The organism is Shewanella sp. Scap07 (assembly GCF_013394145.1).
In the GTDB taxonomy this organism is placed as follows: domain Bacteria; phylum Pseudomonadota; class Gammaproteobacteria; order Enterobacterales; family Shewanellaceae; genus Shewanella; species Shewanella waksmanii.
In genome coordinates this window covers 2,548,766-2,606,436 of the sequence record NZ_CP041329.1, presented here as the reverse complement: position 1 = coordinate 2,606,436, position 57,671 = coordinate 2,548,766, and the positions used below count along the sequence as shown (strand labels likewise).

General features: G+C 44.1%; 54 protein-coding genes and 4 tRNA genes (2 of these 58 running past the window's edge). 31 read left to right on the top strand and 27 right to left on the bottom strand.

The genetic code is table 11. The features are described 5' to 3' along the window. Window positions 1–317, bottom strand: the 5' end (the start) of a protein-coding gene (locus FLM48_RS11430) for a MurR/RpiR family transcriptional regulator (protein ID WP_028775110.1). It extends 538 nt beyond the left edge of the window; 317 of the gene's 855 nt are visible here — the first part of the coding sequence; it begins with the start codon at window positions 315–317; the stop codon falls past the left edge of the window. A gap of 308 nt (window positions 318–625) precedes the next feature. Here FLM48_RS11430 and zwf point away from each other — a divergent pair, with 308 nt between their 5' ends. From zwf to FLM48_RS11410, 4 genes are read left to right on the top strand one after another with little or no spacing between them, the layout of a single operon-like run. Beyond that, window positions 626–2,098: a glucose-6-phosphate dehydrogenase gene (zwf, locus tag FLM48_RS11425; RefSeq protein ID WP_179024725.1), complete on the top strand. Its 1,473-nt coding sequence runs from the start codon at window positions 626–628 to the stop codon at window positions 2,096–2,098. A gap of 12 nt (window positions 2,099–2,110) precedes the next feature. After that, window positions 2,111–2,809, top strand: coding sequence for a 6-phosphogluconolactonase (gene pgl, locus FLM48_RS11420; RefSeq protein WP_028775112.1), 699 nt, complete (start codon window positions 2,111–2,113; stop codon window positions 2,807–2,809). Between the two features lie 9 nt (window positions 2,810–2,818). After that, window positions 2,819–4,645, top strand: coding sequence for a phosphogluconate dehydratase (gene edd / locus FLM48_RS11415; RefSeq protein ID WP_179024724.1), 1,827 nt, complete (start codon window positions 2,819–2,821; stop codon window positions 4,643–4,645). 21 nt (window positions 4,646–4,666) lie between these two features. After that, window positions 4,667–5,308, top strand: coding sequence for a bifunctional 4-hydroxy-2-oxoglutarate aldolase/2-dehydro-3-deoxy-phosphogluconate aldolase (locus FLM48_RS11410; protein WP_028775114.1), 642 nt, complete (start codon window positions 4,667–4,669; stop codon window positions 5,306–5,308). A 60-nt stretch (window positions 5,309–5,368) separates the two neighbouring features. Here the strand turns inward: FLM48_RS11410 and FLM48_RS11405 are convergent, their stop codons facing one another. Both FLM48_RS11405 and eco read right to left on the bottom strand, forming a co-directional pair. Beyond that, window positions 5,369–6,457, bottom strand: coding sequence for a GGDEF domain-containing protein (locus FLM48_RS11405; RefSeq protein WP_372846790.1), 1,089 nt, complete (start codon window positions 6,455–6,457; stop codon window positions 5,369–5,371). A gap of 159 nt (window positions 6,458–6,616) precedes the next feature. Next, a complete protein-coding gene (gene eco, locus FLM48_RS11400; RefSeq protein WP_256870914.1) occupies window positions 6,617–7,192 on the bottom strand; it encodes a serine protease inhibitor ecotin in 576 nt (191 codons plus the stop codon). A 349-nt stretch (window positions 7,193–7,541) separates the two neighbouring features. Here eco and FLM48_RS11395 point away from each other — a divergent pair, with 349 nt between their 5' ends. Continuing rightward, complete coding sequence (locus FLM48_RS11395; RefSeq protein WP_179024722.1) at window positions 7,542–8,570, top strand: GGDEF domain-containing protein; 1,029 nt, start codon at window positions 7,542–7,544, stop codon at window positions 8,568–8,570. A 73-nt stretch (window positions 8,571–8,643) separates the two neighbouring features. Here the strand turns inward: FLM48_RS11395 and FLM48_RS11390 are convergent, their stop codons facing one another. The 5 genes from FLM48_RS11390 to FLM48_RS11370 all read right to left on the bottom strand — a co-directional run bounded on the left by FLM48_RS11390 (window position 8,644) and on the right by FLM48_RS11370 (window position 13,307). Beyond that, window positions 8,644–11,337 carry a bifunctional acetate--CoA ligase family protein/GNAT family N-acetyltransferase gene (locus tag FLM48_RS11390; protein ID WP_179024721.1) on the bottom strand — a complete coding sequence of 898 codons (2,694 nt, stop codon included), beginning with the start codon at window positions 11,335–11,337 and terminating at the stop codon, window positions 8,644–8,646. Window positions 11,338–11,486: 149 nt separating this feature from the next. Continuing rightward, window positions 11,487–11,563, bottom strand: a tRNA-Val gene (locus tag FLM48_RS11385). Between the two features lie 19 nt (window positions 11,564–11,582). Continuing rightward, window positions 11,583–11,659, bottom strand: a tRNA-Met gene (locus FLM48_RS11380). A 19-nt stretch (window positions 11,660–11,678) separates the two neighbouring features. Continuing rightward, window positions 11,679–11,755, bottom strand: a tRNA-Val gene (locus FLM48_RS11375). A gap of 184 nt (window positions 11,756–11,939) precedes the next feature. Further along, entirely contained in the window at window positions 11,940–13,307 is a 1,368-nt protein-coding gene (locus FLM48_RS11370) for an MATE family efflux transporter (protein WP_028775118.1), read from the bottom strand. 35 nt (window positions 13,308–13,342) lie between these two features. Between FLM48_RS11370 and FLM48_RS11365 the strand changes: the two genes are divergently transcribed. Then, a complete protein-coding gene (locus FLM48_RS11365; protein WP_179024720.1) occupies window positions 13,343–13,957 on the top strand; it encodes a riboflavin synthase subunit alpha in 615 nt (204 codons plus the stop codon). Between the two features lie 115 nt (window positions 13,958–14,072). Here FLM48_RS11365 and FLM48_RS11360 read toward each other — a convergent pair whose 3' ends face one another. From FLM48_RS11360 to FLM48_RS11350, 3 genes are all read right to left on the bottom strand, one after another. Next, window positions 14,073–14,273: a CPXCG motif-containing cysteine-rich protein gene (locus FLM48_RS11360; RefSeq protein ID WP_179024719.1), complete on the bottom strand. Its 201-nt coding sequence runs from the start codon at window positions 14,271–14,273 to the stop codon at window positions 14,073–14,075. Beyond that, window positions 14,270–15,013 (bottom strand): pteridine reductase, encoded by a 744-nt coding sequence (locus FLM48_RS11355; RefSeq protein ID WP_179024718.1) that lies wholly within the window; start codon window positions 15,011–15,013, stop codon window positions 14,270–14,272. The genes FLM48_RS11360 and FLM48_RS11355 overlap by 4 nt, the downstream gene beginning before the upstream one ends. A gap of 119 nt (window positions 15,014–15,132) precedes the next feature. Further along, window positions 15,133–15,390, bottom strand: a complete 258-nt coding sequence (locus FLM48_RS11350) for a hypothetical protein (RefSeq protein WP_028775122.1) — start codon at window positions 15,388–15,390, stop codon at window positions 15,133–15,135. 306 nt (window positions 15,391–15,696) lie between these two features. Here FLM48_RS11350 and thrS point away from each other — a divergent pair, with 306 nt between their 5' ends. The 4 genes from thrS (at window position 15,697) to rplT (ending at window position 18,830) form a co-directional block, all read left to right on the top strand. Beyond that, window positions 15,697–17,625 carry a threonine--tRNA ligase gene (gene thrS, locus FLM48_RS11345; protein ID WP_179024717.1) on the top strand — a complete coding sequence of 643 codons (1,929 nt, stop codon included), beginning with the start codon at window positions 15,697–15,699 and terminating at the stop codon, window positions 17,623–17,625. A gap of 3 nt (window positions 17,626–17,628) precedes the next feature. Further along, a complete protein-coding gene (gene infC / locus FLM48_RS11340) occupies window positions 17,629–18,171 on the top strand; it encodes a translation initiation factor IF-3 (protein WP_037471760.1) in 543 nt (180 codons plus the stop codon). An 86-nt stretch (window positions 18,172–18,257) separates the two neighbouring features. Next, complete coding sequence (gene rpmI / locus FLM48_RS11335; protein WP_011865828.1) at window positions 18,258–18,452, top strand: 50S ribosomal protein L35; 195 nt, start codon at window positions 18,258–18,260, stop codon at window positions 18,450–18,452. Window positions 18,453–18,470: 18 nt separating this feature from the next. After that, window positions 18,471–18,830, top strand: coding sequence for a 50S ribosomal protein L20 (rplT, locus tag FLM48_RS11330; RefSeq protein ID WP_028775125.1), 360 nt, complete (start codon window positions 18,471–18,473; stop codon window positions 18,828–18,830). Window positions 18,831–19,242: 412 nt separating this feature from the next. On the opposite strand, the gene trxB is transcribed toward rplT, so the two are convergent. Together trxB and ald are read right to left on the bottom strand one after the other, a co-directional pair. After that, a complete protein-coding gene (gene trxB, locus FLM48_RS11325) occupies window positions 19,243–20,193 on the bottom strand; it encodes a thioredoxin-disulfide reductase (RefSeq protein ID WP_028775126.1) in 951 nt (316 codons plus the stop codon). Between the two features lie 143 nt (window positions 20,194–20,336). Further along, on the bottom strand, window positions 20,337–21,452 hold the full coding sequence (ald, locus tag FLM48_RS11320) for an alanine dehydrogenase (protein WP_028775127.1): 1,116 nt from the start codon (window positions 21,450–21,452) through the stop codon (window positions 20,337–20,339). Window positions 21,453–21,632: 180 nt separating this feature from the next. Here ald and lrp point away from each other — a divergent pair, with 180 nt between their 5' ends. The 6 genes from lrp to serS all read left to right on the top strand — a co-directional run bounded on the left by lrp (window position 21,633) and on the right by serS (window position 28,586). Continuing rightward, a complete protein-coding gene (gene lrp / locus FLM48_RS11315; RefSeq protein WP_028775128.1) occupies window positions 21,633–22,136 on the top strand; it encodes a leucine-responsive transcriptional regulator Lrp in 504 nt (167 codons plus the stop codon). 198 nt (window positions 22,137–22,334) lie between these two features. After that, complete coding sequence (locus FLM48_RS11310) at window positions 22,335–24,899, top strand: DNA translocase FtsK (RefSeq protein WP_179024716.1); 2,565 nt, start codon at window positions 22,335–22,337, stop codon at window positions 24,897–24,899. A gap of 48 nt (window positions 24,900–24,947) precedes the next feature. After that, window positions 24,948–25,574, top strand: coding sequence for an outer membrane lipoprotein chaperone LolA (gene lolA / locus FLM48_RS11305; protein WP_179024715.1), 627 nt, complete (start codon window positions 24,948–24,950; stop codon window positions 25,572–25,574). A gap of 7 nt (window positions 25,575–25,581) precedes the next feature. After that, the gene (locus tag FLM48_RS11300; protein ID WP_179024714.1) at window positions 25,582–26,913 is read left to right on the top strand and encodes a replication-associated recombination protein A; all 1,332 of its coding nucleotides are present in this window, start codon (window positions 25,582–25,584) and stop codon (window positions 26,911–26,913) included. Next, window positions 26,906–27,280 (top strand): fluoride efflux transporter CrcB, encoded by a 375-nt coding sequence (gene crcB / locus FLM48_RS11295; protein ID WP_179024713.1) that lies wholly within the window; start codon window positions 26,906–26,908, stop codon window positions 27,278–27,280. The genes FLM48_RS11300 and crcB overlap by 8 nt, the downstream gene beginning before the upstream one ends. 19 nt (window positions 27,281–27,299) lie before the next feature. After that, on the top strand, window positions 27,300–28,586 hold the full coding sequence (gene serS, locus FLM48_RS11290) for a serine--tRNA ligase (protein WP_179024712.1): 1,287 nt from the start codon (window positions 27,300–27,302) through the stop codon (window positions 28,584–28,586). A 258-nt stretch (window positions 28,587–28,844) separates the two neighbouring features. On the opposite strand, the gene FLM48_RS11285 is transcribed toward serS, so the two are convergent. From FLM48_RS11285 to punR, 6 genes are all read right to left on the bottom strand, one after another. Then, window positions 28,845–29,183 carry a TusE/DsrC/DsvC family sulfur relay protein gene (locus tag FLM48_RS11285; RefSeq protein WP_179026349.1) on the bottom strand — a complete coding sequence of 113 codons (339 nt, stop codon included), beginning with the start codon at window positions 29,181–29,183 and terminating at the stop codon, window positions 28,845–28,847. Then, window positions 29,177–29,464, bottom strand: a complete 288-nt coding sequence (gene tusB, locus FLM48_RS11280) for a sulfurtransferase complex subunit TusB (protein WP_179024711.1) — start codon at window positions 29,462–29,464, stop codon at window positions 29,177–29,179. The genes FLM48_RS11285 and tusB overlap by 7 nt, the downstream gene beginning before the upstream one ends. Next, complete coding sequence (tusC, locus tag FLM48_RS11275) at window positions 29,461–29,814, bottom strand: sulfurtransferase complex subunit TusC (protein ID WP_179024710.1); 354 nt, start codon at window positions 29,812–29,814, stop codon at window positions 29,461–29,463. The genes tusB and tusC overlap by 4 nt, the downstream gene beginning before the upstream one ends. Before the next feature lie 15 nt (window positions 29,815–29,829). Continuing rightward, window positions 29,830–30,219, bottom strand: a complete 390-nt coding sequence (gene tusD, locus FLM48_RS11270; RefSeq protein WP_179024709.1) for a sulfurtransferase complex subunit TusD — start codon at window positions 30,217–30,219, stop codon at window positions 29,830–29,832. A gap of 84 nt (window positions 30,220–30,303) precedes the next feature. After that, window positions 30,304–30,963 (bottom strand): Bax inhibitor-1/YccA family protein, encoded by a 660-nt coding sequence (locus FLM48_RS11265; RefSeq protein ID WP_179024708.1) that lies wholly within the window; start codon window positions 30,961–30,963, stop codon window positions 30,304–30,306. Window positions 30,964–31,089: 126 nt separating this feature from the next. After that, window positions 31,090–31,992 carry a DNA-binding transcriptional activator PunR gene (gene punR / locus FLM48_RS11260; protein WP_179024707.1) on the bottom strand — a complete coding sequence of 301 codons (903 nt, stop codon included), beginning with the start codon at window positions 31,990–31,992 and terminating at the stop codon, window positions 31,090–31,092. 120 nt (window positions 31,993–32,112) lie between these two features. Here punR and punC point away from each other — a divergent pair, with 120 nt between their 5' ends. The 7 genes from punC (at window position 32,113) to FLM48_RS11225 (ending at window position 41,800) form a co-directional block, all read left to right on the top strand. Then, window positions 32,113–33,369, top strand: a complete 1,257-nt coding sequence (gene punC, locus FLM48_RS11255; RefSeq protein ID WP_179024706.1) for a purine nucleoside transporter PunC — start codon at window positions 32,113–32,115, stop codon at window positions 33,367–33,369. 80 nt (window positions 33,370–33,449) lie between these two features. Then, window positions 33,450–33,540, top strand: a tRNA-Ser gene (locus tag FLM48_RS11250). A 227-nt stretch (window positions 33,541–33,767) separates the two neighbouring features. Then, complete coding sequence (locus FLM48_RS11245; RefSeq protein WP_179024705.1) at window positions 33,768–35,168, top strand: TolC family protein; 1,401 nt, start codon at window positions 33,768–33,770, stop codon at window positions 35,166–35,168. Next, the gene (locus FLM48_RS11240) at window positions 35,165–36,457 is read left to right on the top strand and encodes an efflux RND transporter periplasmic adaptor subunit (protein WP_179024704.1); all 1,293 of its coding nucleotides are present in this window, start codon (window positions 35,165–35,167) and stop codon (window positions 36,455–36,457) included. The genes FLM48_RS11245 and FLM48_RS11240 overlap by 4 nt, the downstream gene beginning before the upstream one ends. Then, window positions 36,457–39,648, top strand: coding sequence for an efflux RND transporter permease subunit (locus FLM48_RS11235; RefSeq protein ID WP_179024703.1), 3,192 nt, complete (start codon window positions 36,457–36,459; stop codon window positions 39,646–39,648). The genes FLM48_RS11240 and FLM48_RS11235 overlap by 1 nt, the downstream gene beginning before the upstream one ends. Window positions 39,649–39,833: 185 nt before the next feature. Continuing rightward, window positions 39,834–40,541 carry a response regulator transcription factor gene (locus FLM48_RS11230; protein ID WP_179024702.1) on the top strand — a complete coding sequence of 236 codons (708 nt, stop codon included), beginning with the start codon at window positions 39,834–39,836 and terminating at the stop codon, window positions 40,539–40,541. Then, entirely contained in the window at window positions 40,538–41,800 is a 1,263-nt protein-coding gene (locus tag FLM48_RS11225; RefSeq protein WP_179024701.1) for a HAMP domain-containing sensor histidine kinase, read from the top strand. The genes FLM48_RS11230 and FLM48_RS11225 overlap by 4 nt, the downstream gene beginning before the upstream one ends. Before the next feature lie 147 nt (window positions 41,801–41,947). Here the strand turns inward: FLM48_RS11225 and FLM48_RS11220 are convergent, their stop codons facing one another. From FLM48_RS11220 to FLM48_RS11205, 4 genes are all read right to left on the bottom strand, one after another. Next, window positions 41,948–45,124: an efflux RND transporter permease subunit gene (locus tag FLM48_RS11220; RefSeq protein ID WP_179024700.1), complete on the bottom strand. Its 3,177-nt coding sequence runs from the start codon at window positions 45,122–45,124 to the stop codon at window positions 41,948–41,950. 5 nt (window positions 45,125–45,129) lie between these two features. Then, window positions 45,130–46,317: an efflux RND transporter periplasmic adaptor subunit gene (locus FLM48_RS11215; RefSeq protein ID WP_179024699.1), complete on the bottom strand. Its 1,188-nt coding sequence runs from the start codon at window positions 46,315–46,317 to the stop codon at window positions 45,130–45,132. A gap of 161 nt (window positions 46,318–46,478) precedes the next feature. Further along, window positions 46,479–47,456, bottom strand: a complete 978-nt coding sequence (locus FLM48_RS11210; RefSeq protein ID WP_179024698.1) for an ABC transporter substrate-binding protein — start codon at window positions 47,454–47,456, stop codon at window positions 46,479–46,481. A 255-nt stretch (window positions 47,457–47,711) separates the two neighbouring features. After that, window positions 47,712–48,692, bottom strand: a complete 981-nt coding sequence (locus FLM48_RS11205; protein ID WP_179024697.1) for a phosphotransferase — start codon at window positions 48,690–48,692, stop codon at window positions 47,712–47,714. 152 nt (window positions 48,693–48,844) lie between these two features. Between FLM48_RS11205 and FLM48_RS11200 the strand changes: the two genes are divergently transcribed. From FLM48_RS11200 to FLM48_RS11170, 7 genes are all read left to right on the top strand, one after another. Then, window positions 48,845–49,162, top strand: a complete 318-nt coding sequence (locus tag FLM48_RS11200) for a hypothetical protein (protein ID WP_179024696.1) — start codon at window positions 48,845–48,847, stop codon at window positions 49,160–49,162. A gap of 78 nt (window positions 49,163–49,240) precedes the next feature. Continuing rightward, a complete protein-coding gene (locus FLM48_RS11195; RefSeq protein ID WP_179024695.1) occupies window positions 49,241–49,933 on the top strand; it encodes an SDR family oxidoreductase in 693 nt (230 codons plus the stop codon). Window positions 49,934–49,964: 31 nt separating this feature from the next. Then, entirely contained in the window at window positions 49,965–50,534 is a 570-nt protein-coding gene (locus FLM48_RS11190; protein ID WP_179024694.1) for a GNAT family N-acetyltransferase, read from the top strand. Between the two features lie 32 nt (window positions 50,535–50,566). Continuing rightward, the gene (locus tag FLM48_RS11185) at window positions 50,567–51,898 is read left to right on the top strand and encodes an FAD-binding oxidoreductase (RefSeq protein ID WP_179024693.1); all 1,332 of its coding nucleotides are present in this window, start codon (window positions 50,567–50,569) and stop codon (window positions 51,896–51,898) included. A 61-nt stretch (window positions 51,899–51,959) separates the two neighbouring features. Further along, window positions 51,960–52,235: a hypothetical protein gene (locus FLM48_RS11180; protein ID WP_028775150.1), complete on the top strand. Its 276-nt coding sequence runs from the start codon at window positions 51,960–51,962 to the stop codon at window positions 52,233–52,235. Between the two features lie 124 nt (window positions 52,236–52,359). Beyond that, complete coding sequence (locus FLM48_RS11175; RefSeq protein ID WP_028775151.1) at window positions 52,360–52,749, top strand: glycine zipper family protein; 390 nt, start codon at window positions 52,360–52,362, stop codon at window positions 52,747–52,749. 138 nt (window positions 52,750–52,887) lie between these two features. Next, entirely contained in the window at window positions 52,888–53,223 is a 336-nt protein-coding gene (locus FLM48_RS11170; RefSeq protein WP_028775152.1) for a hypothetical protein, read from the top strand. Between the two features lie 46 nt (window positions 53,224–53,269). On the opposite strand, the gene bfr (FLM48_RS11165) is transcribed toward FLM48_RS11170, so the two are convergent. From bfr (FLM48_RS11165) to FLM48_RS11150, 4 genes are all read right to left on the bottom strand, one after another. After that, complete coding sequence (gene bfr / locus FLM48_RS11165; protein ID WP_028775153.1) at window positions 53,270–53,749, bottom strand: bacterioferritin; 480 nt, start codon at window positions 53,747–53,749, stop codon at window positions 53,270–53,272. 1 nt (window position 53,750) lies between these two features. Further along, entirely contained in the window at window positions 53,751–54,221 is a 471-nt protein-coding gene (gene bfr, locus FLM48_RS11160; protein ID WP_028775154.1) for a bacterioferritin, read from the bottom strand. 385 nt (window positions 54,222–54,606) lie between these two features. Continuing rightward, entirely contained in the window at window positions 54,607–55,617 is a 1,011-nt protein-coding gene (gap, locus tag FLM48_RS11155) for a type I glyceraldehyde-3-phosphate dehydrogenase (RefSeq protein ID WP_179024692.1), read from the bottom strand. Window positions 55,618–55,852: 235 nt separating this feature from the next. Then, the gene (locus FLM48_RS11150) at window positions 55,853–56,686 is read right to left on the bottom strand and encodes a DUF2989 domain-containing protein (protein ID WP_256871122.1); all 834 of its coding nucleotides are present in this window, start codon (window positions 56,684–56,686) and stop codon (window positions 55,853–55,855) included. A gap of 204 nt (window positions 56,687–56,890) precedes the next feature. Between FLM48_RS11150 and FLM48_RS11145 the strand changes: the two genes are divergently transcribed. Next, window positions 56,891–57,671: the 5' portion of a glyceraldehyde-3-phosphate dehydrogenase gene (locus FLM48_RS11145; protein WP_028775157.1), read on the top strand. The gene runs 656 nt beyond the window's last position; only the first 781 of its 1,437 coding nucleotides appear in the window; its start codon is at window positions 56,891–56,893; the stop codon falls past the right edge of the window.

Below are 57,671 nucleotides of genomic sequence, written 5' to 3'. Positions count from 1 at the left end.
AGCGATGCCATGGAAGATTCGAATATCTTAGTGGTATAAGAATCCGGGCTATCGTCCTCTTCTACATGGCGGCTGACATAGGGCGTACCATTGGCCAAGCTTTGCGCTAGATGCAGCTTAAAGTCAGGGAAGCCCTTAGTATCCAGGCGGCGGCAGAATCGATTCACAGTGGGCTCGCTGACATCAGCCATTTTGGCTAAGGTGGCGATACTTGAGTGAATGGCTGTTTGCGGTGAAGCCAAAATAACCTCGGCCACTTTGCGTTCAGACTTACTAAAATGGGTTAGGCTCTTTTGAACCTTTTCTAGGGTATTCATATGCGTACATCCACTCGATAGTAATGTAATTATATTTATTCTTTTATGTCATTAACGAACCAAACAAGAAAGTGCTAAAGTTTGGCTTGTATGGCGAATTATGATTTAACTACTTGTCAAAGTTTCTACTAGATATAGTAATTTAATCACAAAAAGCATATCAGATTTTGACCGCTTGTTGCTAGTTTACAAAACAGCGTTTTTTTATAAAATTTAGATGCAATTAACAGTTTCTGTTGTTATATTACAACAAACATGTGAAAACCTCATTGAAATGTGGACACAGCGAAATAGGAGATTTAGCAGCTATGGGCATAACAACACCAGAAGCCAAAGCTTGTGATTTTGTGCTATTCGGTACTAAGGGTGATTTGGCTAGACGTAAGTTGCTGCCTTCGCTTTACCAGTTGGATAAAGCGGGTTTGTTAAGCGAAGAAACAAAAATATTGGGTGTCGCCAAAGACGCATTTACCCAAGAAGAGTATCAAGAGTTAGTCAGTAAAGCGTTAAACAGTTTTGTTAAAGAGCCATTATGTGACGACACGTTGCCACGCTTTATGAAACGTTGTGTTTATATAGGCACTAACTTTACCGACGCCGATGGCTACGCTGCTTTCCATGACGTATTAGAACCAGAAAAGCGGGTTATGGTGAATTACTTTGCCACACCACCTGCAATTTTCGGCGATATCTGTCGCTGCCTTCACGAACAAAACCTTATCCTTCCTGATACACGTGTTGTCCTCGAAAAGCCAATTGGCTCAGATCTCGCCTCGTCTAAAGTGATTAATGATCAGGTCTCGGCTTACTTCAATGAAAATCAGGTTTACCGTATTGACCATTACTTAGGTAAGGAAACGGTACAAAACCTTATTGCGCTGCGTTTCGCTAACTCATTGTTTGCATCCAAATGGGATAACCGCACCATAGATCATGTACAGATCACGGTTGCAGAAGAAGTCGGTATTGAAGGGCGTTGGGGCTACTTTGATAAAGCGGGCCAGATGCGCGACATGATTCAGAACCACTTATTACAAGTGCTTACCTTGGTAGCGATGGATCCCCCAGTCAATCTAGATGCAGACAGTATTCGTGATGAAAAAGTGAAAGTGCTTAAATCATTACGTGAAATCAATTCTGACAACATTTATGAAAATACCGTGCGCGGTCAATACTCTTCTGGTTTCTTAAAAGGTGCACCAGTGCCTGGTTACCTTGAAGAAGAGGGCGCGAATACCCAATCTAATGCAGAAACTTTCGTTGCTTTACGCGTAGATATCGATAACTGGCGTTGGGCTGGTGTACCGTTTTACCTACGCAGTGGCAAACGTATGCCAACCAAGAGTTCTGAGATTGTGGTGTATTTTAAAAATCCGCCGCATAACTTATACCGCTCAAGTTACCGCAACCTGCCACCAAATAAGCTGACTATTCGTTTGCAGCCCCATGAAGGCGTTGAAATTCAAATGATGAATAAGGTGCCGGGTCTTGAGCAAAAGCAACGCTTACAAACCACCAAATTAGATTTAAGTTTCTCGGATACTTTTAAAAATGATCGTATCGCTGATGCGTACGAGCGTCTGTTGCTAGAAGCCATGTTAGGTAATCAGGCATTGTTTGTTAGACGCGATGAAGTCGAGCAAGCTTGGAGTTGGGTCGATGGCATTATCCAGTCTTGGGAACAAAGTAATGAAAAACCTAAGCCCTATCCAGCCGGCAGCTGGGGCCCTGTGGCTTCAGTAGCTTTGATAGCCAAAGACGGCCGTTCGTGGGACGAATAAGGAAAACCAAGCATGATTAAAGAATCTGTATTCAAATCATTTGATGACAAAGCAGCGTTAGAAGCACAGTTGGCTAAACGCATTGCAGGTCAGCTACAAGATGCGATTGATAGTCGTGGTAAGGCCAGCCTTATTGTGTCAGGCGGCTCTACGCCACTGCAGCTATTTAAGCTTTTAAGCAAGCAGGCGATTGAGTGGAAAGATGTCTGTATTACTTTAGCTGATGAGCGCTGGGTTGAGGCTGATGCCGCTGACTCTAACGAGCGTTTAGTTAGAGAACATCTGCTGCAGAACTATGCCAGTAGTGCCAAGTTTACCAGTTTGAAAAATATGTTTGCTACGCCAGAAGAAGGCTGCTCGATGACTATTGAGCAGCTCGGTCACTTTCCAAAGCCGTTTGATGTCGTTGTGCTTGGCATGGGCAATGATGGTCACACGTGTTCTTGGTTCCCGTGTTCGAAAGAAATTGATGATGCGCTTTCTACATCATCACTTTGTGTGGCAGTCAATCCCGGCGCAGCGCCTCATGCTCGCATTTCGCTGTCGAAAACCGCGATTTTAGCCAGCAGACAGATCTATTTACATATAGTGGGTGAGCAGAAGCTGACTGTTTACCGCCAAGCGTTAGAAAATGAAGACGCCAAGTCGATGCCAATACGTGCCGTGTTGGCTCAGCACAAAACCCCCGTCGACGTTTACTGGAGCGCTTAAGGAGATATCATGCACGCAGTAGTACAAGCTGTCACAGACAGAATTATTGAAAGAAGTAAGGAATCGCGCGCGAAGTACCTTGCAGCCATGAAAGAAGCCCGCCTTAAAGGTGTGCACCGTAGTAGTTTGAGCTGCGGTAACTTAGCCCATGGTTTTGCTGCGTGTAGCCCCAGTGAAAAAGACGCCATTCGTGGTTTAACTAAAGCCAATATCGGTATCGTGACTGCATTTAATGATATGTTGTCTGCGCATCAACCTTATGGTGAATATCCAGATTTACTTAAAGCGGCCTGTGCCGAGGTCGGCAGTGTGGCGCAAGTTGCTGGCGGTGTGCCAGCGATGTGCGATGGTGTGACCCAAGGTCAGCCGGGTATGGAGCTGAGTCTACTGAGCCGAGAAGTGATTGCGATGTCGACTGCTGTGGGTTTATCTCACAACATGTTTGACGGTGCATTATTGCTTGGTATCTGCGATAAAATCGTCCCAGGACTATTAATTGGTGCACTTAGCTTTGGTCACCTACCTATGTTGTTTGTACCCGCTGGACCAATGAAGTCTGGTATTCCAAACAAAGAAAAAGCACGAATTCGTCAAAAATTTGCTCAAGGGCAAGTTGACCGTGAGGCGCTGCTGGAGGCTGAATCAAAGTCTTACCACAGTGCAGGTACCTGTACGTTCTACGGTACGGCCAATAGTAACCAGTTGATGCTAGAAGTCATGGGCCTACAGTTGCCAGGCTCATCGTTTGTGAATCCTGATGATCCGCTGCGTGAAGCGCTAAATAAAACAGCCGCTAAGCAAGCTTGTCGCCTAACAGAGCTCGGTACCCAGTATACACCTATCGGTGAAGTGGTAAGCGAGAAGTCTGTTGTTAATGGCATTGTCGCGTTACTGGCTACTGGTGGTTCGACTAACTTAACCATGCACATTGTTGCAGCAGCCCGCGCGGCCGGTATTATCGTTAATTGGGACGATTTCTCAGAGCTTTCAGATTCAGTGCCTTTATTGGCAAGAGTTTACCCGAACGGTCATGCAGACATTAACCACTTCCACGCTGCAGGCGGTATGGCATTGCTGGTTAAAGAGCTACTCGATGCTGGCTTACTACATGAAGATGTGAGTACGGTGGCGGGATCGGGTTTACGCCGTTATACCCAAGAGCCACGTCTTATTGACGGTGAGCTGGTATGGGTGGATGGTCCTACCGCAAGTTTAGACAGCGAAGTATTAACCACCGTTGATAAACCTTTCCAAGCCAATGGTGGCCTTAAACTGCTAAAAGGTAATCTAGGCCGAGCGGTGATTAAAGTTTCAGCGGTACAAGAGCAGCACCGCATTGTTGAAGCACCAGCGATTGTGATTGACGATCAAAACAAACTGGATGCGATGTTTAAAGCAGGCGATCTTGATAAAGATTGTGTGGTTGTAGTGAAAGGCCAAGGACCCAAAGCGGTAGGGATGCCAGAGCTACATAAACTCACGCCAATCTTGGGTACATTGCAGGATAAAGGCTTTAAAGTTGCGTTGTTAACTGACGGTCGTATGTCTGGTGCATCAGGTAAAGTGCCAGCGGCTATCCACCTAACGCCCGAAGCGTTAGATGGCGGATTGATAGCCAAAGTCCAAAATGGTGACTTAGTGCGAGTGAATGCATTGACTGGAGAGTTGACGCTGTTGGTTGATGAGCAAGTGCTAGCCGCTCGTGAAGCAGATAAAGTCGATTTGCGCAGCACAAGTTATGGTATGGGCCGAGAATTATTTAGCGCCTTACGTTCAAATTTAAGTAGCCCCGAAACCGGTGCTCGCTGCACATCTGCAGCTGACGAAATTTATTAATTTTAGAGGAAGAATAACGTAATGGTTGAGAATAACTGGTCAATACAGCCACAGGATATTTTTAAACGCAGTCCAATTGTTCCTGTAATGGTGATTAATAAAATTGAAGACGCGGTACCGCTAGCTAGAGCACTTGTTGCCGGCGGGATCAGTGTGTTAGAAGTCACGCTGCGCACGCCTTGCGCATTAGAGGCTATTACTAAGATAGCGAAAGAAGTGCCAGAGGCAGTGGTGGGTGCAGGTACCATTTTGAACGAGGAACAGCTGGATCAAGCCGTTGCAGCAGGCGCGCAATTCATTATCACTCCTGGTGCGACAGTGGGTTTGTTGAAAGCAGCCATGAAAGGTACCGTGCCGCTTATACCTGGTGTGGCCAGTATTTCTGAAGTAATGGAAGGCATGAGTTTAGGTTATAGCAACTTTAAATTCTTCCCAGCTGAAGCGTCAGGTGGTGTAAATGCACTTAAGGCGTTTTCTGGTCCACTCGCAAACGTACGTTTCTGCCCTACAGGCGGTATTACCCCAAATAGCTATAAAGAGTACTTAGCACTTAAAAATGTCGATTGTATTGGCGGAAGCTGGATCGCGCCAACAGATGCGATGGAGCAAGGGGATTGGCAGCGTATTACCGATTTGTGTAAAGAAGCGATTGCTGGTATCTAAGTTGTAAATTGTTGACAAAAACTGAGGCTACCCTAAGGGTAGCCTTTTTTATATCGCCCTTTAAGCAGCCTGATTGCAGCCTACTTTCACGCAATTGCGGCCACTTTCTTTCGCTAGGTACAAAGCTTTATCTGCTTGTATCAACAGGTCACGTAACTCAGCGTCTTCAGATTGGTTATTGGCTATGCCAAAACTTGCTGTACAACCTAGAGACTCGCTGTCACTGATGGGAATTCGTTGTAATGCAATCTCTCTTCGCATTCTTTCTGCTGCCTTCTGTGCATCAGACAGCGAAGTATTGGGCATAGCAATCACAAACTCCTCTCCACCAATTCGGGCGCATAGATCTTGCTCTCGACATAATGAACGCAACGTATCAGTGACACCAATTAAGCATTTGTCTCCAATTGGGTGCCCATACTTATCATTAATATTTTTGAAAAAATCCAAATCAACTAGCACCAAAGAGAATGGCCGGCTGTTTTGCCGAGATTGAGAGAATAATGCTTTGCCTTCATCAAAAAAGCAGTGGCGATTGGCAAGTTTGGTTAAAGAGTCCGTGCTTGCTTGTTTGATAAGGCGTTGCTCTTGGTGGTCAATTTGCTTGGCAAATAGATACAAAACAACGATCACTTCCAACATAGTAAACAGCACTACCGATTGGTAAAGCAACCGGTTCATTTCATCGGTTAGGTGAATCAAGGGAGCGTTATTGGGCGTATTTTCACAAACAAAAAACAGGATGATCGCTAAGCCGCTTAAGATTATTTGCTCTCTGCGCTCTTTTAACTCGAATAACAAAAATGCGCCGGTTGGTACCAGGAAGTAATACAAGTGAAAGCCACTTTCATTGGTCACATAGATGTTGGTACACACCCACAGGTGGAGCATCAATAAGCTAAAAAACCATATTCGAGCAGTTTTGCGGCGATTGTATCCGTTTAGGATATTGGTAATGAAATAAGCCAAGGTAAAAATGAGGTTGATAAAACCGACGGCATAGTTACCAATGATCAGAAAAAAGTTTGCAGAGTACAGCAGCGAAATCAACACCGTGATTAGACCGATAATATTAGTCATTCTAATCCGGTTAGCAGATGAAAATGGCTGCTGTTGGGTACCCCAGTTTACTATTGTAGTTAGGTTCATCAGTGTGAAATATTGGTTACAGACCTGTAAATTGTATCAGAAATGGGGCGTAAAAAGCGCATCGGTTAGGTAAAAAACAGCTTGGAAGAAAAACGTATTTAAGGTGAATAGCTTACGGTCTCGCCCTGGCCTAAATCGACCGGGGCGAGGTATATTGAATTAATTGCTATATTGATGTTGGTTATTAGACTGCCAAACTTTATAGCGTAACTGCGCACTTTCTGGGATGTAAAACACTTTAGGAAGACGGCTATCGTAATCAAGTGTTAATGAGTTCATTAAAGTAACAAACTCTCGAGTAGTCGCAGTGTCAGGACAAGCCATTAATGTGCTAGGTCCGGCGCTAATGCGATCAACTTGATAGTAGCTATAACCCCAACCTTGCACGGTTTGTTGCTGGATTTCGCCGCCTAAACGCTGCTTATTACAATCTTGTTGTTGCCACTGGCCAATCTCTATTTCCAGTTTATAGTCTTGCTCATCTACACGTTTAGGTAAAGTGAGCACCACTTGTTTCATTCCCGAGTCGGGCGCAGGATACATCTTAGTTTGTTCGGTATTTTCATAACTATCGGGGTGAAAAGTATCTAAGCTTATCATTTGCGCTACCTGTGGTTTTTTAGGAGAGGTCGCTGCTGCGCCAAAAGTCACAACGCTTGATGCCAAGGTTACGGTCATTAGTGTTGCTATTGCCAATTTAGTCATGGTGGTGTTACCTGTGTGATGTGTTTTCATTGTTGCTTGTTCCTATTAAAGTCAAATTAAGCTGCTTTTACTGATATAAACGGGTGAGATCCTAAAAAGGGTTTTTTTATTTTGATTTTTTATCTAGCGGCTAAAATACGTCAGGTCTGTGGTGAATTGTCAGTGCTTTAGTTGTTGGCTTAGGTGCTTGGGTTATCTTTTAGCACATTATTATTGTCCTATGGCTTGATAACAATGTTTTGTTCCGGTTTGCTGAAATATTAATCAAAAGTGCTGGCAAGCAACTTTTTGTTATGCTTATATAAACTCTATACCTTTGGGTGATCATAAAGCAGCTTTATGATCGTCAGTTATCACTTCTTGAGCATGGCGACCCTATATGAATTTGGCTAAGCACATATCTGATACAGAACTATCCGCAAAAATATTACGACATGCCGTTCCACAAATGTCGGAGCTGAATATTCCGGTGACACCTGATAATTATTCTGTCTGGTATGAGTATTATCGAGGCGTCAATTTAGATTTAAAACGCGCGATCGATGGGTTGTTAGCCAATGGGGTGACATTCACACCTGAAGTCAATGCTGGATTACATAGTAACTTTGTACAAGAGAAGTCCCCTGAAGTAATAGAAAATGTACAAATTGAAACCCAATTATTGATTAATAATTTAATCAGTAAAATTGCCAAAATGAGTCACGGTACTGAAACCCTGAGTGCATCGCTATCGGGTGTTCAGCAGGAATTAGCACAATCGCCCGACGAAGAAACACTCATGCGGCTTATTGACGGCTTAGCCGAAGAAGTCACAGGGGTAATTAATAATAATGCCGAATTAGCGCAAAGCTTAAAAGCGATGGACGAAGAGGTTAACTCGCTTAAATCGGAAATGGAGAATCTAAATTTGGTCGCGATGACCGACCAATTAACTTCGTTGCACAACCGCCGAGCATTTGAAGAGCAAATTCTATCGCATATACAAGACTTTAGAAAAAAAGGTGTCGATAGCAGTTTATTGGTTGTCGATATAGATCATTTTAAAGCCTTTAATGACACCCATGGCCATGTGGTCGGCGATAAAGTGTTAGCCTACGTAGCGCTGGCCCTTAAACACGGTGTACGTGGTGAAGATTTTGTCGCGCGCTATGGCGGTGAAGAGTTTGTTTTGCTATTACCAGACACTAATCATTCAGGAGCGTTAGTGGTTGCGGAGCAGCTACGACAACGCATCGCAGACAAAAAGCTCACCATAGGTAAAGATAAGAAGCTGTCACTGGGCAATATTACCGTATCTGTGGGTGTGGCCAGCTTAAAAGCGGAAGATGACAAAGATAGCTATTTTGTTAGGGCCGATGAAGCACTTTATCGCGCTAAGTCATCAGGGCGAAATTGCGTGATGGGTTAAGGGTAAGGGAGTTAATCTTGCTGTATAGACAGGGAGTCTTGTCTATACAGCAATACGCTCAATGCAAGCTAGGTTACTGCTTTAAGTCCATGTCCATTCGAATAAGTTGCTCTTCCATGTCAAACGTGACGGTAAAGCCTAATCGTTTTGCCAAGCTGGCCATGGAGCGATTTTCAAACATCGTAAAACCACTCAACCTTTCGGTATCATTTTGTTTGTAATAAGTAATCAGTTTTTCCAGCAATAGCCGGCCTAAACCTTGTCCTTGATGATCGCTACGTACTGCCATGGCGAATTCCGCTTCCGTATTGTCCGGATCAATGGAAGCCCGTATTGCGCCTAAGGTGATCTCATCACCATCGTCCTGTTTAGCGGTAGCAATAAAGGCCATTTCTCTGGCGTAATCAATCTGGGTGAGTACTGCCATCTCTTCATGGGTCATCTTTGAGCGCACACCGAAATAGCGCTTATAACGGTCTTCATCGCTTAAACTGTTGTCAAAAGCGAGATGTTTTGGCTCATCCTCAGGCAGAATTGGCCGCAGCATGATAGGGTCGCCATTCTTTAATACTGCGCGTTGTTCAAGTTCTTTTGGATAGGGCTGAATAGCCAAGCGGTTGTTATTTTCTTCTAGGCAATCATGCAGTTGAATATTGACATCAAGTAAGGTGACATCGACGCCTGCACACAGTACAGGGTTTAAATCTAGGCTAGCTATTTCGGGGCAATCAATCACTAAGTGACTAAGTTGAGTGAGCATCACGCACAGCGAATGCATGTCTAAGCCTAAGGGCAGATGTCTATCCTTAAGCTTGTTGGTTTTCAGCGCTTGGATCACCATATAACGAGCCAAGGTCATGTTTAGCGGGGGCAGGGCAACCGCCGCATCTTTCGTGGGTTCCCATTCTGATCCGCCTTCGCCTAATAAGATTGCTGGGCCAAAAACTGGATCGTTGATCACTGCCACCCGTATCTCTTGCGCACCGGCAGTTAATGCCATTTTCTGCACAATGACTCCCTCGATACGTGCATGCTCATTAAGGCCTTTGACGCGATCGATAATTTTATCTGTGGCACTGGCGACCTCTTCGGCATTGGCTAAGTTCAGCATGACCCCGTGGACATCGGATTTATGGTGAATATCTGGCGATTGCACCTTGATTGCTACTGGGTAACCAATTCGATTAGCGATGGCGACGGCGGCTTCGGTGTTGTCGGCAAAGTGCGTATCAATGGTTTTGAGGCCGTAAGCATGCAAAATTTGACTGGCTTCATGGGTCTCTAGAATACGTTTTCCTGCGCCATGGGCCTTTTGTAGTAACTCTCGTGCTCGTTGACTATCAGTGGGAATATCGACCGGGATTGACTGCGGCACCTCTTGCAGTAGCTTTTGGTTTCGGCGGTATTCAACCATATGCATGAACGCCCCCACAGCACCTTCGGGCGTGCGATAGGTGGGGATACCGGCTTGGTTAAAATGTTTTCGGGCTAAATAGGATGAGTCTTCACCACTCCAGTTAGTAAGAATATTAACCCGATTTCGATTGGGGTGAGTTGATATCATGGCTGACATAGCCTTAGCGATGTCGACACTGTCGCCAATTGCAGAGGGAGAGTGCAGTACCAATATAGCGTCAGCGATATCACTGTCCATCAATATTTTAAGTGCGGCGGTATAGCGGCTGGCATCGGCATCGCCGCCAATATCAATTGGATTTTGCCCAGACCAAGTAGATGGCAATAGGGCATTGAGTTTGTCATAGGTTTGAGTATCTAACTCACTACTTTTACCGCCGCCGAGCATGAGCTCATCCAACGCTAGTACCGCAGGCCCACCACCATTAGTCATAATGGCTAGACGCTCACCTTGCAAAGCAGATGAATGGGCGAGTGTTTCAACTGCCGCAAACAGCTCAATTAAATCGTTGACTCTTAGCATACCGGCTCGTCTAAATGCCGCTTCATACACGGCATCATTGCCCACGACGCCGCCTGTGTGTAATTTTGCGGCTGTGGTGCCCTCAACACTGCGGCCCGATTTGATCACCAAAATCGGTTTATTGCGTGCAGCTGCTCGAGCAGCTGACAGAAAGTGGCGTTTCTCATTGATGGAGTCGATATACAGCATGATTGCACTGGTTTTGCTGTCTCGGCCTAAATAATCAAGTAACTCATCAAAGTCGATATCTGTGGCATCGCCTAGGGAGATAAACGATGAAAAGCCGATGCCCTTATTGTTGGCCCAGTCTAATACTGTGGTGCAAATTGCAGCTGATTGCGATACAAAGGCAATTTTACCGCTCAGGGCACTGGTATGGGCTAAGCTCGCATTCAGCCCATGGGTCGGTAAAATCATCCCCAAGCTGTTAGGCCCTAATAAACGCATGCCATATTTTTTGGCGTACTGTTTGGATTGGGTTAAACAGTCGATGCCTGAGCTATCGATTTCTTGAGCCATACCAGAGGCGTTGATTATGGCCACTTTACAACCAAATTGCGCAAGAGTCTCAACGATGGCGGGAACGCGATGTGCCGCAGTACAAATGACGGCAAGATCAGGTATCAGGGGCAGGGCTTCAATGTTTTGATAGGCAAGGACCCCTTGAACAGCCTGGTATTTTGGGGTGACGGGCATAATGGGCCCAGAAAAACCGCCTGCGAGTAGATTTTTCATGATCACATTGCCGGCCTTCCTATCAGCATTAGAGGCGCCAATGATGGCAATAGACTTAGGGTTAAACAGGCTGTTTAATGTTCGCTGGCTCATCAAGTACTCCGATCAAATACAGGGCTAAGTCAGTGTACATTAAAGGAAAACAAAATGGTGCTTTAAAGCGCCGATATGCGACCAATAGATAACAAGAGGAGAGAATAGCAGGCATAAAAAAACCAGCGTGAGCTGGCCTGAAAATTTCATGGTACAACCGAGTGGATTCGAACCACCGACCCCCACCATGTCAAGGTGGTGCTCTAACCAACTGAGCTACGGTTGTATATATGAAAGTTTGTTATTGGTTGCGGGAGCCGGATTTGAACCGACGACCTTCGGGTTATGAGCCCGACGAGCTACCAAACTGCTCCATCCCGCGTCCGTATAACAATAAAGCATGGTACAACCGAGTGGATTCGAACCACCGACCCCCACCATGTCAAGGTGGTGCTCTAACCAACTGAGCTACGGTTGTATTGTCTTTATCTTGTTTTCTAACATCTGTGCTAGAGAACGAGCGCTATATTACGGGATACAGCGCCCGTTGCAAGTAAAAATATTAATTTTGTAACCAAATGGCTATTTGATGTTCAACTTGATTTCTAATCAGCCGAATTGGTTTGCCGATGTCCATATCAGCGGCCCGAATTTTATTCTGGCTAGTCTTCGATAAGTCGAGTGCCAAGCTTTTCAGACTTTTGGATATAGCGTAACCGAATGGCAAACATAATGGCGGCGCTGGTTAAGCCTGCGATTAAGCCGATCCAAAATCCATGCGCTCCCATGGCGGGAACTAAAATATCTGTCATTGCCAGCATGTAGCCTAATGTCATACCAATCAACCAATAAGACACTAAGGTGATATACAACGCGCTGCGCGTATCTTTATAGCCACGTAATGCACCCGCGGCAACCACCTGAATTGAGTCAGACAATTGATATAGCGCAGCTAAGAACATTAAGCTACCCGCGAGGGTAATGACCTCTGGGTGATCATTGTATAACAGTGCGATTTCTGTTTTGAATATCACGGTGATAATCGCTGTAATCGCGGCCAAGCCAAACGCTAGCAATAATCCAACCTTAGTGACTAGATTAGCAATCACCAGTTTATCCTGACCCAAGTAATAGCCAACTCGTATTGAAACCGCAATACCTATAGATAGTGGCAACATAAACACGATGGAGGAGAAGTTAAGCGCAATTTGATGACCAGCAACGACATTCGCCCCAAGGGGGGCTAACAATAGCGCGATGATGGCGAACAAGCTGACTTCAAAAAACAGCGCCATAGCGATAGGAAAGCCGTGTTTTGTCATCGTCCACATGGTGTCCCATTTAGGTTTATGGAACGCACTAAAAGGGGCGAGTTCAGCAAATTTCTTATGCCATTGCATATAGATAACCATGGCGATAAACATTGCCCAGAAAACTAAAGCTGTTGCAATACCGCACCCAGCCCCGCCCATTGCGGGGGCGCCTAAATGTCCATTGATAAATATATAGTTGGCCGGAATGTTGACGGCTAAGCCAACAAACCCGATGACCATAGTCGGCAAAGTATAAGAGATACCTTCGGCACATCCCCTTAATACTTGATAAAGCACAAAAGCAGGTACTCCCCACATGAATCCATTAAGGTATTGTTCGCTAAGATTGGCCAAATCTTCATCTAAAGCCATCAGCCGGAAAATATCGCCAGAAAATGTGAGAAATGCGAGCACACCTAAGCTACCAATTATGGCAATATAGGCAGCTTGAAATGCCAAAGGTTGAATCGCTTTTTGATTGTCTGCACCGTGCTCATGGGCAAAAACAGGCGTAAATGCAATAAGTAGCCCCTGGACAAAAAGTAATGCTGGCAGCCATAAACTGGTGCCAATGGCCACTGCAGCCATATCGACCGCACTGACCCGACCAGCCATAACGGTATCGATAAAACCCATCATGGTTTGGGTGACTTGGGCAATAAGTACAGGTAGTGCTAGCTGTACCAATTTTTTGGCTTGAAAGCCGAATTGATTCATGAATGTAACGCCTTTATATAGCGAGTTAATAAATTATGTTTACAGGTATTGTGCAAGCCACATGTCAAGTGGCAGCGATTACACAGAAAAACGGTCTATACACCATTGAGGTTTCCTTGCCAGCTGAATTAAGAGAGGGATTAAAAACAGGGGCGAGCGTGGCTAATAACGGTGTTTGTTTAACAGTCACAGCAATCGCAGATGATAGGGTGTTTTTCGATGTAATGGAAGAGACTCTGAGTGTGACCAATCTCTCAAAATTGACAATTGGTAGTCCCGTAAACATTGAGCGCTCATTGAGCTTTGGTAGCGAGATTGGTGGCCACATTTTATCGGGACACATTCATACCCAAGCACAGATAGTAAAAGTGAGTGCAACCGAGCAACATTACAATCTTTATCTTGAAGTAGCACCTAAATGGATGGCCTATATCCTCTATAAAGGTTTTGTTGGCGTTAATGGCTGTAGCTTAACAGTAGGAGAGGTGACAAATAACGGGTTTTGGCTACATTTAATACCCGAGACTTTATCGCTAACCAATTTAGATGCAGCGCGAGTTGGCGATCAACTTAACATCGAAATTGATAGTCAAACCCAAGCGATTGTCGACACCGTTGAGCGGGTATTGGCTAAACGTAAACTGATTTAACCCATGCTTGGTATTGCTGTTTAGTCACGAGCATAAAGTTGGCCGTATTTTACTGGACAAGCCAAATACGGCCCACTTTTACAGAGCTGTTAGATGGTTTTATATTGACTAGCCATCAATAGTATTGCTCATCATCGCTATCCACAAATACGGTCAGTTTTTGATGGACTCTGTCTAAATGAGTACGAAAATGGATAGGGTTACAGCATATTTTACAGTCTTGGTAATATTCTTGATCGTTCCCGCTTGTGTCTATCTCTATATGTTGATTGTGGCCGCAGTGGGGGCAACTGATCGATTTATTGATGAGTTTCATTCAACCGCTCCTTGATACCCCACAGCACTTCTGCCGCCATCAACGGCTATGATTTGACCGGTAATATATGATGCGTTAACTAAAAACATAACGGCGTCCGCTATATCTTCTGCACGGCCCGGGTGACGTAAAGGGATATCTTCAATGACTTTATCTATCTGAGACTGTTGGCCCTCTGTTGGCCAGAGTATGGCACCAGGTGAAACACCATTAACCCTTACATTAGGCGCTAATTCCTGCGCCAGAGATAAGGTGGCCATTTTCAGTCCCGCCTTAGAAATTGAGTATAGTCCATGACCAGATAAAGGTTTGTCTGCATGAATATCGATTAAATTAACAATACTGCCGCTATTGGACGCCAATACTTGCTTCAGTCCGGTGGCTAAGCGATAAGGTGCAATGAGGTTGACGGCTAACATACTGTCAATGTCGTCTGTTGTACTTTGACCAATAGCGGTTGGATAGAATACCGAGGCATTGTTTACCAGAAGCGATAAAGCCGGGTAGCGACTTGCCACATTATCAATAAGTGTTGTTAAATCTGCAGCGACAGATAAGTCAGCCTGCTCTACCACCGCTGAGTTCGCACGCAGCCCATTAAGTTGTTGGGCTAATACCTGAGCGGCTTGGCTGTTATTGTTGCAATGTATAATAACGTTATAGCCACTTTGGTGGGCGTGGGTGGCAATTTGTTTGCCAATACGCCGCGCCGCGCCGGTAATGAGTGCCCAAGCTTGCATAGTGTAATATCCGAATAGGTAGATTAAGTGGATATTAGCATAGCTAGCGGGCTTAATAAGTAGCAACTACCTACGATTGCACAGCCGTGTTATTGGCTTTGATGAATATTAGACGGGTTTCAATCCATTATCACTAATACTTCAGCCGCTTCTTTGGTGGGCAGCGGATAGAGGTTATCAACAAGCGAGTTCAACTGCTGATCAACAGACGCTTCAATATCCAACATTACACTGCTAGGTGCAGTTTCAATTTTTTGTGTTTCAGTTAGATTTGTTTCTACCAAAGCTGAGTCGTCAATCGTTTGCTGGTCCATGACTGCATTATGACTCGGTAGCCCTTGGATCAGTGCTCCTGTCAGTATCATTGCATTGACCATTTACAGTGCTCCTAATAAAAGTAACTTGCTAGTTGTGCCTTAGGGTATAACGCCAAAATGACGCTGATGTGACAAAAGCATTTCAGTACAAGTTGTCGCGGGCAATGTTGCTAAGCAATTCAGATACTCACAATACCGTGTTCAACAAGCTTAAGCCTTGCGCATTGTGATGATGACCCTTAGAATGTTGCCTTCGCTCCTAGGATTATCAAAACTCCAGTATGTTTTGCTCCTAGGAAGGCGACACACTTAACTACATAACCAAGTGGCCCTACGTAGGGGTCACCACTGGATAAAGGAATTTTCATGCCTGTAATTACACTTCCTGACGGCAGTAAGCGCGAATTCGCTGATGCTGTTTCTACTTATGATGTTGCTGCTGATATTGGTCCGGGTCTTGCGAAAGCTTGTATTGCTGGTCGCGTTAATGGCGAACTTAAAGATGCCTGCGATCTCATTGAGACTGATGCTGAACTGGCTATCATTACAGCCAAAGATGAAGAAGGGGTAGAAATCCTTCGTCACTCTTGTGCGCATCTATTGGGCCACGCTATTAAGCAGTTATGGCCAGAGACTAAGATGGCTATTGGTCCAGTTATCGACAATGGTTTCTATTACGATATCGATTTAGATCATAAACTTACTGATGAAGATATTGTTGCGCTAGAAAAGCGTATGTTGGCTTTAGCAAAAACCAATTACGCAGTAGACAAAAAGGTAGTGAGCTGGCAAGAAGCGCGCGACACATTTGAAGCGCGCGGTGAGACATACAAGATGGCTATCTTGGATGAAAACATCAGCCAAGATGACAAGCCGGCTTTATATCATCATGAAGAATATGTTGATATGTGCCGTGGTCCCCACGTACCTAACATGAAATTCTGCCATCACTTTAAGTTGATGAGCGTTGCAGGTGCATATTGGCGCGGTAATTCTGACAACAAGATGTTGCAGCGTGTGTACGGTACCGCTTGGGCTGATAAGAAAGCACTTAAGGTTCACCTTAATCGTTTAGAAGAAGCCGCTAAGCGCGATCACCGTAAAATTGGTAAGCAGCTCGATCTTTACCATATGCAAGAAGAAGCACCTGGCATGGTGTTTTGGCATAATGACGGTTGGAGTTTATTCCTAGAGCTTGAGAAGTTTATTCGCCAGAAGCTTAGCCAGTACACTTATCAAGAAGTGAAAGGCCCATTAATGATGGACCGTGTACTTTGGGAGCGTTCTGGGCATTGGGATAAATATTCAGAAGCGATGTTTACCACCAATTCAGAAAACCGTGAATACGCGGTTAAGCCGATGAACTGTCCAGGTCATGTGCAAATCTTTAACCAAGGCCTCAAATCATATCGTGATTTGCCATTACGTATGGCTGAGTTCGGTTGTTGTCACCGTAATGAGCCATCAGGTTCATTGCATGGTCTAATGCGCGTACGTGGATTCACCCAAGATGATGCCCATGTATTCTGTACCGAAGATCAGGTTCAGCAAGAGGTGAGTGCGTGTATCCAGATGGTATATGACACTTATGAAACCTTTGGCTTTAAAGATATCGTTGTCAAACTGTCGACACGCCCAGAAAAGCGTATTGGTGATGATGCGATGTGGGATCGAGCAGAAGAAGCATTGATGCAGGCACTTAAAGCCAACGACATCGAATATGAAATCTTGCCAGGTGAAGGGGCGTTCTATGGCCCTAAGATTGAATTTACTTTGCATGATTGTCTCGATAGAGCGTGGCAGTGTGGTACAGTGCAGCTTGATTATGCATTACCAGGCCGTCTTGGTGCGACTTATGTTGCTGAAGACAATAGTCGTCAGACACCTGTGATGATTCACCGTGCGATTCTCGGTTCGTTAGAGCGTTTCCTCGGAATTCTAATTGAAGAGTACGCGGGTAAATTCCCAACTTGGCTTGCCCCAATGCAAGCAGTTGTGATGAATATCACAGATAAACAGTCTGATTATGTAGACGAAGTGGTCAATTTATTCAAAGATCAGGGAATTCGTGCGTCGAAAGACTTGAGGAATGAGAAGATTGGCTTTAAAATACGCGAGCACACGTTAAGGCGTGTCCCCTATTTATTGGTCGTAGGTGATCAAGAGATGGAAAATAGGGAAGTTGCGGTGCGAACTCGTGACGGTGTTGACTTAGGCAAGATGGGAATCGATGATTTCGCTGCTAAGGTCAAACAACAAATTTCGCTCCGTAGTCTCAATTTGTTGGAGGAATAGGTCATAAAGATCAAAAAAACAGCAGGACGCCAGGCGGCTGCAAATAGAATTAACGAACTTATTACCGGCGTATCAGAAGTACGTTTGAACGGTTTAGACGGTGAAGCTATTGGTATTTTAAGCATTAGGGAAGCACAAGATCTAGCTGATGAAGCTGGTGTTGATCTTGTTGAGATTAGCCCAAATGCTGAGCCACCTGTATGTCGCATAATGGACTACGGAAAGTTCCTTTTTGATAAGGCTAAAGCCCAAAAGGAACAAAAGAAGAAGCAGAAACAGATACAGGTGAAGGAAGTTAAATTCCGTCCCGGTACTGATGAAAACGACTATCAGGTAAAACTACGCAACCTGAAGCGTTTTCTTGATGACGGCGACAAAGCGAAAGTAACGCTGCGTTTCCGTGGTCGTGAGATGGCTCACCAGAGTCTTGGTATGAATCTTTTGAATCGTATTAAAGATGATTTGGTTGAGTTAGCAGTCGTGGAGTCTTTCCCTAAAATGGAAGGTCGCCAAGCTGTTATGGTTCTTGCGCCGAAAAAGAAATAGTAGGGCAACCAGAAAAGTAGCAGGGGTCTGTTAAGGTCTCTGCTCGCCTTGCGTTTTATTAATTGTCCCAATGCGGAGTTTTAGCAATGCCTAAAATGAAAACAGACAAGGGTGTACAAAAGCGTTTTAAGAAAACCGCTAATGGTTTCAAGCGCAAACAAGCCCATTTACGTCATATTTTGACCAAGAAGAGCACTAAGCGTAAACGTCACTTACGTGCTAAATGTTTAGTTGCAAAGTCTGATGTGCCAGCAATCGCACGTCAACTACCATACGCTTAATTAGAGGAGTAAAGAACAATGCCTAGAGTTAAGCGTGGTGTAACCGCTCGTGCTCGTCACAAGAAAGTACTTAAATTAGCCAAAGGTTATTACGGAGCTCGTAGCCGTACTTACCGCGTTGCAGTTCAAGCTGTAACTAAAGCTGGTCAATATGCTTACCGTGACCGTCGTCAGAAGAAACGTCAATTCCGTCAACTTTGGATTGCACGTATCAATGCGGCTTCTCGTCAAAATGGTCTGTCTTACAGCCGTTTCATTAACGGTCTGAAAAAGGCGTCTATCGAAATCGATCGTAAGATTTTGGCAGATATCGCTGTATTCGACAAAGTTGTATTTGCAACTTTAGTTGAAAAAGCAAAAGAAGCACTAGCTAAGTAATTAGTTAATGTGACTGATTTAAAAAAGGGACCTCAGGGTCCCTTTTTTTGTGCCAGATACCTGTAATACCAATCAGTATAAGAATTTGATCTACTCAGCGCGCTTTTGGCAAACTAATTCAAGGCCGGCTAATTCAAAGTGAGCACTGAAACAATGGTTGCTCCCTTGTGAGGTTATTCAACGCAGAAGTAGGCAGCCTAAAACGCGCCACAATGGCGAGTTTTAGCGATTCTGATGCTGTGTTAACGAGCTTAACCGTAGAATAACTATGCTTTTCACTCGTTGCCTTGCCTCAGAACCGCTAAACTCTCGCTGAGTGACTAAATGTTTATACTGATTGGTATAAATAGCGTTAATAAATGCAGGGTAAAAAAAAGCAGGCCTTAAGCCTGCTTTTATATTTTGGCAATAGTTATTGCGCGTCTAAGAAGCGTTCTGCATCAAGCGCCGCCATACAACCGGTACCAGCAGAGGTAATGGCTTGACGATAATGTTGATCCATTACATCGCCTGCTGCAAATACACCTTCAATGCTTGTTTGGGTTGCGTTACCGTCTAAACCACTTTGTACTTTAATGTAGCCATGGTTCATCTCTAACTGGCCTTCAAACATTTGTGTATTAGGTTTATGACCAATAGCAACAAAGACACCCATTACATCAATTTCTTTGATACTGTCATCTTTAGTGCTCTTCATTTTGAGCCCTGTAACGCCCATGTCATCACCAACAACTTCATCTAAGGTATTGTCTAGGTGAAGGATGATATTGCCATTTGCAACTTTATCCATCAGGCGTTTAGTGAGGATTTTTTCACTACGGAAAGTATCACGACGATGAATAAGGTGAACTTCTGAAGCGATGTTGCTTAAATAAAGTGCTTCTTCTACCGCGGTATTACCACCACCAATAACAGCCACTTTTTGATTGCGATAAAAGAAACCGTCGCAAGTAGCACAGGCAGACACACCTTTACCTTTAAACGCTTCTTCCGAGTCTAGACCAAGATACATCGCAGACGCGCCAGTTGAAATGATTAGCGCATCGCAAGTGTACTCGCCACTGTCGCCTTTCAATTGAAAAGGGCGCTGCTGAAGATTAACTTCATTGATGTGGTCAAATAAGATCTCAGTTTCAAATTTTTCGGCATGCTTTTGCATACGCTCCATCAGCGCTGGACCGGTTAGATCTTCTGCATCGCCTGGCCAGTTTTCTACTTCAGTGGTGGTAGTTAATTGACCACCTTGCTGAATACCTGTGATTAAAACAGGCTTTAAATTGGCTCGTGCAGCATAGACCGCAGCAGTATAACCTGCTGGGCCAGAGCCCAAAATTAGTAAATTACAATGTCTTGCTTGGCTCATTATTTTCTCCGTGCCTTTAGCGAATTGCAGCGATTGTAGGAAATTTAGCTGGAACGGTAAAGACTTGGCTTTAGATTCTTTTAGATTAAGCTAATCGAAAAAAGGGAGCATGATGCTCCCTTAAAATCTGAATTATTATTGCATTAGTTTAGCAAGACTGTTGGCTCAACAAATTCAAAGTCTAGTGCTTCAGCAACTTCTTTACAGGTTACTTTACCGTGCATGACGTTTAAGCCATTTAGCAGGTGCTTGTCAGCCAATAGTGCTTTACGGTAACCAAGATCCGCTAACTTAATGATGTAAGGTAGGGTGGCATTGTTTAGTGCAAATGTTGAGGTACGTGCTACTGCACCTGGCATGTTAGCAACACAATAGTGAACAACATCATCAACAATATAAGTTGGGTCTTGGTGAGTCGTTGCATGTGAGGTTTCAATACAACCACCTTGATCGATTGCCACATCGACAATCGCAGAGCCTGGCTTCATGCTAGCAATATGCTGTTTGGTTACCAGTTTAGGCGCTGCTGCACCTGGAACTAATACACCGCCAATGACCAAGTCAGCTTCAAGTACATGTTTCTCAATAGCATCAGCAGTTGAATAAATCGCTTTAACTTTGTTGTCGAACTGGGCGTTCAAACGACGTAACGCGTCAATGCTGCGATCTAGGATAACAACATCAGCGCCAAGGCCTACTGCCATTTGTGCGGCGTTGGTGCCCACCATACCGCCACCAATGATGACAACTTTTGCAGGTTCAACACCCGGTACGCCACCTAGTAGCATGCCGCGTCCGCCAACAGACTTTTCTAGTGCCATGGCACCAGCTTGGATAGACATGCGGCCGGCAACTTCAGACATAGGTGCAAGTAGGGGAAGGGCACCACGGTCGTCTGTTACTGTTTCATAAGCGATACACACTGCACCGCTTTTAATCAAATCTTCTGTTTGAGGTAGATCAGGCGCTAAATGAAGGTAGGTAAATAACAGTTGGTCTTCACGCAACATAGCACGTTCAACTGCTTGAGGTTCTTTTACCTTTACGATCATTTCTGATTTAGCGAATACTTCAGCGGCCGTATCTAAAATCACTGCACCGACATTGATATAATCTTGATCACTAAATCCGATGCCTGAACCTGCACTAGTTTCTACAAACACGTCATGACCCTTGGCGGTCAGTTCACGTACGCTTGATGGAACCATGCCAACACGATATTCGTGGTTTTTGATTTCTTTAGGTACACCAATTATCATCTTCAAGCCTCAAATTGCATAAAAACCCATGATTTGTGGGTCAAATTGTTATTTTGTCGTGTCCTGAACGTGATTGTTTCAGGGAAATCTAGTATAGTATCAGTTCAGCAGTTAATGCTGCTGAAGTTTTGACATACGTAGCAATAAATATTGTTTTAGTGATAAAACAAGGTTAATAATATGGTTAATAATAAAAAGAGTCCTATAAAAGACTTAGATCGTATAGATCGTAACATACTTAATGAATTGCAAATTGATGGTCGCATTTCAAATGTTGAACTTTCAAAGCGTGTAGGTCTTAGTCCTACACCTTGTTTGGAAAGGGTTAAAAGACTTGAAAAACAAGGGTATATCAACGGTTATACTGCACTAGTGAATCCGCATTTTCTTGGCGCTTCACTGTTAGTATTTGTTGAAATTACGCTTAATCGTGATACATCAGAAGTGTTTGATAAGTTCAATCGCGCAGTTCAGTTACTTGATGACATTCAAGAGTGTCATCTTGTATCAGGCGACTTCGACTACTTGTTGAAGACTCGAGTATCTGACATGTCAGCATACCGTCGCCTTTTGGGTGAAACGTTACTAAAATTACCTTCTGTCTCCGATACCCGTACCTACGTGGTAATGGAGGAAGTTAAGCAAACTAATAAAGTCGCGATCAATGTGACCTTAGAATCTTAACTTTCTTTTGTAGTAATAAAAGGAACCTATAGGGTTCCTTTTTTTATGCCTGTCAGTAGCTTGCTTACATTGTGTGTTTTATCTGCAACTGCCTAAAAATAGCCACTAATTGTGATTAACAAAGGCTAAATCGCTGCACATCTTAAGGCTTTTTTGGTATCTTTAGCCTACCTGTCATTTATTTACTATGGTTTTCGTTTGTCTAAGGGAAATAGTGTTAAAACCTTGAGCGGAGTGCAACGCCTACTCGAAGGCGGCCTTATTCTGTGCTGCATGCTCGCGACCTATGTTTTGTTGGCATTAAGTAGTTTCCATTCGTCAGACCCAGGCTGGAGTCAGTCTAATTTTGATGGGGACATACAAAATGTCACAGGTGCGGTGGGTGCATGGATGGCAGACGTACTATTTTACATGTTTGGCTATACCGCTTATATCATTCCAGTCATTATGGCGCTTACGGGTTGGTTACTGTTTAAACGTACTCATAAGTTATTGGAAATTGATTATTTTTCAGTTGGGTTAAGGCTTATTGGTTTCTTACTCATCATTTTCAGCCTTGCGGCGCTTGCCAGTATGAATGCCAATGATATATACGCATTTTCAGCCGGTGGTGTGTGTGGTGATGTCATAGGCCAGGCCATGCTGCCGTATTTTAACCAGCTAGGGACAACTTTATTACTGCTGTGTTTTGTCGGAGCAGGCTTCACTTTATTAACCGGTGTGAGCTGGCTAACTGTGGTAGAACTTACCGGCTTTGGCACCATATGGCTTATTAAATCCATTATTGCATTACCTAAGAAGTTAAATCACGACGAGGAAACGGAAGATACTCGCGGATTTATGTCTGTAGTCGATAAGTTCAAAGAAAAGCGCGAACAACGCAAACTAGAAAAAACGGCAGCCGAGCTCGACTATTCAGAGCAAGATGATGAACAAGCGCGTGACGAGCTAGAACATGGCGACATTAACGGCGAAAATGCTGTGGATGTCGACAGCTTCACTCGGGGTCGACGTGCAGAGCCTACCCTTAATCATGACGATATTGTGCCTTTTAGCGCCAATGAGCCTGACGCTGAAAGCGTAGAAACTCAGGTTGCGGTTACTACCGATACAGACGATGACACCATCGATTTTGACTCGCAGCAATCAAGTGGGGCACTTAGCGTCGCTAAACTGGCAAAAGATAAGCAAAATGACAGTGCAAAAATAGTCGACGGCATTGTCGTGCTGCCAGGTAGCGACAGTGAAGTGCCAGCTAAGCCCATTACGCCTCTACCAGAAATATCGCTTTTAGATGTGCCTAATCGTAAGAGTAATCCGATTAGCCAAGAAGAGTTGGATCAAGTCGCGCGGTTAGTCGAAGTCAAACTGGCAGACTTCAATATTGTGGCCAAAGTGGTGGGGGTATTTCCAGGTCCGGTGGTAACCCGCTTCGAGCTAGAACTCGCGCCGGGTGTTAAGGCCTCAAAAATCACCAATTTATCAAAAGATCTCGCCCGTTCACTGCTAGCAGAAAGCGTGCGCGTGGTTGAAGTGATTCCCGGTAAGGCATACGTCGGTTTAGAGTTACCCAATAAATTCCGAGAAACGGTATTTATGCGCGATGTTTTAGATAGCCAGGCATTTGCTGATCATCCCTCTCACTTAAGTATGGTATTGGGACAAGATATCGCCGGTGAGCCGGTAGTGGTCGATCTGGGCAAAATGCCACATTTACTGGTAGCCGGTACTACTGGCTCGGGTAAATCCGTGGGCGTCAATGTCATGATCACCAGTTTATTGTATAAGTCCGGACCCGATGATGTTCGATTTATCATGATCGATCCCAAGATGCTTGAATTATCGGTTTATGAAGGGATACCGCACCTATTATGTGAAGTGGTGACCGACATGAAAGAAGCGGCGAACTCGCTGCGTTGGTGTGTGGGTGAGATGGAACGGCGTTACAAGCTAATGTCGGCGCTAGGAGTGCGTAACCTTAAAGGCTATAACGCAAAAATTAAGCAAGCTAAAGATAATGGCGAAGTGATCACCGATCCGCTTTGGCGAGCTAGCGATGGTATGGAAGAAACCGCACCAGAGTTAGATAAGCTGCCATCAATTGTGGTAATTGTTGATGAGTTTGCCGACATGATGATGATTGTGGGTAAGAAGGTAGAAGAGCTTATTGCCCGTATAGCCCAGAAAGCCCGTGCGGCAGGCATACACCTTATCTTGGCGACCCAGCGTCCCTCTGTTGACGTGATTACCGGTTTGATTAAAGCCAATATTCCTACACGTATGGCGTTTCAAGTATCCTCTCGTATTGACTCTAGAACTATTTTAGATCAACAAGGTGCAGAAACCTTGTTAGGTATGGGTGATATGCTTTATTTGCCACCGGGAACTAGCGTTCCTATCCGTGTCCATGGCGCATTTATTGATGACCACGAAGTTCATGCTGTTGTCGCTGACTGGCATGCACGTGGCAAACCGCAGTATATCGATGAGATTTTGCAAGGTAGTGCAGAAGGTGAGCAAGTGCTGCTACCCGGTGAGGCGTCAGTATCAGATGAAGACACCGACGCACTCTATGATGAAGCGGTGGCATTTGTTACCGAAACCCGTCGAGGTTCGATTTCTAGTGTGCAACGTAAGTTCAAGATTGGTTATAACCGCGCGGCGCGGATCATTGAGCAAATGGAAGCTGCGGGTGTGGTAAGCCCCCAAGGGCATAACGGTAACCGAGAGGTACTCGCGCCACCGCCACCAAAAGACTTCTAATAATAGAATCAGAATTTAAATGGCACTCAGTGCTACCAAGGAACCAACATGAGTAATTTTGTAAAAGCCTGCTGTGGATTATTGCCCGTACTCTGGGCTAGCCAGGTTGTTGCCGAAGATGCACAAGCGTTAAAAGATAAGTTGGCTGCATTAGATACCATGCAGTCTCAGTTTCAACAAAGCGTGACTGACGTCAATGACAAACTGATCCAGCAGGGCAGCGGCGTGTTTGCACTGGCAGTGCCTAACCAATTTTACTGGCACTTGCAGCAACCGGACGAGTCACTCATCGTAGCTGACGGAACCGATGTTTGGATATATAACCCGTTTGCCGAAGAAGTCTCTGTACTTGATTTAAATGATGCCATCAACGCATCGCCTATTGCTCTGTTAGTGCATCGTGATGAGCAAACATGGCAAGCCTATCACGTGGTACAACGTGATGATTGTTTTGATATTAAGCCGAAATCGCTAGACGCCAGCGTAGTTAAGGTCTCTGTCTGTTTTAACGACACGACACTTACGAGTATGGAGCTGGAAGATCAGCAAGGGAACTTAAGTCAGTTTACTTTAACTGAACAACAAGCGTTATCCGATGATGATCGCTCGTTGTTTCATTTTACTGTACCAGAGGGCGTAGATATTGACGATCAACGTCTAAAGTCAGTGGACTAATTAAACCTTGTCTAGTCTAAGTTTTGACTTCGCACCTGATTTCAGGCCGCTAGCGGCAAGAATGCGGCCGCTTACACTTGAGCAGTATATTGGTCAGTCGCACCTGTTAGCTGAAGGTAAACCACTAAGGCAGGCGTTGGAGTCTGGTCGTGCTCACTCGATGATGTTTTGGGGGCCGCCGGGCACCGGAAAAACCACGTTAGCCGAACTGGTAGCACACTATACCAACGCCCATGTTGAAAGGATTTCTGCTGTAAGTTCGGGTGTAAAAGAGATCAGAGCCGCGATTGAGCACGCTAAAAGTGTAGCGCAATCTCGAGGTCAACGTACCTTGTTGTTTGTTGATGAGGTCCACCGCTTCAATAAAAGCCAGCAAGATGCTTTTTTACCCTTCATTGAAGATGGCACGGTGATTTTTATCGGTGCCACCACTGAAAATCCCTCGTTTGAAATCAATAATGCATTATTGTCACGGGCGCGTACCTACATTATTAAAAGCCTGCAGCAATCTGAGATTATTCAAATCTTGCACCAAGCGCTCAATGATGCTGAGCGGGGACTGGGCAAAAGAGGCTTAGTTTTAGCTGATGATGTTGCTGAGTTGCTCGCAAATGCTTGCAATGGTGATGCACGCCGAGCGCTTAACTTACTCGAATTAATGAGTGATATGGTCGACGATGGCCAAAACTTGTCCGCAGAGTTAGTAGCAGAAGTTGCCGGCGAATCGTTGGCGAGTTTTGATAAAAGCGGCGATCAATATTATGACCTAATCTCCGCGGTGCATAAGTCGATTCGTGGCTCAGCGCCCGATGCGGCCCTTTATTGGTATTGCCGTATGTTAGAAGGTGGCTGCGATCCGCTTTACATCGGTCGGCGATTATTAGCGATAGCGTCAGAGGATATCGGTAATGCCGATCCCACTGCGATGACTGTAGCTCTTAATGCTTGGGAGTGCTTTCATCGGGTTGGACCCGCAGAGGGCGAGCGCGCTTTGGCACAAGCAGTCATTTACCTGGCCAGTGCCCCAAAAAGCAACGCCGTTTACAGTGCATTTAAGGCGGCTAGGGCGGCTGCTAAAGAAACAGGGCACCTGCCTGTACCACACCATTTACGCAATGCGCCAACTAAATTAATGGCTGAGTTGGGTTATGGTGAAGGCTATCGCTATGCCCATGATGAAGCCAATCACTATGCGGCAGGTGAAAATTACTTTCCAAAAGAGATCCAATCGTCGCAATATTATCATCCAACTGAGCACGGGTTTGAAAAACGTATTCGTGCTAAATTGGCGCAACTGGATGAGTTAGATCAACTTAGTGAGCGTAAACGGTATGATTAATGTTCTCTATGTGGCGATGGGTGGTGCGATAGGTGCGGTTTTTCGGTATCTAATTTCAATTTTGGCGATTTCGCTATTTGGCTCTGGTTTCCCTTTTGGTACACTTATCGTCAATGTCTTAGGGGCCTTTATGATGGGGATCATCTATGCGCTTGGTCAGGTCAGCGAAGTCAGTCCTGAAATAAAAGCCATGATTGGAGTTGGACTGTTAGGTGCGCTAACCACGTTTTCAACTTTTTCGAATGAAACGCTGTTGTTGATTCAATCGGCACAGTGGATAAAAGCATTTTTGAACATTGCGCTGAATTTGAGCCTGTGTATTTTTATGGTATACCTCGGTCAGCAATTAGTATTTTCACGTATTTAAATAGATAAGAAACAATAACATGTTAGATCCAAAATTCTTAAGAACTGAACTTGCTACAACAGCGGAACGTCTAGCAACTCGTGGCTTCATTTTAGACGTAGACAAATTAAGCAAACTTGAAGAGAAGCGTAAGTCTTTGCAAGTTGCTACCGAAGAGCTACAAGCTTCACGTAATGCCATTTCAAAATCTATTGGCCAAGCAAAAGCCAAAGGCGAAGACGTTGCGCCGATCATGGCTCAGGTGGGTGATTTAGGTGCGCAGCTTGATGCGAAAAAATCTGAATTAGCCACGCTGCTAGAAGAGCTAAATGCCATTGCCATGAGTGTGCCTAATATTCCAGATGAGTCGGCGCCACACGGTGCTGATGAAAATGACAATGTGGAAATCCGCAAATGGGGTGAGCCAAAACAGTTTGATTTTGAAGTTAAAGATCATGTTGATTTAGGTGAAGCACTGCAAGGGTTAGATTTTAAGAATGCGGTTAAATTAACGGGTTCTCGTTTTATTATCATGAAAGGGCAGATCGCGCGACTACATCGTGCATTGGCCCAGTTTATGTTAGATCTGCACACCACAGAGCATGGATACACTGAAACTTATGTGCCTTTGCTTGTTAATGAAGACAGCTTACTGGGTACTGGCCAGCTACCAAAATTTGGCGAAGATCTGTTTCATACCCAGCCTGCAACAGAAGAGGGGCAGGGTCTAAGCCTGATCCCAACAGCTGAAGTCCCACTGACCAATATTGCTCGCGATACGATTATCGATGAAGCAGAGTTACCGGTAAAACTCACTGCGCACACTCCTTGTTTTCGTAGTGAGGCCGGCTCTTATGGACGTGATACCCGCGGTCTAATTCGCCAGCATCAGTTTGACAAGGTTGAATTGGTTCAGTTGGTTAAGCCAGAAGACTCAATGGCTGCACTTGAATCACTGACTGGTCATGCTGAAACCGTACTACAAAAATTAGGCTTGCCTTACCGTACAGTGGTGTTATGTACCGGTGATATGGGCTTTGGTGCAGCTAAGACTTTTGATATTGAAGTTTGGTTGCCTGCACAAAAAACTTACCGTGAGATCTCTTCTTGCAGTAATATGCAAGATTTCCAAGCGCGCCGTATGCAAGCAAGGTACAAAGCGAAATCAGCTAAAAAGCCGGCTTTGCTGCATACACTGAATGGATCAGGCTTGGCGGTAGGTCGTACCTTAGTTGCGGTATTAGAAAACTACCAAAACGCAGACGGCTCAATCACAGTACCGGAAGTGTTACGTCCTTATATGGGCGGTACAGAGGTTATTGGTTAAAACCAGCTTCGTGATATATCACAAGGTAGTTAAGTGATGTATCACGGTCTATCGGGGCAGTGTTAGTCGAGTAGTTGTGGAATGAATGATGAATAAGGGAAGTCGCTATTTTCAGTGGCTTGCTTATGTAGCGGTCATTTGTGTCTTTGGCGGAATCATGTTTGCCACCTTTGGCGAAGCCTTATGGGTGGTATTACAAAATCTGGCATAAGCGCCTAATAAAAAACCTAGCCATAGCTAGGTTTTTTTATATCTTGGCTAAATACATTTAGCCGGTTTAGGTAAGCCGGCAATTTTGGTCGCTTGCTTGGCAGGGCCAACAGGAAACAATTTATAAAGATACTTGGAGTTGCCTTTCTCTTCTCCAAACGATTGCTTCATCGCTTTCACCAGCACCCTAATAGCCGGGCTGGTATTGTATTCAAGATAAAACTCCCGTACAAAATTGACAACTTCCCAGTGGGCTTCCGTTAGGGTGATATTTTCTTTCGCTGCGATAACTTGCGCGGCTTGTTCAGTCCAAACCTGGCTATCAAGCAAGTATCCTTGTTTATCTGTGGCTAGGTGTTGTCCTGCAACTTCGATATGGTTCACCAGCTAATGACCTTCTTATGAGCTAGGGTTAATGATACAAACTCATCATAGCAAATAAGCTGATGGTTTTGGTAATGTTCGCTAAGCCCGCGGGCCACAACATCATTTTCAAGTAATTTGACGCTATATTCATGCAGAGAGTCATGCTGTGGAAGACCTTGTGCTATTGGGTAAACTGCATCTCCACTTAATACAATGGTGTCATCTTGCTGAACATAAGCAAGGCAAACAGCTAACGCATTGTCTTGGTTTGTTGATGTTGAGATATGATGTAGTACGTTCAAAATACTAATACCTCATCTGCCTGATTAATTTGCTGTTTAATGGCCGTTTCATCGATAACGTCTACAGAAAATGGGCTTTGAGCCGCGTCAACGCCATAACGCTTTAAGCTTGATTGGCAGGCGTATACGTCGTCAATATCATACATAGGTAACGCTTTAAAAGTAGATAAAAAATCGCGGTTGCCCGTTAAGGCAGCCTGTTGTTTGGGTAAGTTATAGACCCCTTCATCACAAAATAAAATAGTGACTTGCTGCTCAAATGTCGCGCTCAATAAAGCGACATCTAACCCTTCACGACTGGCACTGCTGCCTTGGGGGCTGTGTCTAAAAATGATTAGCAACTTCTTCATCTAAGTTAACCTACTTTAAAAACTGATTAAACGATCGGCATGCTCAATGCCAGTGACAAGCTCACCTAAACCGCCCATAGTAAATCGACTGTGAAGGTTCCAGTGAGACAGCTGATTATCCTTTGCTTCGGCTTGCGAAATTATCCCACGACGTAGAGCAGCTGATGCACAATTGACTAGTTTAACATTGTGTCGTTCGCTAAGTTCCTGCCAGGCGCCTGCCAAATCAAATTCATCCGATGCGGGTAGGTGTAAGGCTGAGCTGTTGTGTACGCCGTCTAGATAAAAGAACACGCAAATCACTTCATGGCCCTGCTTGAGGGCTGCTTCAGTATATTTATACGCTGTATAGCTGGTTTGTTTGCCATAAGCGGGTTGATTAACTTGAATGATGAGTTTACTCATTGTCACTTATATAGCTTTAGGTATCTGTAATGAAAAATGGCTCCGAAGGGAGCCATTTTATACTATCTCTTTTTAAAATTGGGATTAATCGTCGTTACCCATACCCATTAAATGCAAGATAGAAACAAATAAGTTTAAGAAATCTAGGAATAGTGCGATGGTTGCGCGGATATAGTTAGTTTCACCGCCATTCACAATGCGACTGGTATCGTACAAAATAAAACCGGTCATCAAAAGTGCTATACCTGCATTAAGCGCCATAAATACCACACCGCTGCCGATGAAGATGTTGGCGATACCCGCTACGATGGCGATAACTAAACCAGCAAGTAAAAAGCCACGCATGAAAGAGAAATCTTTCTTAGTGGTGATGGCATAGGCTGATAGGGTGACAAAAACGACTGATGTTAGACCAAACGCTTGCATAATTAACTGCGGGCCATTTGCCAAGCCTGCGTAATGATTGAGTATGTAACCGAGTGATGCTCCTTGCATACCGGTGAAAGCGAAAATCCAGATTAGACCTGATGCGCCTTCAGCTTTTTTCAGTGTCACAAACAACAATACTAGGCTGCCTAGCGATAGACCAATCGACATCATAGGCCCAATCTGCATCGCCATGGCTAATGCAGCGCAAACTGCAGAAAACGCCAAAGTCATAGACAGCAACATGTAGGTGTTTTTTAGCAGCTTGTTCACTTCCATTGTTGAACTTTGGCTAGCGTGAAGTGTTTCTTGTCTCATTGTGGTCTCCATAAACCGGACGATGCTTTGCAAACTTAGTCGTTTAGTTAAGTAAGCAAAATGCAATTAATTAGCTAAATCATACCTTAGCTGCCCAATGACTTAAAGTGCCTAACCAGCATAATACTAGTTAAACCAATCTCGCTGCAGTTTTTCGGTATCGCCCAGATACTCAAGGACCCATTGCATAGCAGGAGATTGGTTGGCACTGTTCCAGGCTAAACAACAGGGGCTAGGGGCTTTCGGGCGAACAAGTTGCTTTTGGATCAAGGTGCCGTTTTGAATAAATGGCGCTGCGAAATGCATCGGCATATAACCTATGCCTAAGCCTTCTCGAAAACAGTTAATCGCTCTAATCCAATCCGGTACGACAAGGCGGCGTTGGTTTTCTAGTAGCCAAGTCATACGTTTGGGGATCTCTCTAGAAGTATCTTCTAAGCAAATAGATGGATATTGCTTAAGCTGTTCATCTTCTAGAGGCGTATCTATTGCCGCTAAAGGGTGGTTTTTACTGACCAAAAACGCCCACTCAATTTCACCCATGTCTCTGAAGTGATAATCACCACCAACAGGGATAGCAGTGGTGGCACCAATGGCAATATCACTGCGCCCGGATGCGATCGCTTCCCATACGCCATTGAAAACTTCTATTCGAATGATCAGTTCCACATTATCGAAATTGCGATAGAAGTTAGCAATTAGTGCGCTAAGCTTGTCTGCTCTAACTATGTTATCTAGGGCGATGGAGAGAGTAGGCTGCCAGCCATTGGCAACGCGTTGAGTATTCTCTCTGAGCTTAGCCATATTGGTGAGCATGGTTCGACTTTGTTGTACAAAGTGTTCGCCCGCGGGGGTGAGGCTGACACTGCGGTGGTGCCGCTCAAACAACACGACTCCAAGCTCTTCTTCTACTTGTTTTACTGCGTAACTAACTGCTGAGGGCACTTTATGCAATTTATTAGCTGCGGCGGTGAAACTTCCGACTCTGGCAACCATATCAATTAGTTGCATTGTTTGTTCGGTGAACATATGCATCATCCCTTTTGCTGTGAGAATATTTGAACGCTATAAGCAAAAATAAACGTTTCACATTCATATATCAAGTCTTTAGACTGCGCGTTCTATTTTTTTAGTTAGTGTATTTAATCAATGAAAGTGTTCCCCAAAACGCAATATTACGTGTTTTTAGCCTATTTGGCATTACTTAGCATGTTGGGATTTGTTGCGACAGACATGTACCTACCTGCATTCAAATCTATTGAGGTCTCGTTGCAAGCTAGTGCAGCACAGGTTGCCGGTTCGTTAACTGCCTTCTTAGCCGGCCTTGCAATAGGCCAGCTATTATATGGCCCGTTAGTTGCCAAAATTGGTAAACGTTACAGTTTAATCGTTGGCATGGTTTTGTTTGCTGTCGCAAGTGTGATACTTGCAAATGCTGAATCGATATTTGTGTTTAACCTTGCTCGTTTTGTGCAAGCCATTGGTGCCTGCAGTGCAGGGGTGATTTGGCAAGCAATCGTCATTGAAAAATATGATGCAGATAAAGCGCAGAAAGTTTTTTCCAATATTATGCCTTTGGTAGCACTGTCTCCAGCATTGGCGCCACTTTTAGGTGCATTTGTTCTGGGCATCGCTGGTTGGCAAACTATCTTTTTGATTTTAGCGGTATTGGCTTTGGTATTGGTATTAGCGACAGTCGGCTTTGTCAGTCAAGAAAAGCCTAATCCGAGTAAGGTCAGTGAAAAAGGTAAAAGCTACCGACAATTACTGCAGTCGCCACGCTATTTGGGTAATGTCATTATTTTTGGTGCTTGTTCCGGTGCTTTTTTCTCTTACTTAACGGTATGGCCCATTGCTATGGAGCATTACGGTTACAGTGCCAGCGAAATTGGCTTAAGTTTTATTCCGCAAACGGTGATGTTCATTGTTGGTGGTTACAGTGGTAAGTTGTTGATCAGAAAACTCGGGGCGAGCGTAGCGTTAAAAGCGTTGCTTGGCGTGTTCTTCTTGTGTGTCGCTGCTATTGCCAGCGTAACCTTACTGTTGCCCGTTGCTACTTTGATGCCTTTGCTAGTGATTTTTGCGCTATTAGCCGCGGCGAACGGTGCAATTTATCCAATCGTTGTTAATAATGCGCTGCAGACCTTTAAGGATGATGCGACTAAGGCAGCAGGGTTACAGAACTTTTTACAAATAAGCATCGCTTTTGGAGCATCAAGCGTGGTGGCTATGTTTGCCGAACATACAACGGTCGCGATAGGTGTGGGCATAGTTATCTGTTCTATCGGTGTTTTACTTGGATTTAAGGTAAGCCAACTCGAACACTGGCAACAACTTAAGCAGAATTTTTGTAAACCGGATCCGGCTAGAATTGCACTGTCAGATCAAGTTAATAAAGGCGATTGATTGCAAGTTAACCACTCAAACCTATCGCTTAAATAAATGCTTTACAATGGCGAGTAAGGCTTATATTATTCGCCGCGTTCGGAGAGATGGCAGAGTGGTCGAATGCACCGGTCTTGAAAACCGGCATGGGTTTATAGCCCATCTAGGGTTCAAATCCCTATCTCTCCGCCATATTAAGAAAAAAGGCTACTCGAAAGAGTAGCCTTTTTTCGTTCTACAGCTATGAACCCTAGCGTTGCGATTGTTCAAGGTCGGCTATCTTTCTGTCATATTAAGCAAAGTCCGTTATTGGAAAATCGCGGAGTCTTTATTAAGCCAAAGCTACAGAGTTTTTCATCTTAACCCTGCCTTAACCCACACTTCATTATGCTTATCCCAATATTAGTGGGAGAGCATCAATGACGTTTCGACATTCCATCATTGCAATCGTGTTAACAAGCTTAGTCGGCTGCGCTGCCAATGACAGTGCAAACTTTGCCACCCAGGCAGTAGATAATCGTACTCAAATTATTGAAAAGTTGATTAAAACAGTCAATGAAAGTGCGGTGAGTCACGTAGGCGATCAAAACCCGAATAACGCCAATGTGTTATTGACTGATTTAGTGAGTGTACCCGCATTGAATGCCTATCTTGAGGCGGCGTTAACTCATAGTCCAAGCTTACAACAAAGTATCATTGCCCTTAAGATTGCTTATGCCCAACAAGGGGTGACCTCTGCTAGTCGCTTGCCAAGTGTGAGTGCTGGATTTGATGCCCAAAACGCCGAAGACAGCGATGAATCTTATAGCGCTGATGTCACCGTCAGTTGGGAATTGGATATCTGGCAAAAGTTGGATGATAGCTCTGCAGCAGCCACAAAAGATATCGCTGCGACTCAAGCCAGTTTAAATGCGGCTAAAAATCTGCTTGCAGCAAATATCATGCGAAGTTGGCTTGAAATAAGTGTTAACCAACAATTATTAGATATTGAACAGCGCCGTTTAGCCATCCTTGCGCAAAATGAAACCTTAGTGCTTGAACGTTACCAAGCTGGCCTAGGCTCATTAGAAGAGTTGGATAATGCTAAAACGAGTACAGCTTCAACTTGCGCGACAGTGGTTCAATACCAAGAGAGTGTCGCCCAAAGCAAGCGAAGCTTGATGTTACTCACTGGTCAGTGGCAGCCAGAAAGTGAGATGCCAGCGCTTGATGTTGTCAGTGAGTTTCCCCATGTCATTAACCCGCTCGATGCTGTGCCTGTGCAAAATATGGCAGGCCGCCCCGATTTACAGCAAGCCTTCTTTAATATTGAAGCTGAAGCCTTGCGCACTGACGCAGCTTATAAAGCAATGTTGCCTTCATTTAGCTTGTCGGCAAGTTTAACTGATATTGCTCAAACCCCAAGTGAAGCATTACTGACTAACCCACTTTGGAGTGTGTTAGGGCAAATGTCGGCACCGTTATTTCAAGGTGGTGAACTTAAATCACAAGCTGAAATAGCGCAACTGACGACAGAGCAAAGCTTTTGGGCTTATCAAGAAACCCTGTTGACTGCAGTTAACGAAGTTGAGAATACGATTGGCCAAGAAAGCGCTTTAACCTTGCAGCAAAGCCATCTTGACGATGCGTTTTTAAGTGCACAGCGCAGCATCGTCAGTTACCAGCAAAAGTATCGCCAAGGTTTAGTCGACATATTAGATTTATTGACTGTTCAGCAACAGGCATTCGATATCGAAGCGCAATTAACTAACACCACTTATCAAAGATTATTAAACCGAATTGAATTAGGTCTAGCACTAGGTTTAGGAGTATCAGCATGAAGCAAATCATTACCCGTAAATTAAAAAAGAATGCCTTAACGATTGCGATTACTTTAGCTGCTGCCGGTTCAATATTTGTCGTCGCGGCTTATAACGGCAGTCAAATGGGACCGGGACCTGGTGAGAAAGGTAAGGGGCCAGCGGCATCGACTCAAGCGCACCAATCTGAGCGCGTTGAAGGTAAACCCGCTTCATCGTCAAATACCACCTTGTTATCGCAAGTGGCGGTACAGCTGACTGCAGTGGAGTCTTATCAGGCGCAAGTCACCGGATATGGCGAAACCAAACCACGCTTTGAGCTGACCTATACCAGTGAAATCAGTGGTCGAATTACATGGTTAGCTGACAGCTTTGAGTCTGGTCGAGTTGTCAAAAAAGGCGAACTGTTAGCAAGATTAGATGACACCAGCTTTCAGCAAGCTGTGTCACAGGCTAAAGCCGATGTCGCTACTGCAAGACTTGCACTTCTAGAAGAGCAACGTGAAGGCGAACAGGCAAGAAGTGAGTGGCAACGCTCAGGGTTAAGTGGAGAACCTAGTTCACCGTTAGTGCTTAGAGAGCCGCAACTGGCAAGCGCTGAAGCTGCGCTAGAGAATGCGCAAAAATCGTTAGAAAAAGCTGAGCGTGATCTTCACTATACAGAAATAAAAGCCCCGTTTGATGGGGTGATTGTCAGCCGTAATGTGCAATTAGGCAGCTTTATTAATGTCGGTGGTGAAGTCGCAATGTTGTATAGCGTTGACCGCATAGAGATTGAGATCCCGTTATCCGAAAAGCAATGGGCTAACTTACCGCAAGCTGTAATGAATGCGGGTAATGGCACTAATGCTGCCACTGCTAATACTGATAGTGAGCAGCAATGGCATGCAACAATAAAAGCAACAGGCAGCGACACCACGCAAGGGCAACAGTGGTCTGCCTATGTTGAACGTACTCATCAATATGTTGCCAAGGACACACGTCAACGTTCATTAGTGTTAGTGGTCGAGAAACCACTTGAGCAAGGTGCGCCGCTTTATCCTGGCACCTTTGTTGAAGCAACCATTGAAGGGATGACACTAGATACTCTATGGGAACTGCCTTCATCAGCTCGTTCACAGCAAGGAGAAATTTGGACGGTTGATGCCCAAGGATTATTGCAAAAATCAACAGCACATACCTTGTTCGAGCGCCAGAATAAAATCTATGTCACCCCAACAGAAGAGGCTGAATTAGCCCAAGTGGTTAAGCGTCCACTAAGCAACCTTAAAGCGGGTATGAAAGTTGTACCAACAACTGAGGAGCTATAATGAGTCAGCATGTAAATGACAAAGCGCCATTGCCATCAGGCATTATTTCTTGGTTCGCTCAAAACTCAGTAGCGGCAAACTTATTAATGATGGGCGTGATCATTGTCGGCCTGTTTTCATTCAATGATATTCGCAAAGAAGCTTTTCCAAGCCTTGAACCAGACTTAGTCACAGTATCGGTGAGTTACGACAGTGGTGACCCGATTCGTGCTGAAGAAAGTATCGCGATGAAGATTGAAGAAGCGCTTGAAACCGTTTCGGGTGTTAAGCGTATTACTTCAACTTCTAATGCATCAGGCAGTAATGTTTCAATCGAAAAAGAAACTAACTATGACCTAGATACGTTGCTAACTGACGTTAAAACCAAAGTTGATGCGATCAATAACTTACCAACCGATGCTGACAATCCGGTTATTGATAAAGCCCGTCGTCAAGAGCATGCCATATGGGTGCAACTATACGGTGATGCTGACCGCAAAACCCTCCAAGATTTAGCAGAGCAGCTTAAATCAGACTTGTTAAGTCAAAGTGCTATTCGTGACTTATCGATTAGCGCCAAACTTGATCCAATGATTTCAGTTGAGGTGAATGAGGTCAAACTACAGGCATATGGCCTGACTTTGACCGATGTCTCTAATGCTATTAATGCTGAGTCATCAAGCAGTATCGTGACCAGTTTACGTAATGCCGATAAAACCGTGCGCCTAAAAGTGTCTGAGCAAGCTTATGAAGTTGAAGACTTTAAAAATATCTCAGTATTAACCTATGCCGATGGCAGTCATATTTTACTGTCTGACATTGCCGTGGTTACCGATACGTTTGAAGAAGATACATTCAGTTTATCTCGTTATAACCAACAAAACGCGATGGGTATTCAGGTCGTCATGGATGAATACAGTGATGTGGTTGATATCGTTGCACAAGCAAAACAGGTTATCGAAACATGGCGTAGCAGCAACCTATTACCTGAAAATGTTGAGATTGAAAGTTGGTATGACAAGAGTGATCTGATCACTGAACGGCTATCGCTGTTAGCGAAAAATGCATTAAGTGGTATAGCGTTAGTCTTTATCATTTTGGCGTTATTCTTAAATATCCGTGTCGCATTTTGGGTGGCAGCCAGCTTACCGTTTGTCTTCAGCGGCACGTTATTTTTTATGACGGACACCTTTGCTGGGTTTACCTTAAATGAAATGACCACCTTTGGTTTTATAATGGCCCTTGGGATCGTGGTTGATGATGCGGTAGTGATTGGTGAAAGTATCTATACCACACGTAAGCAACAAGGCGACTCAATCCGAAGTACCATTATCGGTACCCATAAAGTTGCCGCACCGACGATTTTTGGGGTACTCACAACGGTTGTGGCCTTTATGTCGATAGCCGCAATTGAAGGTAAGCTAGGGGAGATTTACGCACAGTTTGGCACGATTGTGACCATCTGTTTGTTGCTGTCTTTGGTGGAATCTAAATTGATTTTGCCTGCCCATCTAGCGCATGTGAATACACAGCGCAGTGATAAAAAAACCTTTTGGAATACGATTCAACAAGGTGCTGATAATAGCCTAGATTGGTTTAACAACAATGTTTATAAAAAGGTCATTAGCCAAGCCCTTAAGTTGCGTTATGCGGTGGTGATGGTATTTATCGCACTGTTTTTGTTAGTGATTGGTATGCCATTTTACGGTGGCGTTCGGGTGGCCTTTTTCCCTGAAATTGCAGGCGATACAGTACGAGCTGAAATACGCATGGTTAACGACAGCAGCTACGGCCAAACTCAAACCAATTTGATGACACTGGAAGCCAATGCCATTGAGCTTGATAAAACCTTACGTTTAGCCGCAGGCGAGACGGAGTTTTCAAGTGATTTTGGTGCTGATTCACACTCTGATATTAGCAGCATTCAGGTTACCGCTAGCGCCGATAAGTCAGGTTCGGTGATCATCGAATTAGACAGTGACGCCGCTTATACCGCGCGTGATTTTGCCAATGCATGGTCAGATATGTCAGCGCAAATGGAAGGGGTAAGTAAGCTTAAAGTATTGTCGATGCAGGAAATGGTCGACAACTTTAAAGTTGAGCTTAAAGCCAATGATGATGGCTTATTAACTGAAGCGGCCAATAAACTTAAGCAAACACTGCAAACCATAGACGGCGTGAGTGGCATCGATGATAACCTTGATTTAGGTGAGCCGCAGTACCGTTTTGAGTTAACACCTCAAGGGCGCGCTTTAGGGTTGGATACCGCTGACTTAGCCAAGCAAGTATTGCAAGCGTTTGGTGGTGATATTGTCCAGCGTTTTCAACGTGGTAAAGATGAAGTGAAAGTGCGTGTTCGTTACCCTGAGGAAAACCGTCAGACGTTTGCTGATGTCACGACGGCCAATGTCAGAACCGCCGATGGTACTGTTGTGCCGTTAATTTCGGTCGCCAATGTTTACTCTGATTATCAGCAGTCAGAAATCACCCGTATTGATAACCAGCGCGCGGTATACATTACCGCTGTGGTTGATAAAGAAGTGATTGCGACCAATGAGTTGGTTACGCAATTGCAGCAAAGCATGGTGCCACAATTAAATGCTGACTACCCAACGGTAAAAATTGACTTTACAGGTGAAGCTGAGCAGCAAAAAGAGTCCACAGACTCAATGCAAGCGACCTTTGTATTGGCGCTAATATTAATTTTTGCGCTGTTGGCGATACCGCTTAAATCGTACGTGCAGCCAATGATCATTATGATAGCGATTCCATTTGGTATTGTGGGGGCGATTTTAGGGCACTGGTGGAATGATCTAACTATCAGTATCTTATCGCTAAATGGTATTTTGGCGTTAAGTGGTGTGGTTGTGAATGACAGTCTACTGCTGGTATCACGTTTTAATGAGTTAGTACGTGAGAATTCGATGCCGATTGGCGATGCTATTGAGCAAGCTTGTACAGGACGTTTACGTGCTGTGTTACTGACCTCGATTACCACATTTGCAGGTCTTGCGCCGCTATTAAGTGAAACCTCAATGCAAGCGCAGTTCTTAATTCCTGCAGCTGCGGCATTAGGTTACGGTATCCTATTTGCTACAGTGATAACCTTAGTATTAACGCCGTCGCTGTTAATGATTCAGGCTGATATTAGCCGTGGATTGGATAAGATTCGCTTACGTATAGTGGGTAATGTCAACACCGCGACAAGTTAGCGAGCACAGATTCAAATATCATGATTGAACCCGTTGGCTTAGACTGTGTGATAAAGCCTAGTATTCATATCACTAGGTAGTATTGGTAAATATGTAAGGCGCTGAACATGTTGATTAGCACCTAGTTTTAGCACCTAGTTTTAGCGCCTAATTTTGGTGCTTAGCTTGAGTTTTGAGGACATACCATGGCTGATAATTTGCAATTACTGTTGGTAGAAGATGATATCGACCTCGCTACCGCCATTATTGACTATCTTGAACTGGAAGACATACAGTGCGACCACGCTGCTAATGGCGCTGTTGGACTGCACCTGATTGAAACTAACCGATACGATGCCGTGGTATTAGATCTAAATTTACCTAAACTAAGTGGATTAGAGGTGTGTGAAAAAATCCGTTCACAGGGCATAGATGTGCCCATTTTAATGCTAACAGCACGAGATACCTTAGATGATAAGTTAGTTGGCTTTTCAAAAGGCGCTGATGATTACCTGATTAAACCCTTTGCAATGGAAGAGTTAATCGTCAGGACGCGAGTGCTTTCTCGTAGGCGAAGTGGCGAGGTAACTAAGCTTATGGTGGCAGATTTAGCACTCGATCTACAAACTAAGACAGCCAGTCGTAACCAGCAACCACTTAAGCTTTCACCCACAGCCCTTAAATTGTTGGAATGTTTACTACGTGAAAGTCCTAAAGTGGTCTCACGAGAAAAATTAATGCACAGCGTATGGGGCGATGACCAACCTGATAGCAATAGCCTTAAAGTACATATGTTCAATTTGCGTAAAGCGGTAGATGGTCATTGCCACCCATCAAAAAAATTGATCCACACGATCACTGGCCAAGGATTTTCTCTGAAATTAGCACCTGCCAACAGTATCCAAATCTCATGAAAATTAGACCAAGTATAAAAATATATTTCTTATTGGCTATGTTGCTCACTGGCAGCGTAACAATAGTTGGCATGTCAGCGGTAGCGGTCAGTTACTTTTTCTCTGGTTTAGATGTCTCAATGTCAAACTTCATTCGCTCCCAAGCACAAGAGATAACCTTAAAAGGTAATCAGGCCGTTACTATTGGAGAGTTGACTGTGGCTAGCGATTGGCAGTCATTGCCGCAAGTGATCCAAGATAATATTAATGTCGCTGAGCTAGAGCCAAACGAGTTAACTAAGCAAATAGATGGGATCCCGATACTAGCCCAGCCTAAACGGGCGCTATTTGTCATGAAAGTACATACCGGTGATAGCGTACGTTATGCCGCAGTGGTGTTTGATAAATCGAGCAAGCCAATGAGCGATAACCATCCTCCTCAGTTTGGCTATATTTTGTTGGTGGCTTTTATTGCCATTTTGCTATTTTCTGCAGTGTTATTCTTGGTTCTGCGCAAAGTGGCTAGTCCTGTTGAAGAACTCAAAGAGTGGGCTAAATCCCTCGATGAGACTAAGCTTGCTCAGGCTCGTCCAAACTTTCATTACAGTGAGCTTAATACTTTAGCCGAAATTGTTCAGTCTAGCCTTAGCTCAGTTCAGGAAAGTCTATTAAGAGAAAAACGATTTTTAGGCTATGCAAGTCATGAACTTCGCACCCCCATTGCTGTTTCTCGTACCAATGCTGAATTACTTAGAAAGATGATCAACAAGCAGTTACCGAAAGATAAGCAGTTGCACGTGCTTGATAGAATAGAACGTGCCGGCCTTACCATGACGGATTTAACAGAAACATTACTGTGGCTTAATCGCCAGCAAGGCAAGCCATTACCCATAGATAAGATAAACATTGGCGAGCTGGTTAAGCAGGTAGAGTCTGAATTACACTATTTGTTGCAAGGAAAGTCAGTGCGGGTAACGATTCGTACCGACGATACCATAGTGTCGGTATCACCCGGCTTACTGCGCATAGTGATTACAAATCTAATTCGTAATGCATTTCAGCATACTTTCAATGGCGAAGTAGTCATAGAGCAATCTCTACAACGGTTATCGATCACTAATCATAGTGATGATCCTGACTGGCAAGGTAAGTCTGACGAGCTTGGCTTTGGTCTTGGCCTGCAATTGACAGAGAGATTAGTGTCGCAATCTGGTTGGCACTATCAGGTAACCGAAGTAGCAGGGGGTCGCAAAGTAGATTTAATCTGCCATAGTGCCTAAATTCACAAGCAAACTCTAGGATAACAAGCTCGATACTTGCTCTCTTGTCGGCTTATTGTTTTTTACTATTTATATAAAAAGGGCGACTCAATGGAGTCGCCCTTTAATGTTTAGCATACAGGCATCGCTAAATAAGATGCTTAGACGCTATTGGTTGTCTAATGCATGCTTTGGCGTTGTACGGTACAAATCAGCAATTTTGCCCATTTGACGCTTAATATCTTCAATAAACAGATATAAGCAAGGGATGAGCATTAAGGTCACGACTGTCGCAAACAGTACACCAAACGCCAGTGACACAGCCATTGGAATAACCATTTTAGCCTGCATACTGGTTTCGGTCATGATAGGCACTAAACCAATAAATGTGGTTAGTGACGTCAGTAAGATAGCTCTAAATCTTCGGCAACCCGCATCAAGTACCGCTTGCTTCATCGCAACGCCACTGGCTCTGGCTTTGTTGATATGATCAACCATCACCAGCGAGTCGTTAACCACAACGCCTGCTGCGGCGATAATACCAAATAGCGATAGGGCACTTAAATCAATACCTAAAATCTTATGCCCCATGACTGATCCTATCACCCCAAAAGGAATAACAGCCATAATCATCAGTGGTTGCGAGTAAGACCGTAGAGGTACTGCTAGTAAGCTGTAAATTACCATTAACGAGATAAAGAAGTCGCGAAGTTGGGTGCTCGCGCTTTCCATTTGCTCTTGAATGTTACCAGCCACTTCACTTTTCACTGTGGGGTAACGCTTAAGTAGATCCGGAATGAAATTATCTCGAATTTCCTGGGCCAACTTAAAGGGTTCAGCTTGATCGGCATCCACCGATGCCCATACATTGATGGTGCGGTTGCCGTTTTCACGGCGAATACCACTGACGCCTTGAGTGACATGAATTTCCGCAACTTCAGACAGCGGTACTTCAGCGCCTAGTGGCGTTTGAATCATCACCTCATGGACTTGCGCGATAGAATTACGTTGCTCCTCGGGGTAACGTAACATCACTTTGATCTCTTCGCCGTTGCGTATGATGCGCTGGGCCTCAAGACCATAAAAACTATGGCTAACTTGAGAAGCAATATTTGCAAGCGTAAGGCCGAGACCATGTGCTAGAGGTTTAAGCTCAAACTGCACTTCTTTGGCGCTAGACTGACGGCTGTCGTTCACATCACCGACACCTTGCAGGGTGTTGAGTTTATCTTTTAACTCTTTGGCTGCTGCGACGAGCTGGATATCGTTTTTACCTTCCAATCTAAAGCTAATATCGCCATCGTCTCTGCCGCCACCAAAAAGATCATCTTGAATAGTGAATGACTTCATTCCCGGGATCAGCGGCATGGCGCGGCGCCAAAGTTCCGCCAGCTCGAAAGTGTCAATTGGTCTTAATTCTGGGTCAACTAGCTTAGTCATGACCTCAGCATTGGTGCGTCCACGTAGATCAACCTGGATGTCAGAAATCATTTTCTGACCATACTGGGCTTCTAAATCGCTATCGACTTTCATCAATGCTTTCTCAATGGCAAGTGCACCAGAAAGTGTGGCGCGCTCCGAGGCATCGACATTCATTTCGAGATTAACCCGAGGAAAATCGTGGGGGATTTTCGGTTGGCCGATATAGCGGATAATGCCGCCGTTGTACATGCCGGCACACAATAAAATTAAGGCAAAAAACACCATGATGACGGTATAACGGTATTTAACACCTGCCGCTAAACTTGGTCGATAGATGTTTTGGATAACATGCTGCAAGCCGTTGTCGACTTTGGTTTGTAAAAAGTTTACCCCAAGACGCAACCAGTCGAATGGGTTCTTAGAACCGGGTTGCACTATGGTTCTTTGCTTCATTCTGGCTAAATGCGCGGGTAGGATGAGCTTAGATTCAACCAAAGAGAACAACAGACACAGAATAACCACACAACCAATAGCCTTACCAAAAGCGGAGGAGGGACCATCGCCCAGAGTCAGTGGCAAGAATGCCGCAATCGTAGTTAATACACCAAAAGTTGCTGGCATAGCGACCCGCTGAACACCGCGGATGACGTTATCAATATTTTGCCCTTTGTCTTCACATTCGCTATGGGCGCTTTCTCCCATTACGATGGCATCATCGACCACAATACCCAATACCAAAATAAAGGCGAACAAGCTGATGACGTTAATGGTGACGCCAATCATCGACATCGGCATGAACAATAGCGTACCTAAGAAGCAGACGGGTAAGCCCATCATCACCCAAAAAGCCAACCTTACACGTAGGAATAGTGCCAGCATCAAGAAGACCAATACTGCACCACTCTTCATACTGTCGAGCATTAGGTTTAGGCGACCTTCAAGGTAATAGGTCATATCAACCCAGGTCTCTAGTTTTAAGCCTTCAGGTAATTCAGCTTGTTTACCTTCGATGTAGCGGTTAACGATATCAGCGACATCTGTCATGCTTTGATCTTTGGCAGCACCAACAAAAAAGGTCACCGAGTTTTTGCCATTAAACTTAGAGTATTGAATACCTTCTTCGAAACCATCAATCACGGTGGCAACATCACCTAACAGTAAATTGGTACCGTCTTGTAAGGTTATCAGCGGAAGGTTCTCAAACTCATAACCCACATAGGCTTGGTTTTGCACACGTAAATTAATGTAGCCATTTTCTGCGCGGATCTGCCCCGCAGACATGTTGCGAGAATAACCACGAACTGCGTTAGCCACATCATTAAAGTTAAGCCCATATTCTCGTAGTTTATCTTTACTGACCTCAATGCCGATTTCATAGCCCAAACCACCATAAAAATCGGTAATATTCACCGACGGTAACTGCATTAGCTCGTCATGAATGTTTTCGCCCAATTGTTTAAGTTGTTTGTGGGTCAAATCACCATAGAGGCTAATATAGAATACTTCCTGACGGATCTTAATTCGCTCTACGCGCGGGCGCTCCATCCCATCAGGGAAACTTGATATGGAATCAATTTCAGACTTGATTTCATCCAGTACGACCTGAGGATCATAGGAGTCTTCTATGCGAAAATAGCCTCGGGCTGCGTTACGGTCTGAATAGGTGATGACACGCTTAAGGCCTTGGACACTTTCTAGCGCTTCTTCGACCTTAATAGTGATGCCTTCTTCTACCTCTTGTGGGGCCGCTCCGGGGTAAAAGGCGCTAAATTCGACCCAGTTAATATCAACTTGCGGAAAGAACTGTTTTCTTATGGTATTAGCTGTCAGTAAGCCACCCACAATGATAATGATCATCAACAGATTGGCAGCAACGCTATTGCGAGCAAACCAAGCGATGATGCCTTTATTAGTATCACTCACTGGCACTACTCCTTATCGTCCATGGCAAGTTGTGTGTCAGTATTTTTATCCTCAATTAGGCTATCTTGTTCACCCATCAAGGCTACCGCCATACCTTCAACGGGATAGTCCAATGCAGAGGTGATGATTTTCATGCCAGGCTCTAGCCCATCAGCGATGATGACTTCAGAACCGACTTGTCTTAATACATCGACCGTTTGATACTTAAGCTTGTTGTCGCTACTGACGATAGCCACTTTATCAGCAACAACCAAATGGCGAGGAATACGGGTTACAGAACCGGCTTGTGAGCCTTTAATTTGTGCTGTTACGTAAGTACCAAACCGCAGCTGTTTTTTATCACTTAGCAGGGCATAGGGATCTTTGACATCAGCAACCAGATAAGTCATGCGACTGTTGTCATCAATCACCCCTTCACTTCGGACGATTGTGGCTTGCCATTGATGTTGCTCACCAGAGTATTCACCGCTAATGGTCACCGTGGCGTTTTGACCGCGGTTATCCAAGTAGCGTAATTCTTTATCGCCAATAGGTAAGCGAATTTCTGCATCATCGGTACTATATACTTTGCCCAACATACTGCCTTTGGACACGTATGATCCGAGTCCAATGTGACGCGACTCAATTAAGGCATCGTAGGGGGCGCGGATAAAGGTTCGCTCTAAGTCCCGTTTAGCACGCTTTAAACCAGCTTCTGCAGAATTCAACTTGGCAAGTTCTTGTGCTAATTGTGGTTTACGTAAACTTAATTCAGTTGGCACGCCATTTTCGATACGCTTCCACTCTTCTTCTGCGACTTTACCAAATGCACGTTCTTGTACTAATGTAGCTTTGGCAGAGGCTAAGGCCGCTTCGGCATCTAGCAGATTGGCTTCGTAATCACTTGGGTCGATTTTCGCTAGAATAGCGCCTTTTTTAACAAACCCACCGCGTACAAACTCATCAGCTAGGAATAGGATCTCACCATTAACTTGCGAGACTAGCTCTGTTTCATACTTGGCTTTAACTAAGCCGTAAGAACTCACTGAGTAATTCATCGGGGCTTTACTGATCTCAGTGACCGCCACGATAGGGGTATTGTCGACCTCTTCTTTTTCTGCAGGTGGTTTTTTCATCGAAGAAATTGCGATAAAACCGCCGATCCCAACGGCAAGTACCACAAAAGGTAAGATCATCTGTTTACGAGTAGCCACAAATAGGTCCTCTTTTTGAAGCTAACAGCGGCCAGTATGGGCCAGCTGCATATAGGCGAAAGAATAGTTAGCTTGTCATGTTATCGAATTGTGGCGATTGTTAAAGTGAGATTGTGTAAAAAGGTATGTCTAATTATTAGCGACAAACAAACCCATTAAGATTAAGGAACAATTTTCGCTCGGCTTTCGAGCGTGCTCGGCAAGGTGATATGCCATTTCTGTAATTGCTGCTGACTGTATACCAATTCACCACGATTGGGCGTACTGATACTGGGTAGCGAGCCAGCACTAAAGAAATGATTAACGTGTTGTGCGGCAACCACGCCTTGCTGGTAACCGTTAATCGTAAGCCCGCCTATGGCTTTATCATGGCCTATGGAATAGTCCCAAAATGCAAACAAAGGTATTGGTGTATGTTCGCTGGTCCATTGGCTGACACTGTCTAAGCTGACGTTGTTGTCATTAGTGTCTTTAAGGGCCGCATAATTGGCAATAATTACTGCATCATAGCCATTGGCTTTGCTTTGCTCTATTGCGGTTTGCCAGTCCAAAAAGCGACTGAATAGTAAGGTGTCCACTTTAATGCCGGCAATGGTTTGCTTAAGCTTATTGTCAAAGGAAGTGGCTAAGATGGCGTAGGATGTTGGGTTATCGTCCATCATCACTAAAATCTTTTTTGTCGTCGGTAGCAAGGTTTTTAAACTAGACACTGAACGTTTTAGCAAGGGTCGTTCTAATGCGCCGCTAACATTTTTTGATAGTGCAATGTATTGGCGAGGGTTGTCGTTAATACCTAAAAAGACCAAAGGGATCTGTTTTTGGACCACAACAGGGCCAACAAGCTTGAGCGCATTATCGTCGGCGAGTACCACTAATTTAGGTTCACTGGTTTGTATCTGCTGAATCGCTTTGTCAGCCGCTTGGTTGAAATCGCTCGACGCTATCCTTTTTGTATCCATTTGATGTTCGATGATATCGCTTTGTTCAATCGTATCCATAAAGCCTTGGCGATACTCTTTAACCCACGGGTAGTCTAAATGATACGAGTGAATGAATAGTACTTCAGTGGCGTAACTGGGTGGGGAAAAGACCAAGCAACCAATCACTGCGAGACAATTAAATCGGCATTTTACAGACATTGAACACTCTCCATGTTTGCCAATGTTTTAGTGATTAGAACACTAATTTCAAAACAAAAACAACAAGCTAAACTAATGATTAAAAAGGTATCAGGCTCGAGCTAAGAGTGCAAAATAAAAAGAGAGCCAAGTTCACGTGTAAATGAGGTGACCCTCTATGTGGCGTATGCCGATTCACGTGCGCTATGTGCTCTCTAGGATTGAGTTTATACCCTAATTGAGTTTACGCTAAATAACTTTTGGTGATAAAAAGCGCTATCCTAGCTCAATATCAGTAATAGCTTTTCGGGTCATATTGTCGGTGAACTCGTTGCGCTTGATATGTTCAGGTGCCCAACCTGCTAAAAATCTTTCAAAATCGGCATAGGCGTATGGAATAAGACGTCGCCATTGCTGCTGCAAGTCGTCAAAGTGGTTGGTTAAATGCTCGCTATATTGCTGTAGTTGTGCAAAGTAATAGTCTACCAAGGTCGGGTGATGTTGACTAAGTTGCTGCGCATTTAGGCAACTGCCCAGCAAGTAGACTAAGTCCTTAACGCCAACACCATTACCTACATATTGAAAATCCACTGCGGCGACTTTAGTTTCGCTATTATGAATGCAAAAATTAGCCAGTTTCGCATCACCATGGATGATGGTTTGATAGAGGCAATTATCAAGTTGAAGACTAATTTCATTGGCATAAGCTCTTAATTTTCCGTTTGCCATTGCATCTAACTCATCGGGTCTGGTTGATAGATGCCAGTAACTGCCATGTAACCAATAATCTTTTATGGCGTTGTTATCTGCCTTCTTTGTAAGGTGTTGGCCATGCAATTGAGCTAGCCATTGGATCATGAGTTTAATCTGGGACAAATTAGCGCGTTTAGGCCTAATACAGAAACCCGATGCATCAAGATCAGATAATACCAGCGAAAACTGATCTTGGTGGTCACCGTCGATGATAGCGATAAGCCTTGGCATCAAATAGCTGACGCCATGATCCGTTTGATGGTTACGGTACCAGTTTTTTTCAATCTGATAAGAGCGTATCTTTCGTTGATGGCCTACATTGGTATGCCAACCGCGCGGATGTTGCTGTGCTTGCGGGATTTCAATACTTTTAACGACAACTGGACTGCCGTTGACATTATAACGGTCAATGCTGCCATAATGACTCCAAAGGCTTTGAATTTGCGCAGTATGGTTAACACTTGCTGTTGCAAAATGTTGTTGTAACGATTTGAGGATGCTCATAATGGATGCTGGTATTTTTCAATGATTTTCGCAAAAGTACCTACAAAGGTAAATGGCTAAAAGCGAGGATAAGATTACATTTTGTCCATCAGATCGCGCTATACTGTTAGCAATCTTGCTTTACATGGATAGGAAAGAGCGAACCCGTACTTATGAGGAAGTTAACATTACTGTGCCGTATTGAGCCCGGATGTCTTGGTCCGCAAGGGGTTGACCATGTCGAAGCTTTTTGTCGATATGCCCATGCTGAACTGAAATCTTTTTATCCAGAAGCGATCGCATGGCTACCTCTGCCTCGCTATGACAAATCCCTTGCTGAGTTTGAGTATTTAGTGGGTAAGAAAAACTTATCGTTCGCTCAAGCGCAACAACTCTTAACGGTATTGGGTATTCAGCTCAATGATATAGAAGAGCAGTTTCACGACAAAATCGCTGATCTTATTGACCTATTCCTAATGAAACAGAAATAACTCGCGCTTTTTGCATTTGGCCATCTATCCTTTTACGCTGGTAGCATTGCCACTCATATTTTTTCACAAGGTTTTGAAATGACTAAGCATGTATTAATCACCGGGGCCAACCGTGGTATTGGTTTAGCCTTTGTAAACCACTATTTGGCTCAAGGATTTAAGGTGACAGCATGTTGCCGCAAAACGGATACTGAAGATAGTCTTCATCAGTTACTAGAGAGATACTCGTCTTTAAATATCCAAACACTTGATGTTACAAGTCAGCAATCGATATCAGCATTAAGCGCTAAGCTCAGTGATAGCGATATCGATCTATTGATCAACAATGCCGGTTTCTATGGCCCAAAAGGCATGCCCCTTGGCCAAACGGATGTTACGCAGTGGCTTAAAGTATTACAGGTCAATACCGTTGCACCTTTAATGGTGGTTGAAGGGTTGATGACTAAACTTAATCAGCGCCAAGCAACCATAGTTTGTATGAGCTCCAAGATGGGGAGTATGGCTGACAATAGTAGTGGTGGTGCGTATATTTATCGCTCGTCGAAAGCAGGGCTTAATGCTGTCGTTAAAAGCTTGGCTCTTGACTTAAAGCCTAAGAATATCACTTGTGTTAGTTTACACCCAGGTTGGGTACAAACGGATATGGGTGGCCCAAATGCACTGATTAGTGTCAATGAGTCCGTACAAGGCATGATCCAAGTTATCGAGAATTTGTCGATTGACCAAACTGGCAAATTCTTTAACTATGATGGCTCTGCTATCGATTGGTAGTGGCTAAGGAAGTAATCCTACAATATCGCCTATGAAAACAATAATAAGAGCATTACACGAAGATGATTATAAGCAAGTCATTGAACTGGGTAATTTAGTACATGGGGATGGTTATCTAGATTTACCAAGCCTAGTCAAAATACAGGCGCTTTCTATCAATAATGGAATCAGTGCAAATTTTGTAGCAGAAAGCGCAGGGCAAATTGTTGGCTTTCGTTTAACCTACGCAGCGGGTATGTGGGATGTTGATAAGTGGTGTAGCCCAACGCTGTGGCCTTGTGATGTCAGTAAGATGTGTTATTTCAAATGCAATACCGTTGCAGAAACGCTTAGGGGTCAGGGGATAGGTAAAAAGTTGTTGTTATCCTCTATTTCAGCCGCCAAGGCGCAAGGCGCGCAAGCGGGGGTAAGCCATCTTTGGCAACAAAGTCCAAATAACTCTGCGGTAGGCTATTTTTCCAGTGCTGGCGGCAAACTCATTAAGTACCACCCAAAACGCTGGAACAATATTCCTGACCAACCAGACTATCTTTGCGTGTTATGCGGTTCAGATTGCCAATGCACTGCCTGTGAAATGGTGTTAGTCTTTGACGAGCTTTGAAGCGCAAGCACGACCCTTCGTGAGTGAGTTTTATGAATTACGATCCTTTACACAGCGCCCATCCCGCTAATCAAGACTGGCCAAGCAGTTATTGGTCTAGCACAGTAAGCCAACCCCAGCCATTAGACTCTATCACGGGCACGCAAAGCGCTGATGTGGTGGTTATTGGTGCTGGCTATACCGGTATGCTGACAGCGCACTATCTCGCCAGCCAGTTTGATGTAGATTGTATTGTACTAGAGGCCAATCAAGTCGGGTTTGGTGCAAGCGGCCGTAATGCAGGCTTTGTGCTGAAAGGTTCTGGCCGACTGGGGTATGGGCAAATGGCGAAACGTTGGGGGATTGACGTTGCTAAAGGCATATACAGGGAATTTACTCAGGCGGTCGAACGTGTCGATGATTTGATTTCAGAACATCAAATAGCTTGTGAGCCACAGCAAACGGGTTACCTTAAAATTGCTCACAACCCAAAACATGTCCACAAGTTGCAATCAGCTGCTGACTTTATTGCTAATCATCTTGGCGGCCAAGCAGAGTTCATCGAATCTAATCGCTTCAAACAAGAGTTTATGGATCATCAGCAAGCGTTTGGTGCTATGCGTTACGATGATGGATTTGGGATCAATCCGCTGAAACTCGCCTTGGGTTATAAACAGATGTTGATTGATAAGCGCGTTGCGATTTATGAGCGTAGCCCAGTTATCGAGTGGCAACAGACAGCGAAAGGACATGTACTTACTACGCCCGACAGTCAAATTGTCGCACGGAATGTGGTTTCTGCTGGTAATGCTTATACACCTAAAAAGTTTAACCCACTGATCGACCGCCGATATTTGCCCATCTTAAGTAATGTCATTGTTACAGAGGTGCTAAGTGATGAGCAGTTAGCTAAAGCGGGCTTACATACTCATCAGGTCGCCATGGATACGAGGCTACTAAAGTACTATTACCGATTATTACCCGATAACCGAATATTGTTTGGTGGTAGGGGGGCAGTAACCGGCGCCGATAGCAACAATCCTAAATATGCTCAGCGCTTGTACCGAGCGATGTTAGAAGCTTTTCCAAGTCTTAGCAGTACATCGATAGCTTATAGTTGGACAGGCTGGATAGCCGCGGCATTAGATGATATGCCGCATATTTATAGTCAAGATCACACGTCATACAGTTTGGGGTATTGCGGTGCAGGTGTATCGTTTAGTGCCCAAGCCGCCCAGCGGATTGCGCAATCTATCGTTGGTGAGGCGATACCTCAATTACCGCTATACCAACAACCTTTGCCCAAATTTCCTTTTAGTCGACTACGCCGGGTCGGGCAACGCGGTTATTATCATTACGCTTGGTTAATGGATCGATATCGATAAGGAGATTTTTGTAAAAACCTTCTATAATGGGGGACTTCACTTCAAAGCACAGAGGGAATCTATGAAACATGTTGTTGACCAAATGCTCAGTAAGCATAAGCAGTTGGTGCATTCAGAAGGTGTGAAGATATTGTCCCATACGCAGCGAGATGTAGATGACTGGGTGCAACACACAGTCATGATAGAAGGGTGTGATGCACCTTTTAAGTTTAAACGAACCAAACGTTTCCGCACATTACAGGGTCATAAAGTCAACATGACTTACTATCCTGAAACAGAAAGTGTCGCCGGCTTTGACTTCGAAGTAATGAAAGTGGTGAGAATCAAACGTTTTTAGTGCTTGAGACTCGCTTTATTAACAAAAGTTAATAACATTAAGCTCTGATACAGGATGCTCCCGTTAAGCTAGCCCCATTATTAAATGATTGTTTACTAGATAAACACTGATAATGAGGTTTGAAATGAGAGCATTGGTACTACTAGGCACGTTAACGTTATTCTCCAGCAGCGCTTTCGCGAATATCGTCGTTGATAAAACAAATGTCGATGAAAAAGACTACCTGTACGATCACAGTCAATGTAGCGAGTTAGCCAGTCAGGCCCAACTACAACAAGCCGAAGGCGGGATGATTTCTGGTGCAGCTAAAGGGGCTGCAGTCGGTGCGGCCGCTGGCGCGATTTCCGGTGGTAGTGGAAGTAGCGGCGCTCAAACCGGCGCGGCAGTAGGAGTTGCTGGTGGATTTTTACAGCGTAACAGTGATAAACGTAACAATAAAAAAGCCCATCAAGAAGAGCAAAAAACCATTATGCGTAACTGCATGACTAACCGTGGTTACACCGTGCTCAATTGATAACTGTATTTTTTGCGAGCAGTATCGCAAATTTTAATATATAAGCGCTGGCAATATTAGTGGTTAAGCAAGCATTCAGGTAAGGCCATCAATAATATCACCAACGAGACAATTAGGTCTCAATTGTGAGGATGGCCAATGTTACAAGATAACTATGATTTAGCTATTGATAGCACAATATTAAATTCAGTGAGTGAGCAGGCTAGAGCCTACAACGCAACACAGTCACGAGCTCAAGAGCTCAAAAGTATGATCAGTAATCATGCTAAGCTGACATTTAACCTATTGGTGCCGCAAACTGATTTGGGTCCAAGCGAGAAACACAAAAAACTGTTGGCATGTAAAAGCGAAGGGCTAGAGCTTTATCGTTTTGTGATAACAGCTAACCTGCAGTATCAAGAAGAATCGATTCTACTGAGCTATATCGACAATAACTTGTCGGCAATAGAAGACGGCATGACCACGATGAATTGATAATCAGCCAGCTTATAAGCTGGCTGACTATTTTTATGGAGAACAACTATTCAGCGTTTTTCATTTGAGACTGAATATAATTTTGTAAGCCGATCTTATCGATTAGCCCTAAATGTTGCTCTAACCAATAGATATGATCCATTTCTGTATCATCTAATAGGGTTTCTAATATTTCTCGGCTTACGTAATCCTTCTCTGACTCGCAAATAGTGATTATTTTAGTCAAACTTGCTGCGACCATGCGTTCTGCGGCTAAATCATTTTCAAGCATCTGCTTGACGTTATCTCCGACATGGATCGCCTCTCTGCTGGCAGTATCGGGCGTTCCTTCAAGAAACAATATGCGCTCAATTAAACGTTTTGCATGATCAAGTTCTTCTTCATATTCGTGGGCGAGTTTTTCCGACAGTTTATTAAGCCCCCAATCTTCGTAGATTTTGCTGTGAGCTAAGTACTGATCCATGGAGGTCAACTCCAATGTCAGTTGGTTATTTAACTGGTCAATGACTACCTGGCTACCTTTCATGTTAATCCTCCATCATTGATTGTTGATAGTTTTCGATGCCAACTTGGCCGATTAAGAATTGCTGCGCTTCAATCCAATCTAAATAATCTTGCTCCTTTTCGAGTAGCTCTTCGAGTAACTCTCTCGATACATAATCTTGCTCGGCTTCACAAAGGGCTATTTGCGCTGTGAGCAAATCTATCTCTTCGGTTTGCAGCATTAAATCACAATCAATCATCTCTTCGGTGTGTTCGCCAATCCTAAGCTTATTCAACTGCTGTAAGTTAGGTAGGCCTTCGAGAAATAATATCCGTTCAATGACTTTGTCAGCCTGTTTCATATCAAGAATGGACTTCTTGTAGGCTTTCTCATTGAGTTCTTCTAGTCCCCAGTTCTTAAACATTCTGGCGTGGAGAAAATACTGATTAATTGCCGTGAGTTCGACGGTGAGAACCTGATTTAGGGCACTGATGACTTTAGGATTACCTTTCATTTTTTGTTCCTAGCAGTTGATTTTATATAATCCTAGTCGCAGAGCAGGGGTTTTCCAGATTAAATTTATATAGTTAAAGCTGTTTTTAACTGCATAAAAGATAAGCAATTACGATGAATAGTGAGACTGATTCCCATTCAAATTAGGTGTGACTAAAGACAAATGGGGTAACTAGGCAATATCACTAAAAGTAACAGGGCATAGCGGGTTGTAAGCGTGTACTTAGAAAGTAAAGGCTTAGAGATAATTAGATGGGTTAAAAGTTGGCATGGTAGTACGGGCGAGATAAGCAAATAATGGGACTTATTTGGTTTAAGCCATTAATTCGGATAGCAAAAAGCCAGTCGACTGACTGGCTTTTTTATCTGTTACAACTGACTTGCTCTTATTTGGCAGTCATCAACGCAACAGCGTTATCGAGCATACGGTTACTGAAACCCCACTCGTTATCATACCAAGCCATAACTTTAACTAGGCGGCCATTAACACGAGTTTGTGTGGCATCGAAGTTAGAAGAGAATGGGTTGTGGTTAAAGTCGATAGAAACTAGTGGCTCTTTATTAACCGCTAATACTTCGCTCATTGGTGCTTGGCTAGCAGCACGTTCAATAATGGCATTGACTTCTTCTACCGTCGTGTCGCGAGCGGCGATAAACGATAAATCAACTAGCGATACGTTTACCGTTGGCACACGCACTGCCATACCGTCAAACTTACCCGCAAGCTCTGGTACCACTAAACCTACTGCCGCAGCTGCGCCGGTTTTGGTTGGGATCATTGACATCGCTGCAGCACGTGCGCGACGCAAGTCCGTGTGGTAAACGTCAGAAAGGCGTTGGTCATTGGTGTAAGCATGAATAGTGGTCATTAAACCTGATTCGATACCAACCTCATCATTTAACGGCTTAGCAAAAGGTGCCAAACAGTTAGTCGTACAAGATGCATTTGAAATTACTGTCATATCTGCAGTGATTTCATTGTTGTTCACACCGTATACCACGGTGGCATCTACGTTCTTGCCAGGTGCTGAGATAATCACTTTTTTAGCGCCAGCATCTAAATGAGGTTGTACCGCTTCTTTAGAAGTGAAGATACCTGTACATTCAAATACCACATCGACATTCAAATCGGCCCAAGGCAGTTTTGCTGGGTCACGTTCTGAAAAAGTGACAATTTTATCTTGGTTGACATAAATGGCTTCGTCATCATGTTCAACCTTAGCGTTAAAACGGCCATGTACTGAATCATACTTAGTTAAATGAGCGTTTATCGAGGCATCACCAAGATCGTTAATAGCTACAATCTTAATTGGGTAATCTTTTTCGCTTTCATAAAGTGCTCTAAGCACGTTTCTGCCGATACGGCCATAACCATTAATCGCTACGCGGATAGTCATTTGATATCCCTCTGTTAAATGATAAAACTAATCTGGTAGTAAAATTACCAAAATGACAGCTAGCGTCAAGTAATATCGACGTAAATGGCATCTAAAATCGTAAATAGCCGGAATAATCATCGATAGTTTGATTCAACTTTCATTTTTAGCGGTTAATTTTGTAAATAAACCACTTTTGGCAGACATTTTGCGTAGTTGCAAATTAGCTGTGAACAGTAACGAGTGGTTTGTACATTTAGTCAACAAATTTCAATCTTAGTTGGCTTTGTTTAAAGTCGCCAGACTCTATTAAGTCGACTAATTCATCTGCCTGACTATCGAGAAAGCTTTGTAATTGCACATCACCATTGATAAGCGCCAACATGTCCTGGTCGGAGGCCTTACTGTCAGACATCAAGGTGTTTGCCTTTGACAATATATAGGTGAGTTCGAAGTGGCCTTGTTGATAATAGATACTGGATAGACCCAGTAGCCAATCGGGATCAAACTCCTCTTCTGATGCATTATCCAGTACAGAAAGATAAAGCAACTTGGCTTTTTCCAAGTCAGACTTCTGATAATAAGAGGCGAGCTGGGCAAGGATAAAGGTTTCGGTTATCTCGCCTGCGGCTTCAGCATTGAGTACACGTTGCTGTGCTTGCTGATCACTAAAACGGGTCCAATGATAAAATGACAAATATAGGTCTTTGGAGGGTTTGGTTGTGGCTTGCAATTCAGCCAAACTTTGCGAGCTTAAGCCAAAAGCGCGCATACGATCATTAGTACGCTCAGGATGGAGAATGTGCTGAACGCCAGAGGCAAGCTCAATGCATTGGTTGTACTTTTCTAGGTTAAGAAGATGTTTGTATATCTGCTTTCCTGTAGGTGATTCGGTCTGTTTAAGTAAATAGCGTTTACGAATAAGATCGCCTTTTTCAAATCTGCACCAACTATCACGATGCAAATCGGCACAAATTTCGGGATTATTTTTACAAATGGTGGTGGTATTAGCACCATAATCACAGCCAATTAGGCTAGAAAATGCGAATAAACTAATAAATGATGTAATTATTACAAAATTTGTCTTCAAAATAGGCTCCATGCCAATATTTTTCTAATATTATTACACAGTTATGGAAAATATCTTACTAGATCGTAGCGCCAGTTTTCATTACAATAGCGCCGACCAAACAAGAGGACTTATTCGTCTATAACGACAGTATTAGTCTTTTTCTTTTGCTACTCAAACATTTCTATTAAAAATAGTCGATCAAGTGAGATAAAGGATCTGTACATGAGCGCTGATAAGCACCTACAAAGCTGGCAAGAACGTTTCGAAATGGCAGAGGCAATGCAACCTCTACTAGGTAAGTTATATCGTAACCAAGGTGTAGAAGTTGTTCTATACGGCAAGCCTCTTTTAAACGCTTCTACGATTGAAATCATTAAATCTCACCGTTTAGTGCGTCGTCATGTTGGTGACAAACTGAGATTGCGTGAAAGCTTCCCGTTCGTTGAAGTTTTAAGCAAGCTTGCGGTTAAGCAATGTAAAGTTGATATCGGTAAGCTGGCTGTAAACTACTGGCGTGAGCACGATGATGCGAGCCAAATTGAAGCTTACATGAGTCGTGAACTATCAGCTGCGATTGACTTAGAAGATGTTCAAGAAGCAAAAGATGTTGTGCTTTATGGTTTTGGCCGTATCGGTCGTTTACTCGCACGTCTACTTATTGAGCGTACTGGTGTTAGTAACAAATTACGCCTAAAGGCAATCGTATTGCGCGGTGGCCGCAAAGGTGATTTAGAAAAGCGCGCAAGCCTATTACGTCGCGACTCTGTACACGGCCCATTTAATGGCTCTGTAGAAGTGGATGAAGAGAACAACGCAATCATTGCAAATGGTACTTACATCCAAGTTATTTATGCCAATTCTCCAGATGAAATCGATTACACTCAATATGGCATTAACAATGCCTTAGTTGTAGATAACACCGGTATCTGGAAAGATGAAGATGGCCTAGGGTTGCACCTTAAATCAAAAGGCGCAGCTAAAGTACTGCTAACGGCTCCTGCAA

Excerpts from the sequence above, each read along its gene's own strand:
- zwf (WP_179024725.1), top strand. The coding sequence starts at position 626 with ATGGGCATAACAACACCAGAAGCCAAAGCTTGTGATTTTGTGCTATTC.
- pgl (WP_028775112.1), top strand. The coding sequence starts at position 2,111 with ATGATTAAAGAATCTGTATTCAAATCATTTGATGACAAAGCAGCGTTA.
- edd (WP_179024724.1), top strand. The coding sequence starts at position 2,819 with ATGCACGCAGTAGTACAAGCTGTCACAGACAGAATTATTGAAAGAAGT.
- FLM48_RS11410 (WP_028775114.1), top strand. The coding sequence starts at position 4,667 with ATGGTTGAGAATAACTGGTCAATACAGCCACAGGATATTTTTAAACGC.
- FLM48_RS11405 (WP_372846790.1), bottom strand. The coding sequence starts at position 6,457 with ATGAACCTAACTACAATAGTAAACTGGGGTACCCAACAGCAGCCATTT.
- eco (WP_256870914.1), bottom strand. The coding sequence starts at position 7,192 with ATGAAAACACATCACACAGGTAACACCACCATGACTAAATTGGCAATA.
- FLM48_RS11395 (WP_179024722.1), top strand. The coding sequence starts at position 7,542 with ATGAATTTGGCTAAGCACATATCTGATACAGAACTATCCGCAAAAATA.
- FLM48_RS11390 (WP_179024721.1), bottom strand. The coding sequence starts at position 11,337 with ATGAGCCAGCGAACATTAAACAGCCTGTTTAACCCTAAGTCTATTGCC.
- FLM48_RS11370 (WP_028775118.1), bottom strand. The coding sequence starts at position 13,307 with ATGAATCAATTCGGCTTTCAAGCCAAAAAATTGGTACAGCTAGCACTA.
- FLM48_RS11365 (WP_179024720.1), top strand. The coding sequence starts at position 13,343 with ATGTTTACAGGTATTGTGCAAGCCACATGTCAAGTGGCAGCGATTACA.
- FLM48_RS11360 (WP_179024719.1), bottom strand. The coding sequence starts at position 14,273 with ATGAAACTCATCAATAAATCGATCAGTTGCCCCCACTGCGGCCACAAT.
- FLM48_RS11355 (WP_179024718.1), bottom strand. The coding sequence starts at position 15,013 with ATGCAAGCTTGGGCACTCATTACCGGCGCGGCGCGGCGTATTGGCAAA.
- FLM48_RS11350 (WP_028775122.1), bottom strand. The coding sequence starts at position 15,390 with ATGGTCAATGCAATGATACTGACAGGAGCACTGATCCAAGGGCTACCG.
- thrS (WP_179024717.1), top strand. The coding sequence starts at position 15,697 with ATGCCTGTAATTACACTTCCTGACGGCAGTAAGCGCGAATTCGCTGAT.
- rpmI (WP_011865828.1), top strand. The coding sequence starts at position 18,258 with ATGCCTAAAATGAAAACAGACAAGGGTGTACAAAAGCGTTTTAAGAAA.
- rplT (WP_028775125.1), top strand. The coding sequence starts at position 18,471 with ATGCCTAGAGTTAAGCGTGGTGTAACCGCTCGTGCTCGTCACAAGAAA.
- trxB (WP_028775126.1), bottom strand. The coding sequence starts at position 20,193 with ATGAGCCAAGCAAGACATTGTAATTTACTAATTTTGGGCTCTGGCCCA.
- ald (WP_028775127.1), bottom strand. The coding sequence starts at position 21,452 with ATGATAATTGGTGTACCTAAAGAAATCAAAAACCACGAATATCGTGTT.
- lrp (WP_028775128.1), top strand. The coding sequence starts at position 21,633 with ATGGTTAATAATAAAAAGAGTCCTATAAAAGACTTAGATCGTATAGAT.
- lolA (WP_179024715.1), top strand. The coding sequence starts at position 24,948 with ATGAGTAATTTTGTAAAAGCCTGCTGTGGATTATTGCCCGTACTCTGG.
- crcB (WP_179024713.1), top strand. The coding sequence starts at position 26,906 with ATGATTAATGTTCTCTATGTGGCGATGGGTGGTGCGATAGGTGCGGTT.
- serS (WP_179024712.1), top strand. The coding sequence starts at position 27,300 with ATGTTAGATCCAAAATTCTTAAGAACTGAACTTGCTACAACAGCGGAA.
- tusC (WP_179024710.1), bottom strand. The coding sequence starts at position 29,814 with ATGAAGAAGTTGCTAATCATTTTTAGACACAGCCCCCAAGGCAGCAGT.
- tusD (WP_179024709.1), bottom strand. The coding sequence starts at position 30,219 with ATGAGTAAACTCATCATTCAAGTTAATCAACCCGCTTATGGCAAACAA.
- FLM48_RS11265 (WP_179024708.1), bottom strand. The coding sequence starts at position 30,963 with ATGAGACAAGAAACACTTCACGCTAGCCAAAGTTCAACAATGGAAGTG.
- punR (WP_179024707.1), bottom strand. The coding sequence starts at position 31,992 with ATGTTCACCGAACAAACAATGCAACTAATTGATATGGTTGCCAGAGTC.
- punC (WP_179024706.1), top strand. The coding sequence starts at position 32,113 with ATGAAAGTGTTCCCCAAAACGCAATATTACGTGTTTTTAGCCTATTTG.
- FLM48_RS11245 (WP_179024705.1), top strand. The coding sequence starts at position 33,768 with ATGACGTTTCGACATTCCATCATTGCAATCGTGTTAACAAGCTTAGTC.
- FLM48_RS11240 (WP_179024704.1), top strand. The coding sequence starts at position 35,165 with ATGAAGCAAATCATTACCCGTAAATTAAAAAAGAATGCCTTAACGATT.
- FLM48_RS11235 (WP_179024703.1), top strand. The coding sequence starts at position 36,457 with ATGAGTCAGCATGTAAATGACAAAGCGCCATTGCCATCAGGCATTATT.
- FLM48_RS11230 (WP_179024702.1), top strand. The coding sequence starts at position 39,834 with ATGGCTGATAATTTGCAATTACTGTTGGTAGAAGATGATATCGACCTC.
- FLM48_RS11225 (WP_179024701.1), top strand. The coding sequence starts at position 40,538 with ATGAAAATTAGACCAAGTATAAAAATATATTTCTTATTGGCTATGTTG.
- FLM48_RS11210 (WP_179024698.1), bottom strand. The coding sequence starts at position 47,456 with ATGTCTGTAAAATGCCGATTTAATTGTCTCGCAGTGATTGGTTGCTTG.
- FLM48_RS11205 (WP_179024697.1), bottom strand. The coding sequence starts at position 48,692 with ATGAGCATCCTCAAATCGTTACAACAACATTTTGCAACAGCAAGTGTT.
- FLM48_RS11200 (WP_179024696.1), top strand. The coding sequence starts at position 48,845 with ATGAGGAAGTTAACATTACTGTGCCGTATTGAGCCCGGATGTCTTGGT.
- FLM48_RS11195 (WP_179024695.1), top strand. The coding sequence starts at position 49,241 with ATGACTAAGCATGTATTAATCACCGGGGCCAACCGTGGTATTGGTTTA.
- FLM48_RS11190 (WP_179024694.1), top strand. The coding sequence starts at position 49,965 with ATGAAAACAATAATAAGAGCATTACACGAAGATGATTATAAGCAAGTC.
- FLM48_RS11185 (WP_179024693.1), top strand. The coding sequence starts at position 50,567 with ATGAATTACGATCCTTTACACAGCGCCCATCCCGCTAATCAAGACTGG.
- FLM48_RS11180 (WP_028775150.1), top strand. The coding sequence starts at position 51,960 with ATGAAACATGTTGTTGACCAAATGCTCAGTAAGCATAAGCAGTTGGTG.
- FLM48_RS11175 (WP_028775151.1), top strand. The coding sequence starts at position 52,360 with ATGAGAGCATTGGTACTACTAGGCACGTTAACGTTATTCTCCAGCAGC.
- FLM48_RS11170 (WP_028775152.1), top strand. The coding sequence starts at position 52,888 with ATGTTACAAGATAACTATGATTTAGCTATTGATAGCACAATATTAAAT.
- bfr (WP_028775153.1), bottom strand. The coding sequence starts at position 53,749 with ATGAAAGGTAGCCAGGTAGTCATTGACCAGTTAAATAACCAACTGACA.
- bfr (WP_028775154.1), bottom strand. The coding sequence starts at position 54,221 with ATGAAAGGTAATCCTAAAGTCATCAGTGCCCTAAATCAGGTTCTCACC.
- gap (WP_179024692.1), bottom strand. The coding sequence starts at position 55,617 with ATGACTATCCGCGTAGCGATTAATGGTTATGGCCGTATCGGCAGAAAC.